Annotated in this window: 41 protein-coding genes and 2 tRNA genes (1 of these 43 only partly in view); 16 read left to right on the top strand and 27 right to left on the bottom strand. The window is 66.1% G+C overall.

What is annotated here, in order from left to right; genetic code table 11:
* Nucleotides 1–44: 44 nt before the first annotated feature.
* Nucleotides 45–121, bottom strand: a tRNA-Arg gene (locus tag DZC52_RS00775).
* A 241-nt stretch (nt 122–362) separates the two neighbouring features.
* Here DZC52_RS00775 and DZC52_RS00770 point away from each other — a divergent pair.
* The 6 genes from DZC52_RS00770 to DZC52_RS00745 all read left to right on the top strand — a co-directional run bounded on the left by DZC52_RS00770 (nt 363) and on the right by DZC52_RS00745 (nt 9,030).
* On the top strand, nt 363–2,504 hold the full coding sequence (locus tag DZC52_RS00770) for a cytochrome D1 domain-containing protein (RefSeq protein ID WP_281268732.1): 2,142 nt from the start codon (nt 363–365) through the stop codon (nt 2,502–2,504).
* Nucleotides 2,505–2,576: 72 nt separating this feature from the next.
* Complete coding sequence (locus DZC52_RS00765; protein ID WP_116649211.1) at nt 2,577–4,766, top strand: TonB-dependent receptor domain-containing protein; 2,190 nt, start codon at nt 2,577–2,579, stop codon at nt 4,764–4,766.
* A gap of 44 nt (nt 4,767–4,810) precedes the next feature.
* A complete protein-coding gene (locus DZC52_RS00760) occupies nt 4,811–6,223 on the top strand; it encodes a dihydrolipoyl dehydrogenase (RefSeq protein WP_116649210.1) in 1,413 nt (470 codons plus the stop codon).
* A 213-nt stretch (nt 6,224–6,436) separates the two neighbouring features.
* On the top strand, nt 6,437–7,579 hold the full coding sequence (locus DZC52_RS00755; RefSeq protein ID WP_116649209.1) for a multicopper oxidase domain-containing protein: 1,143 nt from the start codon (nt 6,437–6,439) through the stop codon (nt 7,577–7,579).
* Nucleotides 7,580–7,604: 25 nt separating this feature from the next.
* Nucleotides 7,605–8,369: a formylglycine-generating enzyme family protein gene (locus DZC52_RS00750; protein WP_181918695.1), complete on the top strand. Its 765-nt coding sequence runs from the start codon at nt 7,605–7,607 to the stop codon at nt 8,367–8,369.
* A 4-nt stretch (nt 8,370–8,373) separates the two neighbouring features.
* Nucleotides 8,374–9,030: an SCO family protein gene (locus DZC52_RS00745; RefSeq protein ID WP_220338232.1), complete on the top strand. Its 657-nt coding sequence runs from the start codon at nt 8,374–8,376 to the stop codon at nt 9,028–9,030.
* Between the two features lie 25 nt (nt 9,031–9,055).
* Here DZC52_RS00745 and DZC52_RS00740 read toward each other — a convergent pair whose 3' ends face one another.
* From DZC52_RS00740 to alaS, 5 genes are all read right to left on the bottom strand, one after another.
* Entirely contained in the window at nt 9,056–9,688 is a 633-nt protein-coding gene (locus tag DZC52_RS00740) for a bifunctional 4-hydroxy-2-oxoglutarate aldolase/2-dehydro-3-deoxy-phosphogluconate aldolase (protein ID WP_116649207.1), read from the bottom strand.
* A gap of 153 nt (nt 9,689–9,841) precedes the next feature.
* Entirely contained in the window at nt 9,842–10,948 is a 1,107-nt protein-coding gene (locus DZC52_RS00735; protein WP_116649206.1) for a DegT/DnrJ/EryC1/StrS family aminotransferase, read from the bottom strand.
* The gene (locus DZC52_RS00730) at nt 10,945–11,910 is read right to left on the bottom strand and encodes a Gfo/Idh/MocA family protein (RefSeq protein ID WP_116649205.1); all 966 of its coding nucleotides are present in this window, start codon (nt 11,908–11,910) and stop codon (nt 10,945–10,947) included. The genes DZC52_RS00735 and DZC52_RS00730 overlap by 4 nt, the downstream gene beginning before the upstream one ends.
* Before the next feature lie 105 nt (nt 11,911–12,015).
* Nucleotides 12,016–12,106: transfer RNA gene (locus tag DZC52_RS00725), tRNA-Ser, on the bottom strand.
* Between the two features lie 255 nt (nt 12,107–12,361).
* Nucleotides 12,362–14,974 (bottom strand): alanine--tRNA ligase, encoded by a 2,613-nt coding sequence (gene alaS, locus DZC52_RS00720; protein ID WP_116649204.1) that lies wholly within the window; start codon nt 14,972–14,974, stop codon nt 12,362–12,364.
* A gap of 297 nt (nt 14,975–15,271) precedes the next feature.
* Between alaS and DZC52_RS00715 the strand changes: the two genes are divergently transcribed.
* Complete coding sequence (locus tag DZC52_RS00715; protein WP_116649203.1) at nt 15,272–16,321, top strand: GGDEF domain-containing protein; 1,050 nt, start codon at nt 15,272–15,274, stop codon at nt 16,319–16,321.
* 6 nt (nt 16,322–16,327) lie between these two features.
* Complete coding sequence (locus DZC52_RS00710) at nt 16,328–17,377, top strand: GGDEF domain-containing protein (protein WP_116649202.1); 1,050 nt, start codon at nt 16,328–16,330, stop codon at nt 17,375–17,377.
* 17 nt (nt 17,378–17,394) lie between these two features.
* On the opposite strand, the gene DZC52_RS00705 is transcribed toward DZC52_RS00710, so the two are convergent.
* From DZC52_RS00705 to DZC52_RS00690, 4 genes are all read right to left on the bottom strand, one after another.
* Nucleotides 17,395–17,847: a regulatory protein RecX gene (locus DZC52_RS00705; RefSeq protein WP_116649201.1), complete on the bottom strand. Its 453-nt coding sequence runs from the start codon at nt 17,845–17,847 to the stop codon at nt 17,395–17,397.
* A 13-nt stretch (nt 17,848–17,860) separates the two neighbouring features.
* On the bottom strand, nt 17,861–18,907 hold the full coding sequence (recA, locus tag DZC52_RS00700) for a recombinase RecA (protein ID WP_116649200.1): 1,047 nt from the start codon (nt 18,905–18,907) through the stop codon (nt 17,861–17,863).
* A 225-nt stretch (nt 18,908–19,132) separates the two neighbouring features.
* Nucleotides 19,133–19,648, bottom strand: a complete 516-nt coding sequence (gene thpR, locus DZC52_RS00695) for an RNA 2',3'-cyclic phosphodiesterase (protein ID WP_116649199.1) — start codon at nt 19,646–19,648, stop codon at nt 19,133–19,135.
* A 56-nt stretch (nt 19,649–19,704) separates the two neighbouring features.
* Complete coding sequence (locus DZC52_RS00690; protein WP_116649198.1) at nt 19,705–20,202, bottom strand: CinA family protein; 498 nt, start codon at nt 20,200–20,202, stop codon at nt 19,705–19,707.
* A gap of 200 nt (nt 20,203–20,402) precedes the next feature.
* Here DZC52_RS00690 and mutS point away from each other — a divergent pair, with 200 nt between their 5' ends.
* Entirely contained in the window at nt 20,403–22,943 is a 2,541-nt protein-coding gene (mutS, locus tag DZC52_RS00685) for a DNA mismatch repair protein MutS (protein ID WP_245960728.1), read from the top strand.
* Nucleotides 22,944–22,953: 10 nt separating this feature from the next.
* Here the strand turns inward: mutS and DZC52_RS00680 are convergent, their stop codons facing one another.
* Nucleotides 22,954–23,754 carry an undecaprenyl-diphosphate phosphatase gene (locus DZC52_RS00680; protein ID WP_116649196.1) on the bottom strand — a complete coding sequence of 267 codons (801 nt, stop codon included), beginning with the start codon at nt 23,752–23,754 and terminating at the stop codon, nt 22,954–22,956.
* 34 nt (nt 23,755–23,788) lie between these two features.
* Nucleotides 23,789–25,585 (bottom strand): LTA synthase family protein, encoded by a 1,797-nt coding sequence (locus DZC52_RS00675; protein WP_147307564.1) that lies wholly within the window; start codon nt 25,583–25,585, stop codon nt 23,789–23,791.
* A gap of 101 nt (nt 25,586–25,686) precedes the next feature.
* On the opposite strand from DZC52_RS00675, the gene DZC52_RS00670 reads away from it, so the two are divergent.
* On the top strand, nt 25,687–26,412 hold the full coding sequence (locus DZC52_RS00670; protein WP_116649194.1) for a DUF1499 domain-containing protein: 726 nt from the start codon (nt 25,687–25,689) through the stop codon (nt 26,410–26,412).
* 10 nt (nt 26,413–26,422) lie between these two features.
* Here the strand turns inward: DZC52_RS00670 and queG are convergent, their stop codons facing one another.
* Nucleotides 26,423–27,505 carry a tRNA epoxyqueuosine(34) reductase QueG gene (queG, locus tag DZC52_RS00665; RefSeq protein ID WP_116649193.1) on the bottom strand — a complete coding sequence of 361 codons (1,083 nt, stop codon included), beginning with the start codon at nt 27,503–27,505 and terminating at the stop codon, nt 26,423–26,425.
* Between queG and DZC52_RS00660 the strand changes: the two genes are divergently transcribed.
* From DZC52_RS00660 to DZC52_RS00640, 5 genes are all read left to right on the top strand, one after another.
* Nucleotides 27,497–28,978 carry an NAD(P)H-hydrate dehydratase gene (locus DZC52_RS00660; protein ID WP_116649192.1) on the top strand — a complete coding sequence of 494 codons (1,482 nt, stop codon included), beginning with the start codon at nt 27,497–27,499 and terminating at the stop codon, nt 28,976–28,978. The two genes, queG and DZC52_RS00660, sit on opposite strands and share 9 nt — an antisense overlap.
* Nucleotides 28,975–29,424, top strand: coding sequence for a tRNA (adenosine(37)-N6)-threonylcarbamoyltransferase complex ATPase subunit type 1 TsaE (gene tsaE, locus DZC52_RS00655; protein WP_116649191.1), 450 nt, complete (start codon nt 28,975–28,977; stop codon nt 29,422–29,424). Before DZC52_RS00660 ends, tsaE begins: the two co-directional genes overlap by 4 nt.
* 87 nt (nt 29,425–29,511) lie before the next feature.
* Nucleotides 29,512–31,014: an aminotransferase class III-fold pyridoxal phosphate-dependent enzyme gene (locus tag DZC52_RS00650; RefSeq protein WP_116649190.1), complete on the top strand. Its 1,503-nt coding sequence runs from the start codon at nt 29,512–29,514 to the stop codon at nt 31,012–31,014.
* A 120-nt stretch (nt 31,015–31,134) separates the two neighbouring features.
* Nucleotides 31,135–32,199, top strand: coding sequence for a hypothetical protein (locus DZC52_RS00645; protein WP_116649189.1), 1,065 nt, complete (start codon nt 31,135–31,137; stop codon nt 32,197–32,199).
* Complete coding sequence (locus DZC52_RS00640) at nt 32,196–34,739, top strand: M14 family zinc carboxypeptidase (protein WP_116649188.1); 2,544 nt, start codon at nt 32,196–32,198, stop codon at nt 34,737–34,739. Before DZC52_RS00645 ends, DZC52_RS00640 begins: the two co-directional genes overlap by 4 nt.
* Before the next feature lie 7 nt (nt 34,740–34,746).
* Here DZC52_RS00640 and DZC52_RS15420 read toward each other — a convergent pair whose 3' ends face one another.
* The 11 genes from DZC52_RS15420 to gltX all read right to left on the bottom strand — a co-directional run bounded on the left by DZC52_RS15420 (nt 34,747) and on the right by gltX (nt 46,920).
* On the bottom strand, nt 34,747–34,917 hold the full coding sequence (locus DZC52_RS15420; protein WP_181918694.1) for a hypothetical protein: 171 nt from the start codon (nt 34,915–34,917) through the stop codon (nt 34,747–34,749).
* 81 nt (nt 34,918–34,998) lie between these two features.
* Nucleotides 34,999–35,727, bottom strand: a complete 729-nt coding sequence (phoU, locus tag DZC52_RS00635; RefSeq protein WP_116649187.1) for a phosphate signaling complex protein PhoU — start codon at nt 35,725–35,727, stop codon at nt 34,999–35,001.
* 30 nt (nt 35,728–35,757) lie between these two features.
* A complete protein-coding gene (pstB, locus tag DZC52_RS00630) occupies nt 35,758–36,597 on the bottom strand; it encodes a phosphate ABC transporter ATP-binding protein PstB (protein WP_116649186.1) in 840 nt (279 codons plus the stop codon).
* A 41-nt stretch (nt 36,598–36,638) separates the two neighbouring features.
* Nucleotides 36,639–38,306 (bottom strand): phosphate ABC transporter permease PstA, encoded by a 1,668-nt coding sequence (gene pstA / locus DZC52_RS00625; protein ID WP_116649185.1) that lies wholly within the window; start codon nt 38,304–38,306, stop codon nt 36,639–36,641.
* Between the two features lie 10 nt (nt 38,307–38,316).
* Complete coding sequence (locus DZC52_RS00620; RefSeq protein ID WP_245960727.1) at nt 38,317–40,557, bottom strand: ABC transporter permease subunit; 2,241 nt, start codon at nt 40,555–40,557, stop codon at nt 38,317–38,319.
* Between the two features lie 176 nt (nt 40,558–40,733).
* On the bottom strand, nt 40,734–41,708 hold the full coding sequence (locus DZC52_RS00615) for a PstS family phosphate ABC transporter substrate-binding protein (protein ID WP_116649184.1): 975 nt from the start codon (nt 41,706–41,708) through the stop codon (nt 40,734–40,736).
* A gap of 61 nt (nt 41,709–41,769) precedes the next feature.
* On the bottom strand, nt 41,770–43,086 hold the full coding sequence (phoR, locus tag DZC52_RS00610) for a phosphate regulon sensor histidine kinase PhoR (RefSeq protein WP_116649183.1): 1,317 nt from the start codon (nt 43,084–43,086) through the stop codon (nt 41,770–41,772).
* On the bottom strand, nt 43,086–43,784 hold the full coding sequence (phoB, locus tag DZC52_RS00605; protein ID WP_116649182.1) for a phosphate regulon transcriptional regulator PhoB: 699 nt from the start codon (nt 43,782–43,784) through the stop codon (nt 43,086–43,088). Before phoB ends, phoR begins: the two co-directional genes overlap by 1 nt.
* Nucleotides 43,785–43,908: 124 nt before the next feature.
* A complete protein-coding gene (locus DZC52_RS00600; protein ID WP_116649181.1) occupies nt 43,909–44,877 on the bottom strand; it encodes a helix-turn-helix transcriptional regulator in 969 nt (322 codons plus the stop codon).
* Nucleotides 44,874–45,320: a Fur family transcriptional regulator gene (locus DZC52_RS00595; RefSeq protein WP_116649180.1), complete on the bottom strand. Its 447-nt coding sequence runs from the start codon at nt 45,318–45,320 to the stop codon at nt 44,874–44,876. The genes DZC52_RS00600 and DZC52_RS00595 overlap by 4 nt, the downstream gene beginning before the upstream one ends.
* A gap of 169 nt (nt 45,321–45,489) precedes the next feature.
* A complete protein-coding gene (gene gltX, locus DZC52_RS00590; RefSeq protein WP_116649179.1) occupies nt 45,490–46,920 on the bottom strand; it encodes a glutamate--tRNA ligase in 1,431 nt (476 codons plus the stop codon).
* A 159-nt stretch (nt 46,921–47,079) separates the two neighbouring features.
* On the opposite strand from gltX, the gene mltF reads away from it, so the two are divergent.
* Nucleotides 47,080–48,579, top strand: a complete 1,500-nt coding sequence (gene mltF / locus DZC52_RS00585) for a membrane-bound lytic murein transglycosylase MltF (protein WP_116649178.1) — start codon at nt 47,080–47,082, stop codon at nt 48,577–48,579.
* Nucleotides 48,580–48,603: 24 nt separating this feature from the next.
* Here the strand turns inward: mltF and dnaQ are convergent, their stop codons facing one another.
* The 3 genes from dnaQ to DZC52_RS00570 all read right to left on the bottom strand — a co-directional run.
* Nucleotides 48,604–49,317, bottom strand: coding sequence for a DNA polymerase III subunit epsilon (gene dnaQ / locus DZC52_RS00580; protein WP_116649177.1), 714 nt, complete (start codon nt 49,315–49,317; stop codon nt 48,604–48,606).
* 264 nt (nt 49,318–49,581) lie between these two features.
* Nucleotides 49,582–50,019 carry a ribonuclease HI gene (gene rnhA, locus DZC52_RS00575; protein WP_116649176.1) on the bottom strand — a complete coding sequence of 146 codons (438 nt, stop codon included), beginning with the start codon at nt 50,017–50,019 and terminating at the stop codon, nt 49,582–49,584.
* Nucleotides 50,016–50,159: the end of a class I SAM-dependent methyltransferase gene (locus tag DZC52_RS00570; RefSeq protein WP_181918693.1), read on the bottom strand. Its footprint extends 456 nt past the window's final position; 144 of the gene's 600 nt are visible here — the last part of the coding sequence; its start codon lies off the right edge, out of view; its stop codon occupies nt 50,016–50,018. Before DZC52_RS00570 ends, rnhA begins: the two co-directional genes overlap by 4 nt.

Genomic DNA, 50,159 nt, shown 5'->3' with positions numbered 1-50,159 from the left:
CGGAAACGAAAAAGCCCCATCCGGGGATGGGGCCTCTTCGAATTTGGCGCGCCTGGAAGGATTCGAACCTCCGACCGCCTGGTTCGTAGCCAGGTACTCTATCCAGCTGAGCTACAGGCGCGTTGTGAAGCGGGGCATTATCGGGACCCGGGGTCGATCTGTCAAGCCTTGACCGGAAATCCACTCTCACCCGGCAATTGATTCACTATTGTGGCACGATTCAGGGTAGGGAGCTTGGTTTCAAAGGGTCGTTGGCACGACCCCCGACCGGCATATTTGATCTGGCTCAAAAGGTGCATATCAAAAGCATCTAAGATGAGCCCAGGCAAGTTGCCGACACACCCAACTGGAGGGCAGACACCATGAAAAGACCGCTGTACACCATTCACTGGCTCGGGGCGTTAGGTCTTTCCCTTGCCGTGACTACGGCATGCGGGGCCGAAACATCCTCGTCCCCGTCCGCGCAACAGGACGCCGAAGTCCATGCCGCCGAAGTAGCCAAGTCGGCAGCGGGCGACATGGCGGCCGGCGAGAAGGGCTACAAGACGCATTGCCAGGCCTGCCACCAGGCCGACGGCAGCGGGCTGCCCGGCGCCTTTCCCCCGCTGGCCGGCAACGACAACATCATGGGCAACGCAGAGTACGTGATCGAGAACGTACTGGCAGGCCGCCAGGGTGAACTGACCGTCAACGGGGTGACATACAACGGCGTCATGCCCGCAATGAGCTATCTCAGCGACCAGGACGTAGCCGATATCGTGACCTACGTCCTCAATTCCTGGGGCAATGACGGCGCCACGATCACGGCCGATCAGGTGGCCGCCCAGCGCGCGCAGCTTGGGCAGGAAGACCGCGCCGAGGGTCAACGCCATCCCGGCGCCACGGAAGGTGAAATGGCCTACCGCGGCTCGCCTTCACCCATCGAAGGCGGCAAGCAGGTGGTAACGCCCGGGGCGCCGGCCATGACCGAGGCCGAGTTCGAGCGCTCGCAACAAATCTATTTCGAACGCTGCGCCGGCTGCCACGGCGTGCTCCGGAAGGGTGCGACCGGCAAGCCTCTGACCACCGACATCACCCAGGAAAAGGGCACGGAATACCTCAAGGCCCTGATCAACTTCGGTTCCCCGGCGGGGATGCCCAACTGGGGCACCTCGGGCGAACTCACCGACGAAGAGATCGACATGCTGGCCCGCTTCCTCCAGCACGATCCGCCGCAGCCGCCGGAATGGGGCATGCCGGAAATGCAGGAAAGCTGGGTCGTCCACGTCGCACCCGAAGATCGCCCGGAGTCGCCGCAGCACGACTACAACGTCGACAACATGTTCGCCGTCACCCTGCGCGACGCCGGCGAAGTCGCCATTATCGACGGCGACAGCAAGGAGGTCATTTCCTACGTTCCGACCGGCTACGCCGTGCATATCTCGCGTGCTTCGAGTTCCGGACGCTACTTCGCCACCATCGGCCGCGACGCCAAGGTCGACCTCATCGACCTGTACATGAACCCGCCGCAGGTGGTCGCCGAAATCAAGATCGGCATGGAAGCCCGCTCCGTGGAGAACTCCCGCTACGAGGGCTACGAGGACGAAATCGCCATCGCCGGCGCCTACTGGCCGCCGCACTACGTGCTGATGGACGGCCAGACCCTGGAGCCCAGGAAAATCGTCTCCACCCGCGGCATGACCGTCGACACCCAGGAATACCATCCAGAGCCCCGCGTGGCCGCGATTGTCGGTTCCCACCAGCACCCTGAATTCATCATCAACGTCAAGGAAACCGGCCAGATCCTTCTGGTCAACTACGAGGACATCGACAACCTGCAGGTGACGACCATCGGCGCCGCGCCCTTCCTGCATGACGGCGGTTGGGACGCCAGCGGTCGCTACTTCATGACCGCCGCCAACGAGTCCGATCGCATCGCCGTGGTCGACGCCAAGGACCGAGAGCTCGAAGCCCTGGTGCCGGTCGAGCGCATCCCGCATCCGGGCCGCGGCGCCAACTTCGTCCACCCGGAATACGGTCCGGTCTGGGGCACGAGCGCGCTGGGCAATGCCAACATCACGCTCATCGGCACCGACCCGGACAACCATCCGGAGCACGCTTTCCAGGTCGTGGAAATCCTCGAAGGCCAGGGCGGCGGCTCGCTGTTCATCAAGACCCATCCCGAGTCGGACAACCTCTGGGTCGACACGCCGCTGCACCCCGAGGCCGAGAAGTCGCAGACCGTCGCCGTGTTCGACATCAACAACCTCGATGCCGGCTACGAGGTCCTGCCGATCGCCGAATGGGCCGACCTCGGTCCCGGACCCAAGCGCGTGGTGCAGCCCGAGTACAACATGGCCGGCGACGAGGTCTGGTTCTCGGTGTGGTCCGGCATGGAAGAAGAGTCCGCCATCGTGGTCGTCGACGACAAGACCCGCGAGCTCAAGCACGTCATCAAGGGCGAGCGGATCATCACGCCGACCGGCAAGTTCAACAACTACAACACTCGCAAGGACATCTACTAGGCAGTCCGTCCTTTCAAGTCGTTTCAGCGCGCCCCGGTCTTCCGGGGCGCTTTACCATCGAGTCGAGGAAAAATGCATCGAATCAACCTTATTCTGGCCGCCCTGCTCTTCGCGCCCGCCATTTGCGCGCAGGCCGAGCGCGAGACCGAAGGCGACCGCGACGAACAGGCGCGTGAACTCGATCCCATCACCGTCGTGGCGCACCGCCAGCCGCGGCAGCTTTCCGAGGTGGCCGGCACCGTCACCATCATCGGCAGCGAACGGCTCTCCCGCGACATGGTCTTCGACGCCGAAGACCTGGTCCGCTACGAGCCGGGCGTGACGATCGACGGCGGCGGCACCCGGTTCGGCTTCAACGGCTTCCGGATTCGCGGCGTCGGCGGCAACCGGACGGCCGTCCTGATCGACAACGTGCCGGTCTCCGACCAGTTCGATATCGGGAGCTTCGCCGACACCGGCCGGGGCCTGCTCGAGCTCGGTCTGGCACAACGCGTGGAGATCCTGCGCGGCCCGGCCTCCACCCTGTACGGCTCGAAAGCGCTCGGGGGCGTCGTGGCCGTCTCCACCATCGACGCCGACGACATCATCACCGACGGCCGCGGGGGCACGCGCATCTCGCTGAGCGGAGCGACCGACAGCGACCGGACCCGTGTCACCGCCGCCCGTGCGTTCCGGAGCGGAGATTTCGACTTCCTGCTCGCCGGCGCGGCGCGCCGGGGTTCGGAAACCGAAGTGGCCGATCGACCGGAAGACACGCCGATCGACCTGCTCGATCGCGAACACGCCGCGGTGCTGCTGCGCGGCGGCCTCGACACCAATGCCGGCCGGATCCGGCTCACCCTCGACGGCATGCGCGAAACCCGCGATGCCGACATTCGGGCGATGATCGGAAGCGGGCGCCTGGTCTTCACCGAAGCATTGCTCGGCGACGACCGGCGCCAGCAGTGGCGCATTCTGATCGACCAGGAGCTGGCGCCTTTCGGTCCGGTCGCCCGGGGGCACTGGCGCGCCTGGCACCAGCTGACCGACGTGCTCCAGGAAACCGACGACTTGCGTCCGAACGCAGGGCCGCCGGTGGGCGTTTTCCGCCGCTTCGAGTTCCGGCAGGAAACCACGGGTATCGGCGCCGACCTGGAATCCGAGACCGAATGGCTGGGTCGGGACCACCGCCTCGGCTACGGTTTCGAGCTCAGCCGCTCGGAGGTGGTCAACAAGCGCGACGGCCTCCAGACCAACCTCGATACCGGCGAGACGACGAAGACCATCATCGGCGAGACCTTCCCGCTCCGCGACTTCCCGCGCAGCCGCGTCGACGAGCTGGGCATCTACCTGCACGACGAGATCCGCCTGTGGCAGGGCGGGCCGACGCTCAGCCCCGGCATTCGCTACGAGTACTACGACCTTTCCCTGCTCGACGATCCCCTGTTCGATTCGTCGTTTCCGGAAGCGGAGACGACCGAACTGACGACCAGCAGCTGGCTGCCCAAGCTGGGCCTGGTCTGGCCGCTCGGCGACTCGATGGAGTTCTTCGCCCAGTATGCGCGCGGCCTGCGCGCCCCACCCTTCGAGGACGTCAATATCGGCCTGGAGTACCCGCAGTTCCGGGTGCGCGCGATCGCCAATCCCGACCTGGAACCCGAGAAGGGCCGGACATTCGAGGCCGGCTTTCGGTGGCGCGGCCGCGACACCCTCGCCGAGTTGGCCCTGTACCGCAACGACTACGAGAACTTCATCCAGACCCGCGCGCCGCTGGGCTTCGACCCGGCCAGCGGATTTCTCCTGTTCCAGTCGGTCAACCGCGACCGCGTGCGTATCGAGGGCGGCGAGCTGCGCCTGCGCCAGCGTCTCGGAGGCGGATTCAGCGCGGAACTCGCCGGCGAGTGGTCGCGCGGCGAGGACCGCACGACCGGTCGCAACCTGCCCGGCACCTCGCCACCCAGCCTGATTGCCGAGATCGCCTGGCAGTCGCCGGATGCAAGCATCGAGACCCGTCTGGTCACCACGGCGGCCCGCGGACAGCGAGAGCTGGTCGACGAAGAAGGCGAGCCGCTGTTCTCGGCGCCAGGCTACGCAACCGTCGACTGGCTCACGCGATGGTTTCCGAGACATGACCTGGAAGTCGGCCTGGGCCTGTTCAACCTGACCGACCGGCAATACTGGCGTACCGGCCGCGTGATCGGGCGCACCCCGGACGACCCCACCCTGCCCCTCCTGGCCGAGCCGGGTCGCTGGGCGATGCTGAGCCTGACCTGGCACCGCTGATCGCGTTAATCTGGAGAACCTGACTGGTTCTCCGGAGCGCGGACATGCCGCACCATCGCCTGATCATTCTCGGGGCCGGCACTGCCGGCCTCAGCGCCTGGAAACAGGCCTCTGCCGTCACCGACGATGTTCTGATGGTCGATCCCGGCCCGCTGGGGACGACCTGCGCACGCGTCGGCTGCATGCCTTCCAAGGCCCTGCTGCAAGTCGCGCGCGACGTCTCGGCGACCCGCACCCTGCACCAGGACGGCCTGCTCGGCGGCCCGCAACCCCGCCTCGACGGCGCGCGGGTCATGCAGCACGTACGTGAACTGCGCGACCGATTTGCTGCCGGCCCCGTCCGCGCCGTGGAGAAGATGGGCGATCGCTACGTGGAGGGGGCGGCCCGCTTCACCGCCCCGGACCGCATCGAGGTCGACGGCACCGGCTACACCGCCGATGGCTTCATCGTGGCGATCGGCACTCAACCGTTCGTGCCCGATGCCTGGCGGTCCCTGGGCCAGCGCCTCCTGACCAGTGACGACCTGTTCGAGATGAAGGACATTCCGGCTCGCGTGGCCGTGATCGGCGCCGGCGCCATCGGCTGCGAAATCGGCCAGGGCCTGGCCATGCTGGGCTCGAAAGTCCACCTCTTCGGTCGCGATCCGGGCCTGGCGGGCATTGCCGATTCCACCATCAACGACATCATGCGCGAGGCCCTCGGCCGGCAGCTCCACCTTCACGACGGCGAGGACGCGCACCCCGAACCGAGCGCCAACGGTGTGACCATCCGATTTGGCGCCGAGTCGTTCGAAGTCGATACGGTCATCGCCGCCGTCGGCCGACGCCCGTCCATCGAGGCACTCGGCCTGGAGACGCTCGACGTGCCGCTGTCCGATAGCGGGCTGCCCCGTATCGACGCCGAGACGCTGCGCGCCGGCGATGCACCGGTCTGGTTCGCCGGCGACATCAACGGCATCCGCCCGATCATGCACGAGGCGGCCGACGAGGGTCGGCTCGCAGCCTGGCAGGCCCTTCACCCGGACGCCGGGTGCATGGCCCGGCGCGTGCCGATGGGCATCGTTTTCACGGAGCCCCAGGTCGCCTGGGCGGGCGCGAGGCACGACGAGCTGCCGGCGGACGCCCTGACCGGCACCTGCGACTTCGGCCGCCAGGGCCGCGCCATCATCATGGGGCACTCCCATGGCCTGCTGAAAGTCCATGCCGACGCCTCGGGCCGACTCATCGGGGCCGAAATGGCCTGCGCAGGAGCCGAACACCTCGCGCATGAGCTCGCCTGGCTCATACAGCAGGACGTGCACGTCGTCGACGCCTTGCGACTGCCTTTCTACCACCCGGTACTCGAGGAAGGGCTGCGCACCGCATTGCACGGCATTCGCCGCCAGTTGCCGGGGCGCGATCGGCGGCCCGACCTGCCCCTGTGCGAGGACGGCGACGATGTCCTGCCCGGTGTCTGACCGCTCTGGTCCCGATCAACACACCAAAGCGCGGCGGGCGTAGGCTCCGCGTCGCTGTCCGCCGATCGCCTGGCGAAAGCGAAAAATCCTCCCCGATAACCAGCTCCTTTTGACCCTGGTCAAATCGCGGCCCGCCCTGGACCCTTAACATGCACCTGAAATGCATGTTAAGCGTTTCAACGACTGAAATTTCGCTCGTAAAGGAGCTGCAAAATGAATCTCTTCAAGTCCCCGACCATCGTCACCGCCGCCCTGGCCTTCGGCCTTGCCGCCGGCGGTCTGAACGCCGACGACCGTCTCGTCCACGACGGCGAGTTTATCGTCGACGGCAAGATCTTCGGCCTGCCCGAAGCACGCGTCTACACCGAGGATTACAGCGGCCCGCCCGTGGTCGGCGGCTACCTCACGGCCGTGCCCAACCTGGCCGAACTCGACTACGAAGGCAACCGGACGCACGAAGTGCGCATGGACGTCATCGCCCAGCAGATCGAGGTCGCGCCCGGCAAGTTCTACAACGCCTGGACCTTCGGCGGCAGCGTGCCCGGCCCCACCCTGCACGTGCGCGAAGGCGACCGCGTCGTCTTTACCATGAAGAACCGCTCCGACGAGCCGGTGGTCATCACCGAGCCGGTCGCCGGCGGCAGCCCGTTCTTCGCCCAGGTTCAGGCCAATCCGATCCAGAACAACCAGCCCGCCGTCAGCCCCATGCCGCACTCGATGGACTTCCATAGCGGCACCGTGGCGGCCAACGACAAGTGGCAGACGATTCCTCCGGGCGCCACCATCCAGTTCAACTGGGTGGCCAACTACCCGGGCGTCTACATGTACCACTGCGGCACGCCCAGCGTGCTGATGCACACCGCCCAGGGTCAGTACGGAGCCGTCGTGGTCTCGCCGAAGGAGGGCTTCCCGACCGAGGCCGATCGCGAGTACGTGCTGGTGCAGTCGGAGTTCTACCTCACCGAGGACGAATACAGCGGTGGCTACCGCTACGACCACGCGGCGGCCATGGCGCGCGACCCGAGCCAGGTCACCTTCAACGGCCACGTCAACGCCCTGCACGACGCGCCGCTGCGCGCCAATGCGGGTGAACGGGTTCGCCTCTACGTGCTGAACGCCGGCCCCAGCGGCACCTCGAGCTTCCACGTCATCGGCGCCATCTTCGATCGCGTCTGGTACGAGGGCAACGTCGAGAACGAATGGCGCGGCATGCAGACGGTCCTGCTCGGAGCCAGCAACGGCGCGGTCATGGACTTCATCGTGCCCGAACAGGGCAGCTACAAGATCGTCGATCACGAGTTCGCCGATGCCGAACGCGGCGCGGCCGGCACGCTGGTCGCCGGACCTCGCCAGTAAGCCCATACCGACCGGAGCCGCCGCCATGCGCACCCTGCTGATCATCCTGACGCTCGTCCTGCCGCCGGCAGTCGCGGCCGAAGACGCCGGCATCGTGCTCATCGGCGGCGGCGACTGGGAACTGCCCATCGTGCGGGAAGACACCGGTGCCCCCGGACGGGTCGAGGACTTTCTGCTCGACGTCCGGCAGGTCAGCAACGCCGACTTCCTCGATTTCGTTCGCGCCAAGCCCGAGTGGCGGCGCGATCGGGCCCCGGGCATCTTTCGCGATGCCCGCTACCTGTCGCACTGGCCGCAAGCCGACGCACTGGGAGTAGGCAACGCCGCACCGAACCGTCCCGTCACGCACGTGTCCTGGTACGCCGCCCGCGCCTACTGCCGGGAAATGGGCGGCCGGCTGCCGACGATGACCGAGTGGGAATACGCTTCCGAGAAACAGCGCGACACTCTGAGCGTCGCGCCCGAGGACTACGCCCACGAGCTGTTCAGCTGGTACGCCAATCCCGGTGCCGGCGCCTTGCGCCCGGTCGCCGAAGGGCCGGCGCCCGGCCTGGGCATCCACGACCTCCACGGGCTGGTGCTCGAGTGGGTGGAAGACTTCCAGCTCGTGCTCGGCCGCGGCGACGACATCGACCTGCTGACCGGGTCCTGCGGCGACACCGCGCGATTCCTGCCGGAATTCGACGAAGCCCACTACGCCACGTTCCTGCGCTTCCAGTCGCGCAGCAACTACCAGCCCGACACGACCACGAGCACGCTGGGTTTCCGGTGTGCCTATGACCCGGAGTAGGATCATGAAACTGTTCACGCTCACCGTGATGGCCGGCACGCTGCTGGCCGCCGTGACCCAGGCCGCAACCCCGAACTCGGGGCATGCCGGCCACGATGCACACGCCCACCACACGCCGATGCAGGCCGAAACCGTCGACCACGGCCACTCCCTCTTCCACCTGGGCGCCGACTGGCGGACCCAGGCCGGCGGACCCTTCCGGCTCGAAGAACTGGCCGGCCGGCCGACGATCATCACCATGATCTACGGCTCGTGCACGACCGCCTGCCCGGTACTGGTCAACGACGCGCGCCGGATCGACCGCGCCGTGCCCGAAGCGATCCGAGATGAGCTGCAGGTGGTGATCGTCAGCTTCGACCCGGCCCGCGACACACCGGAACGCCTGGCCGACTATGCCGCCGACTACGAGGTCGATCCGGAACGCTGGCAATTCCTGCACGGCGACCCGGCCGACATCCGCACGCTGGCGGCCATGCTGGGGGTTCGGTATCGGGACAACGGGGACGGAACCTTCGACCACAGCAACGTGGTCACCCTGCTGGATGCCCAGGGGCGCATCGTCGAACGCAACGAAGGACTGGCACGTCCGGTCGAGCCCATCGTCGAAGCGCTCGTCAAGCTTCGGGGCACCCGACAGGCGGCCGGCATGGCGGCCTGGTAGTCAGGCCGATCGAGCAAGTCGCCGCTCAGCGATCGAGCGCGGAAAGCAAACGGCCCGCGCGTTCCTCGATCGCAGCGAAATCACCCGCGGCGACGAGCTGCGGGTCGAACAGCGGCGCGACGAAACCGATGCCGTGCGCACCGGCAGCCAGCCAGTCGGCAGCGTTCTCCTCGGTGACGCCGTGCGTGGGCACGATATTGAGAAACGGCATCGGTCCCAGGCAGGCCTTGACGAAATCCGGACCGATCCCCGGCGCCGGGAACAGCTTCTGGAGCCCCGCGCCGGCACGGTGGGCGCGAAGCATTTCCGTGGGCGTATGCGTGCCGGGCATGGCGGCCACGCCGAGGCGTCCGGCAGCCTCGATCACCGCCTCGTCGGTCACCGGCGAGACCAGGAAGCGGGCCCCGGCTTCAACGGCCTTTTCGGCTTCCTCGACCGTCAGGACGGTACCGGCCCCGAAGAGCACATCGGGATAGCGTCGTGAAAAATCGGCGATCAGCTCGTAGACCCGGGGGACGGTCAGCGTGAACTCGCAGATCGTGAAGCCACCCCGGATCGCCGCTTCCATCGCCTTGAGCGCGGCATCGGCGTCGTCGGTGCGGAGAATGGCGGAGGCGCGGGTCTTGCCGAAGTGAGCGACGAAATCGTTGGGGGTCATGGCTTCGAGGTTTCAGGTTTCAGGTTTCGGGTTTCAGGTTTCAGGGAGCGGCTCGTCGCCCCGAACTTGATCCGGGGCCTTCCATGGCTTGGCGACTTCGGTTGGAAGGTCCCGGCTCTGGGGCCGGGATGACGCTTCGCGTCAGTGCGGGCATCAGAGTGCCGCCTTCAGGGTATCGGCGACGCGGTCGATCTGTTCCTCGGTCATTTCCGGGAAGATCGGCAGGGACAGGCAGCGTTCGGCTACGGACTCGCTGTGGGCCAGCGACCCGGCGCGGCTGTAGCCGGAGAAAGCCGGCTGTCGATGCAGCGGCGTCGGATAGTAGACGGCGCTGGCGATCGAGGCGTCCCGCAGGGCGGCCTGCATTGCATCGCGCCGACCATCCGGCACCAACATCGTGAACTGGTGGTAGACGTGCCGGCCGAGACCGTCTTCGAAGGGTATCTCGAGCGCCGTGTCCGACAGGCGCTCGCCGTAGCTCGCGGCCACGCGCCGCCGCTGGCGATTGAATTCGTCGATATGGCCCAGCTTGACGCGCAGGATGGCGGCCTGCAGTTCATCCAGGCGGCTGTTGTAGCCGACCACTTCGTGCAGGTAACCGTCCACGCGGCGACCGTGGTTGCGCAGCATCCGGATCTCGTCGGCCAGCTCGTCGTCGCTGGTCGTGATCAGGCCGCCGTCGCCGCAGGCGCCGAGGTTCTTGCTGGGGAAGAAGCTGAAGGCGCCGGCCAGGCCGATGCTACCCGTCTGCTGCCCGTCGTGGGTCGCCCCGAAACTCTGGGCACAGTCCTCGATCAACGTCAGATCGCGCTCGTCGGCGATCGCTGAAAGCGCGGCCATGTCGGCCGGTTGTCCGAACAGGTGGACCGGCAGGATCGCCCGGGTGCGCTCGGTCACCGCCGCGGCCACTCTCTCGGGATCGAGATTGAAGGTGCGCGGATCGATATCGACGAATACCGGCTCGGCGCCGCAGTAGCAGATCGCCTCGGCCGTGGCGATGAAGGTGAACGGCGAGGTAATCACCTCGTCGCCGGGCCCGATGCCGGCAGCGCGCAGCGCCAGGTGCAGTGCGTCGGTTCCGGAGGCGCAACTGACGGCATGGGCGACGCCCAGGAAATCGGCGAGCTCGGACTCCAGTGCCTGGACATTGGGGCCCAGGATGTAGCGAGTGCCCGCCATCACCTCGGCGATGGCGGCGTCGATTTCCGGCTTGAGACGCTCGTACTGAACGCCGAGGTCGACCATGGGAATCGGCTTCATGCCGAACGCACTTCACCGGTCGCGGGGCGCGAGTCCACCATGGCGGAAATATGCATCGCCGTCTCCAGGGCGCGCAGGCCGTCCTCGCCGGTAACGACCACGGGCGTGCCGTCGCGCACGGCCGAGACGAAGGATTCGATCTCGCGCCTGAGCGCGTCGTTTTCCTCGAAGGAGGATTCCTCGCGCAGGATTTCGGGCACGCCGGGAAACATCTCGCGCTCGCCGATGCGATGAACGGCCAGGCCGCAGTTCTGAAAATCGATCGAAATGTAGGCCTCGGGCTGGAAGATGCGCATGCGCCGCTCGGATTTCACGCTCACCCGGCTGGAAGTGACGTTGGCCACGCAGCCGTTCTCGAATTCCAGGCGGGCGTTGACGATGTCGAGTTCGTCGGAAAGCACCGAGGTGCCGTTGGCCGCCAGCGAGCGGACCGGACTCTTGACCATGCCCAGGATCAGGTCGATGTCGTGGATCATCAGGTCGAGCACGACGTTGACGTCCGTGCAGCGCGGCTTGAACGGCGCCACCCGGTGCGACTCGATGAACAGTGGGTTGAGCTTGAAGCCGCCGAGGTCGAGAAACGCGGCATTGAAACGCTCGAGGTGACCGATCTGGAAGACCACGCCGCGTTCCCGCGCCAGGCGCGTCAGCGCCCGGGCTTCCTCCAGCGTACTCGCGATGGGTTTTTCCAGCAGCACGTGCACGCCGGCGTCGAGAAAGTCGCGGGCGATGTCGTAGTGACGAACCGTGGGTACGGCGATGGAGACGGCATCGACTTCGCCGATGATGTCGCGATAGTCGGTCAGGGCGCGGCAGCCGCAGTCTTCGGCCGAGCGATGGGCTGCCTGCTCGTCGATGTCGACCACGGCGACCAGCTCGGCGGTGTCGATAGCGGCATATTTCTGGGCGTGAAAACGGCCCAGATAACCCACTCCGACGACGGCGCACTTGGTCAGTTGCATGATGATCGATCAGACATGTGATGCTCGCGACCCGAGCGGCCCGCCTCCCCTGTCTTCGGACCCTTCAAGCGCCATCCTGCGGGTGTGGAGCTCGACTGTAAAGAGTGGCGGAGAGGGAGGGATTCGAACCCTCGAACGGGGAAAACCCGTTACCGGTTTTCGAGACCGGCGCATTCAACCACTCTGCCACCTCTCCGGAAACCGCGCATTATACCGAAGGAGATGCCGTCTCGCATTGCGATTTTCGGGCATTTCCCAGCAACCAGCTTCTCTCGCAAAGGCGCTATGGCGCAAAGGACGCGATGGAAAAGCAGTGAACAGGACATCAAAACCCCGAGTTCACTCGCAACGTATACCCTGCGAGGTTCTCGATCGAATTCATTCATTATTCTTGTTTCTTTGCGAACTCTGCGCCTTTGCGCCATTGCGAGAACGCTCCAGCACAACGCCTTTACAAGCGCTCCCGCAGCCAGTCAGCCACCGAATCCAGGGCGCCCGGCAGCGCCGAGACGTCGCTCCCCCCGGCTTGTGCAAAGTCGGGCCGGCCGCCGCCCTTGCCGCCGACCTGGGAGGCGACATGGTTGACCAGCTCGCCGGCCTTGAGCTTGCCGGTGAGATCCTTGGTCACGCCCGCGACCAGGCGCACGCCGCCGCCCGCGGCCGTGCCGAGCACGATCACGCCCGAGCCGATCTTGTTCTTGAGCTGGTCGACGGTGTCGCGCAGGCTGTTCGGGTCGGCGCCCTCGAGATGGGCGGCGATGAGCTTGACGCCTTCGACATCGACCGCCTGCGAGGCCAGGTCGGAGCCCGCCGCCGAGGCCAGCTTGCCCTTGAGCCGCTCGAGTTCCTTCTCCAGTTCTCGCGAGCGCCCCAGGAGCTGGCCGATTCGGTCGGAGAGCTGCTCCGGGCTGGTCTTGAGCTGGCCCGAGGCCTCGCGCACCGAGTGATCGAGCTTCTGCAGCCAGTCGACGGCCACGCGCCCGGCCACCGCCTCGATGCGGCGCACGCCGGCGGAGATGCCGGTCTCGGAGACGATCTTGAACAGGCCGATGTCGCCCATCCGGTCGACGTGCGTGCCGCCGCACAGCTCCATGGAGAAGTCACCGAAGCGCAGCACGCGCACGTCGTCGCCGTACTTTTCGTCGAAGAAGGCCAGCGCGCCGGCCTCGATGGCCTCGTCGAAGGGCATTTCGCGTACCTCGGCTTCGACGTTGGCCTGGATCTGTTCGTTGACCAGGCGCTCGATTTCCGCCAGTTCCTCTTCGCTGACCGGAGCGTGGTGCGAGAAGTCGAAGCGCAGCCGATCCGGGGCAACCAGCGAACCCTTCTGCTGGACGTGCTCGCCGAGCACCGTCCGCAGGGCCGAGTGCAGCAGGTGGGTGGCCGAATGGTGGCGCACGATGTCGGCGCGGCGCCGCGAGTCGATCTGTCCCGACAGGCGGTCGCCGATCTTGAGCGAGCCGTCGGCCAGCCGGCCGACATGACCGTGGAAGGCCCCGGCGAACTTGCGCGTGTCGGTGACTTCGAAGCGCCCGCCCTGGCCCTCGAGCCGGCCCGTGTCGCCCACCTGCCCGCCCGATTCGGCGTAGAAGGGCGTGCGGTCGAGCACGAGCACGGCCTCGTCGCCGGCAGACAGAGAATCGACCGGCTTGCCCTCGACCAGGATGGCCAGCACTTCGGCGTCATCCACGGCGTGCTGCTCGTAGCCGAGAAAGCGCGTCGCCGGCAATTCGGCGATCAGCTCGGCCGGCATGCCGTCGGCGCCGGTAAACTTGCCGGCCGCCCGCGCGCGCTCGCGCTGCTGGTTCATGGCGTGCTCGAAGCCTTCCTCGTCGACCGTCAGCTCGCGCTCGCGGGCGATGTCACGCGTAAGATCAACCGGAAAGCCGTAGGTGTCGTAGAGCTTGAAAGCCACGCCGCCGGGAATCTCCCGGCCATCGAGATCGGCGATGACACCCTCGAGCAGCGTCATGCCCTGATCCAGGGTTTCGCCGAATCGCTTTTCCTCGCGTTCGAGCACATCGGTGACGAAATCCTGCTTGTGGACCAGCTCCGGATAGGCATCGCCCATGACTTCGGCCAGCGGGGCGACCATGCGGCTGAAGAACAGGCCCTCGCAGCCGAGCTTGTAGCCGTGGCGGATGGCGCGGCGGATGATGCGGCGCAGGACGTAGCCCCGGCCCTCGTTGGACGGCAGCACGCCGTCGACGATCAGGAAGGCGCAGGCGCGGATGTGGTCGGCGATCACCTTGAGGGAAGCCGAATCACGATCCTGCGCCGCGGTCAGTTTCGCGGCCGCGTCGATCAGATGCCGGAACAGGTCGATGTCGTAGTTCGAATGCACGCCCTGGAGAATCGCCGCCAGGCGCTCGAGGCCCATGCCGGTATCCACCGAGGGGGCCGGCAGCGGGCTGAGCGTGCCGTCGGAGGCGCGGTCGTACTGCATGAAGACCAGGTTCCAGACCTCGATATAGCGATCGCCGTCCTCCTCGGGCGTGCCGGGCGGTCCACCCGGCACTTCCGGGCCGTGGTCGTAGAAGATTTCCGTACAGGGGCCGCAGGGTCCCGTGTCGCCCATCGCCCAGAAGTTGTCGGCCGCGCCGATGCGCGAGAAACGCTCCGGGTCGACGCCGATCTCCTGCAACCAGATGTCGGCGGCCTCGTCGTCTTCCTCGAAGACCGTCACCCAGAGCTTCTCGGGCGGAAAACCGCACACCTTCGTCAGGAACTCCCAGGCGTACTGGATCGCCTCGCGCTTGAAGTAGTCTCCGAAACTGAAGTTGCCCAGCATCTCGAAGAAGGTGTGGTGGCGAGCCGTGTAGCCGACGTTCTCCAGGTCGTTGTGCTTGCCGCCGGCGCGCACGCAGCGCTGCGACGACGTCGCGCGGGTGTACGAGCGCTTCTCGGAGCCCAGGAAGACGTCCTTGAACTGGACCATCCCGGCGTTGGTGAACAGCAGCGTCGGGTCGTTGGCGGGCACGAGCGGGCTCGACGGCACGATGCGATGCTCGCGCTCGGCGAAGAAATCGAGGAAGGCCTTTCGGATATCGGCGGTGGTTTTCATCGGGTCTCGAGAATCGGCGAATCTGGTCGAAGACATATAGTTTAAGGGCTCCCGCCGCAAGGGCGGGGCCCGGTTGCGTCATCGCGAAGAATCGGCGGGAATTTCCGTTTCACGGCAAGGCTTGTCCCTCGCGATTGCCGTGGCAACGGACGGCTCGGCGCCCGCAATCATCTTCCACGCATCGGAACGCCACCCAAGACGTGCACCCACTCACGCTTGCCGGGGATTGGCCCGAATCTTGCTTGTAAACCATTGAAATCACGAGCCGTGCGAAGTCGCCGTCCAAGGGAGCCCATCATGCTGAACCAGAGCGCACTGCCGTCTCCGCCCGACCGGGTCCCCGGCGGCAAGCGACCGGCCGTGTCGCTGTGCGGCGATCTGGCACGGCGTATGCGGCAGGACCTGCGGCTGGCGATCGTGACGCTCTACACGCTGTGCGTGATGGCGACGGTCACGCCCTTTGCCGCCTACCGCATTATCGAGGGACAGTTTCTGGTCGGCATGTCCGACCTGACCATCGTCGCCGTGTTCACCGGCCTCGCCGCGCTGGCCTGGAACCCGGGCTGGACACGTCTGGCCGCCAACATCACTTCCGGCGCGGCGGCAGCGGCAGTCATCGCGGTCGTGCTCGGGCTGGGACTGAGCCCGCTCTGGATGTTCAGCACGCTGGTCGGCAATTTCCTGATGGCCGATCGCCGCGTCGCGCTACTGGTCAACGGCGCCATGATCGGGGCCGTCGCGCTGCACCCGGCGTCCTCCTCGACGCCGACCGATCACGCCACGCTGATCGCCGTGGCGATCATGACCAGCCTGTTCAGCCTGATCTTCGCGGCGCGCGTCGACAGCCAACGACAGCGGCTTTCCCTCCTGGCCGAACGCGACGGGCTGACCGGGGCGTTCAATCGGCGATCGCTCGACCGGGACCTGCCCGCATTCGTCGAAGCCTCCAAGCGCTCGAAGGAACCCTGCTGCCTCGCCATCCTGGATCTGGACGACTTCAAGCGCCTAAATGACGAGGCGGGCCACGACGCTGGAGACCGGGTCCTTGTCCGGCTAGCCGGGGTCGTGACTTCGGCAACGCGCGAGCAAGACCGCTTCTATCGCTACGGCGGCGAGGAGTTCGTCCTCTTGCTGCCCAGGACCTCGCTTGAAGGCGCCCGGCACGCGCTGACGAAGCTGCGCAGCGCTTTCGCGCAGGACCGTCCCGCCGAAGAGCCCGCGGTCACGTTCTCCGCCGGGCTGTCCGAGCACGCCGCCGGGGAGTCACCGGAAGACTGGCTCATCCGTGCCGATCGCGCGCTCTTTCGGGCAAAGCGCAGCGGCAAGGACCGCGTCGAAACGGAGTAGCGAGGCATGACCACACCCAACAGACCGCCGACGAAGCTCGCATCCGCGAATCACGCCCGCCCCCCGCGATCGGCAGCCCCGCGCAGCGTGGCCGAACGCATGAAGAGCGATCTCCGCCTTGCCGTGGTCACGCTCTACGCGTTCAGCTCCCTGTGCATCATCGGCGCTTTCGGGCTCTATCGCTTCTCGATCGGCGACTGGCTGATCGGTCTGGCGGATATCGTGATCGTTACGGTGTTCTGCTCGATCGCCCTGCTGGCCTGGAATCCCCGCTGGACGAGACGGGCGGCCAACCTGTTCGCGATCGCTGCAACCACGGCCGGCCTGACCAACGTCGTGGCGCTGGACACCAGCGTGATGTGGATCTTCGGGCTGCTGGTCGGCAACTTCCTCATGGCCGACAAGCGGGTCGCCGTGACTGCCAGCGCCGTCGTGATCGCCTGCGTGGCACTGGATGCCGGCAACTTCGCCGGCCCGACCGACCAACTCACGTTCATCGCCGTCGCCACCATGGTCAGCCTGTTCAGCCTGATTTTTTCGGCCCGGGTAGACAGTCAGCACGGCGAACTCACCCACATGGCGGCCCACGACGCCCTGACGGGCGCGCTCAACAGGCGATCGCTCGACCGCGATCTTGCGGCTCTCGCCGCGGCCAACCGGCCCGCTCTCCAGCGCCACGTACTCGTGATACTGGACGTGGACGATTTCAAGTCACTCAACGACAGCCATGGGCACGAAGCCGGCGACAGGATTCTGTCCGAACTGGCCGAGCTCGTCGAATCCCGAAGCAGAATGGACGACCGCTTCTATCGCTACGGCGGCGAAGAATTCGTGCTGCTGCTCCCGAACACCGGGCTGGAGCAGGCTCGCGGCCTTGTGGAAAGGCTGCGCGGCGTACTGGCCGGCAAGCTCGCCGGCCCGGACGGGCCGGTCACGGTTTCGATGGGGCTGGCCGAACTGCTCTGGCGCGAATCGGCCGAAAGCTGGCTGCGGCGCGCGGACTGCGCCCTGCTCGAAGCCAAGCGCGCGGGCAAGGATCGCTGCAAAGTCGCCTGAGCGCCCGACGGGCAAGTTCAGTCGAACAGTTCCCGAATATGTTCGTGGGCAAAGCCCCGCCGCGCCAGCGCCTGCTGGCGGCGCGACTTTTCCTTCAGGTCGGCGGGAGGCTCGGGGCCGTATCGCTTCTCGTACCAGTCGGCGGCAATCGCGAACCAGTCCGGCGATTCGGTTTCCAGGGCCCGCGTGATTTCGGCGCGGTCGAGACCGCGCTCGGACAACTCGGCCCGGATGCGCATCGGCCCGTAGGCCCGGGCCACGCGCTGACGCACGAAACTCTCGGCAAAGCGGGCCTCGGACTGGAGGTTCTCGTCGGCCAGCTCGTCGATAACGACCTCGACGTCGCAGTCAGCCCAACCACGCTGCTTCAGCTTTCGAGACAACTCCAGCCGGGAATGCTCGCGCCGCGCCAGCAGGCGCAGCGCGGCTTCGCGTATTTCGGCCGGATTGGCGTCATCCGTTTCGGTCAAGCCGACACCCCGATCAGCCCGCCTTGGATTCGGCTTCTTCCTGGGTGGCCTGCGTGGCCGCGTCCATCGACTTGGGCAGGAGCTTTTCGCGGAGTTGGCGTTCGATGTCGGCGGCCATGTCCGGGTTGTCCTTGAGGAACTGGCGTACGTTGTCCTTGCCCTGACCGATCCGGTCGTCGCCGTAGCTGTACCAGGCGCCGGACTTCTTGACCAGGCCGTGCTCGACGCCGAGCTCGATCAACTCGCCCTCGCGCGAAATGCCCTCGCCGTAGAGGATCTCGAAAACCGCCTGCCTGAACGGAGGCGCCATCTTGTTCTTGACCACCTTCACGCGCGTCTCGTTGCCGACCGCTTCGTCGCCGCGCTTGATCGCGCCGATTCGGCGAATGTCCAGGCGCACGGACGAGTAGAACTTCAGCGCGTTGCCGCCGGTGGTGGTTTCGGGGCTGCCGAACATCACGCCGATCTTCATGCGGATCTGGTTGATGAAGATCACCAGGCAGTTGGTGCGCTTGATGTTGGCGGTGAGCTTGCGCAGGGCCTGGCTCATCAGCCGCGCCTGCAGGCCGACGTGGGAGTCGCCCATCTCGCCCTCGATCTCGGCCTTGGGCGTGAGCGCTGCGACCGAGTCGACCACCACGATGTCCACCGCGCCGGAGCGCACCAGCATGTCGGCGATTTCGAGTGCCTGCTCGCCGGTGTCGGGCTGCGAAACCAGCAGGTCGTCGACGTTCACGCCGAGCTTTTCGGCGTAGCTGGGGTCGAGCGCGTGCTCGGCGTCGACGAAGGCCGCCGTGCCGCCGGCCTTCTGGGCCTCGGCGACGGCGTGCAGGGTCAGCGTGGTCTTGCCCGACGATTCCGGGCCGTAGATTTCGCATACGCGACCGCGCGGCAGACCGCCCACGCCCAGTGCGACGTCGAGGGCCAGCGAACCGGTCGAGACCACCGGCACGTCCTTGCGCCCGGCGTCGTCGCCCATGCGCATGATGGCGCCCTTTCCGTACTGTTTCTCGATCTGGCCCAATGCCGCGGCCAGTGCTCTTTTGCGATTGTCGTCCACGATTAAAGTCCTCTTGCTCGATTCGTTCGGTTGCTGCCGCGATCTGCCCGGATTATCTCACAGGGCAGTCGTGATCCAAGTCGTATTCCGCCGATCACCGGCCTTTCCTACAGGCACTCGCGATCATGTCTTACGCGCAGTATAGGCAGGCCGTTCTCAAATCCCGAGAACGCCCGGAGAAACCTTACCGGTCCCCGGCAAATCATCGGGTTGGGGTACCGCCACTCAAGCTTTCAGCGCCCACCGCCGCAACACGCGGTAGGGTGAACCGGGAATCGACTCGACCAGCACGAAATCCCCGATCGGCCAGATCAGGGGCTCGGGGACCGGCATCCGCGGCCGCCGCAATACCTGGCGGAACAGGGTCACATGCGGCCGGAACGGGCGCTCGTCGAGGCGAACCCCAAGGCCGACCATCCGCCGCCACAGCACGCCCTGCAGCTCGCCCAACGCCTCGGGCGCGTCACCACCCAGCCACGCCACCCGGGCGCGCGGAAACCAGCCGAAGCGATCCAGTTCCAGCGTACAGGCGCCCTGCTCGATCTTCCCGGCGACCTCTTCGAATGCCGCCAGGCGCTCCCCCGGCTGGTCGCCAAGAAAGACCAGCGTCAGGTGCAGATTGTGATCGGGCACCCGCCTGCGACTGACTCGTCCCAGCGCTTCACGGCGCTCGATGATGTCCCGCCGCACCCGGTCGTCGGGCCATAGAGCGAAGAACAGGCGTCGGGTTGCTTCCGGCATTCGGGCGGTTTCAGGTTTCAGGGTTCCGGAGTTCGGGGGCGTTTGCGCGGGTGGCGTCACTTGGCCAGGCGCTCGAGCAGGCCCTGCAGGGCCATGGCGGCGCTGGCGCGGCGGATTTCGTCGCGGTTGCCGACCAGGCGGTGTCTTTCGGTTTCGACCACGTCGTCGGGCAGCGCCCAGCCGAAACAGACCGTGCCCACGGGCTTTTCCGGGGTGCCGCCGTCGGGGCCGGCGATGCCCGTCACCGACAAGGCGACGTCGGCCCGGCTGTTGGCGACCGCACCGTGCGCCATCGCCGCGGCCACCTCCTCACTGACGGCGCCGAAGCGGTGGAGGTCGCCTGGCTTGACGGAAAGCAGGTCGGCCTTGGACTCGTTGGAATAGGTCACCAGGCCGCGCTCGAACCACTCCGAGCTGCCGGGCAGGTCGGTGCAGACCTTCGCGATCCAGCCGCCGGTGCAGGACTCGGCCGTGACCAGCCTGCGCCCGAGCCTCTTCAACTCGGCCGCCAGGGCGGTGACCAGCATCGAGAGCGCTTCATCGTCGTTTCGCATTGCCATGGCTCCTATAATGCCTTGAATGAAGGTTTCCAGGTTTCAGGGTTCAGGTTTCAGGGCGGGCTTCGGCCGGGTTTTCCTGAACCCTGAACCCTGAACCCTGAACCCTGAAACCTAGTCTCTGCCGTCGACCAAAGCCAAAGGCCCAAGCCGATACCACCGCAATGTCAGACGCCCCACCCCAGCACACACCTCTCATGCAGCAGTATCTCCGGATCAAGGCCGATTATCCGGACATCCTGCTGTTTTTCCGCATGGGCGACTTCTACGAGTTGTTCTATGACGACGCGAAGCGTGCAGCCGGTCTGCTCGACATTACCCTGACCCACCGCGGCAAGTCGGCCGGCGAGCCCATTCCAATGGCCGGCGTGCCCTACCACAGCGTCGACGGCTATCTCGCCCGGCTGCTCAAGAAGGGCGAGTCCGTGGCGATCTGCGAGCAGATCGGCGACCCGGATACCGCCAAGGGACCGGTCGAGCGCAAGGTGGTGAGAATCGTCACCCCGGGCACGGTCACCGAGGAATCCCTGCTCGAGGAGCGCACCGAACGCCTGCTGGCGGCCATCCTTCCGGGCAAACAGGGCTTCGGCCTGGCCTGGCTGGACCTGGCCGGCGGACGGCTGCGCTGCTGCCCCCTGGGCTCGGCGGCGGAACTGACCGCCGAGCTCGAGCGCCTGCGGCCGGCCGAGATCCTGCTGCCCGAGAACGCCGGACTGCCCTTCAATCGCGAAGGCGCGGCGGTGCGCGAGCATCCGCCCTGGGCCTTCGACGCCGAATCGGCCGAACGCGAGCTGTGCCGCCAGTTCCGCGTCCAGGACCTGTCGGGCTTCGGAATCGAGGGCCGCGGGCCCGAAGTCGGCGCCGCCGGCGCACTGCTCGGCTATGCGCGCGACATGCTCTCGGGCGAACTGCCGCACCTGGCCGGCATGCGCGCCGTACGCCCGGCAGAACACCTGGTGCTCGACGCCGCCACGCGCCGCCATCTGGAAATCGACGTCCACCCCGACGGTCGCAGCGAGCACACCCTGGTCGGGCTGATGGACACGGCCGCAACCCCCATGGGCAGCCGCAAGCTCAAGCGCTGGCTCACCCATCCGCTGCGCGACCGCACCGCCCTGGGCGCACGCCACCAGGCGGTGTCGGCGCTGATGGAGACGCACGTCCACCCCGACCTAGCGGAGCGGCTTTCCGGCCTGGGCGACATCGAGCGCGTACTGACCCGGATCGCGCTCAAGACCGCCCGCCCGCGCGATCTCGCCACGCTCAGGGAGGGGCTGGGACGGCTGCCGCAACTTGCCGAAGGCCTGGAGCGGGTGTCCGTGCCGCTCCTCGACGAACTGCGGGACGACCTCGCCCCCTGCCCCGACCTGTCGAAGTTGCTCGAGTCGGCGGTCGTCGAGCAACCGCCCATGGTCGTGCGCGACGGCGGCGTGATCGCGGAGGGCTACGATGCCGAACTCGACGAGTTGCGCGGCTTGAGCCAGAACGCCGGCGACTTTCTCGTACGCTACGAAGAGCAGGAACGCGAACGCACGGGAGTCCAGACGCTCAAGGTCGGCTTCAACCGGGTGCACGGTTACTACATCGAGATCGGCAAGACGCACGCCGACAAGGTGCCCACCGAATACAGCCGTCGCCAGACGCTCAAGAACGCCGAGCGCTACATCACCGAGGAACTCAAGGCCTTCGAGGACAAGGTGCTGTCGGCGCGCGAACGCGCCCTGGCAAGGGAGAAGGCGCTCTACGAAGCGCTGGTCGATCGCCTCGGTGGCGAGCACGGCCGCCTGGCGGTCATCGCTGCCGGCCTGGCCACGCTCGACGTCCTGGTGACCTTCGCCGAACGGGCCGAGACCCTTCGCCTCAATGTACCCGAGCTCGACGAGCAGCCCGGGGTCGACATCGTCGAAGGCCGCCATCCGGTCGTCGAGCGCGTCCAGGACGAAGCGTTCGTTCCCAACGACTGCCGGCTCGACCCGGACCGGCGCATGCTGGTCATCACCGGCCCCAACATGGGCGGCAAGTCCACCTACATGCGGCAGGCCGCGCTGATCACCATCCTGGCCCACGCCGGGGCCTTCGTGCCCGCGAAGTCCGCCCGGATCGGCCCGATCGACCGCATCTTCTCGCGCATCGGCGCAGGCGACGACCTGACCCGCGGGCGCTCGACCTTCATGGTCGAAATGGTCGAGACCGCGAATATCCTGCACAACGCCACCGAGCATTCCCTGGTCCTGATGGACGAGATCGGGCGCGGCACCTCGACCTTCGACGGCCTGGCCCTGGCCTGGGCGGTGGCCACCGAACTGGCCCTGAACCTGCGCGCCATGACCCTTTTCGCCACCCACTACTTCGAACTCACCCGCCTGGCCGAAGACCACGAAGGCATCGCCAACGTGCATCTCGACGCGCGCGAACACGGCGACGAGATCGTCTTCCTGCATTCGGTGCGCGAGGGCCCGGCCAGCCAGAGCTACGGCATCCAGGTCGCGCGCCTGGCCGGCGTCCCCAAGCCGGTCATCGCCCAGGCGCGCAAGCACCTCGATCGCCTGGAGAACGAGGCCGCCGGCGCCAGCAGCCCGCAGCTGGGCCTGTTCGGACAGGCGTCCACCCGAGGCGCCGGGTCTGAGGATTCTCCGGTCGATCCGGTACACGACATGCTCGAAGATATCGACCCGGACGATCTCAGCCCGCGGGAAGCGCTGGACTGGCTCTACAGGCTCAAGAAGGTCGACGGCTGAAGGGCAGGAGTCACCACCACAGATAGGCCAGTAACAGGCCGCCCAGCACGATCCGGTAGATCACGAAGGGTTGCATGCCGATGCGCTTGATGAACGCCAGGAAGAAGTGGATGCAGGCGTACGTGCTCAGGGCCGACGCCGCGAAACCGAGCAGCAGCAATCCCCAGGGGGTGGTCAGTTCGGTCGAGGACAGGTCGCGAAGCCCGAGCACGGCCGCGCCGGTAATGACCGGAATCGACAACAGGAAGGAAAAGCGCGAAGCCGCCTCCCGCGTCAGCCCCATGAACAGCGCGGCGGTGATGGTGATGCCCGAGCGCGACGTTCCGGGAATCAAAGCCAGCACCTGCGCGAATCCGATCACGAGCACGCCCCGTAGCCCCAGCTGGTGCTCGTCGCGGTCGCGCCTTCCCCGCCAATCGGCCCAGCCCAGCAACAGGCCGAAGACGACCAGGGACGTGGCCATGACCCAGACCGCGCGCAGCTGCTCCTCGGCCACGTCCTTGAGCAGAAAACCGAAAACGACCGCCGGCAGCGTGCCGATGATGATCCACCATGCCAGGCGCGAATCGGCGTCCGGCTGCCCCCCCACAAGCGAACCGAACCAGGAACGCGCCATGGCGAGCAATTCCCGCCTGAAGTAGGCGACCACGGCGACCAGGGAGCCCGCGTGCAGGATGATGTCGAAATCCAGCCCCTGGTAGACCCCGCCGGTCACCCAGGAATAGAGCACCAGATGCGCCTGGCTGGAAACGGGGAGGAATTCCGTCAAGCCCTGGATGAGGGCGATCAGCAGTGTCTGCAGCCAGTCCACGTTCTCTCCTTGATGCCTTACCCGCCCCGGCCCTTCATCGATCGCCGCCGGCTGCTTCGTAGCGCCGGGCTCGCTCGGATCCGCGGATGCGCTCGAGGGCGATCGCCGTCAATACCTGTTCCCGGCGCCGGGGCGAAAGCCCCGAGACGTCCGTAAAGCGTGTATCGTCGCCGTCGAGCAGGACGCGACCGTTGCCGTCGCCGCAGAAGACATCCACGATACCGCGTTGCGAGCCGCGCAGGTGAAACGCGCAGCTGCCCTCGGCTTCATCGGTTCGGAACGGGCTGGCCTGAGTGGCGTCGGTGCAGACTTCCCCGGACACTCGCTGGCGCATGCCCGCGACCAGGTCGCCCAGGCCGTGCACCCGATCGACCACCGGCGCCCCCTGCCACTGTTTGTCGACCATGAACATCGGGATCCGCGAGGCCGCCCCGCGCCCGAAGCGTTCCTGCTCCTCGGCGCTGATCGGCGTCATGCTGCGGTGGTCGCTGACCACGAGCAGCACCCCGGAGTCGAAGAATCCGCGCTCCTCGAGCCGGTCGTGGAACCACGCGGCCCAGCGATCCGCGTAGCGGAAACTGCCCTCGATGTCGTACGCGCCGGTCTCGGGGTTGATGTAGGGCTGGTGCGTACTGACCGTCTCGAGCACCAGCAGGTAGGGCGAATCCGCCTGGTCGCCCGTCCACTGCAGGGCGCGCCGATAGAGCGCCTCGTCGGCAGCGGCATGGAACGCCACCCGCTCCCAGTCCTCGTAGAACGGATGCTGGTTGCCCTCCACGTAGTCGAAACCCAGGTCCCTCAGCCACTCGCCCTTTCGCAGGAACGACAGGGGACCGGTGGTCAGGAAAGCGGTGCGGAAACCGGCGCTACCGAGGACCTCGGCCATGCCGCCGTCGATGCCCCAGGCGTGCCCGAATTCGGCCGCTTCGAACAGGTGCTCGAACGGTGCCCACAGCCGGACACCGCCGAGAATGTTGACCAGCCCCTCGTTGGTGCTGAATCCGCCGGCGTGCAGGTTGGTGTAGCGCACGTTTTCCATTGCCAGCGCGTCGAGTTCGGGCGTCCAGTCGAGGTGACCGCCGAAGGCCGGGCTCTGGTAGCTCGACCAGGATTCCAGGATCAGGACGATGACGTTTCGACGATCGACCGGCGAACTTTCGCAGCTGCGCGGCAGTATTGCGTCCTGCTTGTTCCGTATCGCCTCGATCCGCTCCGGGCTGTAGCGGACCGACTCGGTGGTGGCCGAGTTGGCCTGCAGGAAGTTCCGGTAGATCCAGCTGTTGACGAAATCCGGGGCCGGGCCGAAAGCCGCCACACCGGTGGAAACCAGCCCGACCAGGACCAGGCTCGCCATCATTACTGGCGAAGCCGACCTGGGGAGCACGGCCGGGAGCGACACCAGGCCCACGAGAAGAACGATCAGCAACACCGCCGGCACCACGCCGCCGGCCCAGGCCGCGAACTGCTCGACCACCAGGCCGATGCTGAGCCCGTAGACGGCGATATCGGCCAGGAAGAGCCGGATGCCGAAGGCATGCAGCAGGTAGACGTCGATGACGTAGCCGATCAGCAACACCGACAGGACCAGGCCGCCCAGCCAGCGCAACAGGCGCCAGGGCGAAACGATGACCATCGCCAGGAGGACGCAGGCAATGGCCAGCACCCACAGGTCCTGGACGATCGAAGGCAGGAAGAAACACCCCTCGCAGGCCACGACGGCCCCGTAGTGATCCTCGACCACTCGGGCGCGCAGCACGAACAGGGCCAGGATGGCGGCAATCGCCACCCAGGGCCAGGTCACCGCCACCAGTTGGGATTTCGCGCGGGGCACGGGATCGTTCGATTGACACGATGTGGAAAGAAGGACCGGTATGATACCTTTCAACGGCTTCGACGGGATCTGCCCAATCGGGGCGCTCGGGGAGGAAGGACATGAAAGCACTGCGCATCGTCATATTGACCGTGGCCCTGGCTGCAGCCCTGATGCTGCTCTTCGCCGGGCCGGGCACCCGCCTGGAACTTTGGGATTTCCGTTTCGGCTTCACCCTCATGCGCTGGGCGCTCTACGGCGGCCTGGCGGCGGCCGGGCTCGGCGTTCTCCTGCTTCTGCTGCCCGCGGCACGGCGCGGCGGCGCGCCCATCCTGCTGGCGGCCATTGTGGTGGGCGCCGCCACAGCGGCCGTGCCCTGGATGTTCGTCCAGAAGGCACGCTCGGTACCGCCGATCCACGACATCACCACCGACACGGTCGATCCGCCGGAATTCGTTGCCATTGCGCCTTTGCGCTCGGACGCTCCCAACCCGGTTGCCTATCCGGGCGCCGAGACGGCCGAGCAGCAGCGCGAAGCCTATCCGCACATCCAGACCCTGCGGGTCGACGCCTGGCCGGCCATCGCCTTCGAGCACGCCCTGGAGACGGCTCGAACCAAGGGCTGGGAAATCGTCGAGGCCGACGAGTCACAGGGCCGCATCGAGGCGACGGCCACGACGTTCTGGTTCGGTTTCAAGGACGACGTCGTCATCCGCATCCGCGGCGACAACGGCGGCAGCGCCGTGGATGTCCGCTCCAAGTCGCGCGTGGGCCGGAGCGATGTCGGCGCCAACGCCGCGCGTATCGAGGCCTACCTCGAAGACCTCCAGGCCCGGCTGCAGTCCTGATCGCGAAGCGTCAGTCGGCGTCGTGGCGGGCAAGCGCCCACTCGACGTGTTCGCGCACGAGTCCGGAAGGATGTTTCCGGCGCGCCCGAAGCGCCCCCACCACGCGTTCTGATGTCGTTGCATTGCCGAGCGCCACAGCCAGGTTTCTGAGCCAGCGCTCGTAGCCGGTGCGGCGGATCGGGTTGCCCTCGGTGCGCTCGAGGAAGGTCGTTTCGTCCCAGCCGAACAGCTCGACCAGGTCGCCGGCGTCGAGATCCTTGCGCGGCGCGAAGTCCGCCTCGCCGGTATGCTGCGCATACCGGTTCCACGGGCAGACCATCTGGCAGTCGTCGCAACCGAACACGCGGTTGCCCATCAGGGGCCGGAGTTCGACGGGAATCGATCCTTTCAACTCGATCGTCAGATAGGAGATGCAGCGCCGGGCGTCGAGCTGGAACGGCTCGGTGATGGCCTGCGTCGGGCACACGTCGATGCAGCGCCGGCAGCTGCCGCAATGCTGGCTCACAGGCCGGTCGGGCGGCAGCTCCAGGTCGGTGTAGATTTCGCCGAGAAAGAACCACGAACCGGCATGGCGATTGAGCAGGACGGTGTGCTTGCCGATCCAGCCCAGGCCAGCCTTTTCGGCCAGCGGTTTCTCGAGGACCGGCGCCGAGTCGGTGAACACGCGGTGCCCGAACGGGCCGATCTCGCGCTCGATGCGATCGGCGAGTTTCTTGAGGCGCTTGCGGATCAGCTTGTGGTAGTCGCGCCCAAGGGCGTATCGCGAAACCACGGCACGATCGGGCTGCTCGAGCAGTTCCTCGACCGGCCGCGCGGATTCCGGCAAGTAGTCCATCCGCGCAACGATCACCGAACGCGTGTCGGGGTGCAGCAGGGCCGGACGAGACCGCTTGCGCCCGTGAGCCGCCATCCAGTCCATCTCGCCCTGCCGCCCTTCGGCCAGCCACTCGTCGAGACGCGCTTCATAGCCCGACAGATCGGTGTCGGCGACACCGACTTCGGCGAATCCCAGTTCACGGCCCCACTGACGGATCTTTTCGACCAGTTCGCCGGTGTCGGGCTCGTCTTGCCTATAATCGCGGCCATGACTCATGCGCGCCATTATCCCATCGTGCCGCTGTATCGTGCCGAGTCCGTGCGCGAACTCGACCGTCGGGCCATCGAGGTTCACGGCATCGACGGCTACGACCTGATGCGCCGGGCCGGCCGGCGGGCCTTCGAGATCCTGCGCGGGCGCTGGCCCGAGGCGCGGGCGGTCACCATCTGCTGCGGCGGCGGCAACAACGGCGGCGACGGCTACGTCGTGGCGCGCCTGGCCAAGGAGGCCGGCCTGTCGGTCCAGCTGATCGCGATGAAAGCGCCCGATGAACTCGCCAGCACGGCCGCGCAGGCGGCCCGGGACTGGCTCGCCCTCGGCGGGACCGTGGAGAATCCGGACGAGCGACTGCGCGGCGACGTGATCGTCGACGCCCTGCTGGGCACCGGGCTCGATCGGCCGGTGCGCGACGACTACGCCCGCCTGATCGACCACATCAACGATGAAAGACGGCCCGTCCTGGCCGTGGACGTGCCCTCCGGCCTGAACGCCGACACCGGCATGCCGCAGGGGCGTTGCGTTCGCGCCGAGGCCACCGTCACCTTCATCGGCCGCAAGCGCGGCCTGCACACCGGCCAGGCCGGCCGCTGGTGTGGCGCCGTGCTTTTCGATTCGCTCGAAACACCCCCCGCGATCCACGAAGGCATGGCGGCCGACGCGATGCTGCTCGACGCGTCGCAGTTGTCCGGCTGGCTGCCGCCCCGACCTGCCGACACGCATAAGGGCGACCTGGGTCGACTGCTGGTCGTCGGCGGCAATCACGGCATGGCCGGCGCGCCGGTCCTGGCCGGCCGGGCCGCGCTGCGTACCGGCAGCGGACTGGTGACACTCGCCACCCGGGCGCAGAACGCCCTGCTCGCCCCCTCGATCCAGCCCGAACTGATGAGCCACGGCGTCGAAACGCTCGAGGCGTTCGAGCCGCTCGTCGAACGCGCCGACATCCTGGCGCTGGGCCCGGGGCTGGGGCAGGACGACTGGGCACGCGCACTGTTCAAGCGCGCCGTCGAGAGCGAACACCCGATCGTGGTCGACGCCGACGGGCTCAATCTCCTGGCCGGCGAACCGACCCGGCGCGGCAACTGGATCCTCACGCCCCACCCCGGCGAAGCGGCCCGGCTGCTCGATACCGGCGTGGCCGAGGTGCAGGCCGACCGTTTCGCGGCCGTCTCGGCCCTGGCCGAGCGCTTCGAGGCAGTCGTCGTCCTCAAGGGGCACGGCAGCCTGGTGGCCGGACCGGGCTCGGGCGTGGCCGTCTGCCCCCACGGCAACCCCGCCATGGCGTCCGCCGGCATGGGAGACGCCCTGACCGGCATCGTCGCCTCGCTGATGGGACAGGGTCTCGGCCCCTTCGACGCCGCCTGCGCCGGTGTGCTGGTCCACGCCCTGGCGGGCGACCGCGCAGCCCGGGAACGTCGCCAGGTGCTGGCCGGCGACCTGATCGAAGCGCTCGCGCGGGTGTTGCCGACATGAATCAGTCTAGGACCTTCGAGCCCGCCGACGAAAGCGGCACCATGGCCCTGGGGGCCGAACTGGCCGAACTGTTCGCCGGGGGCGGCATCGTCTACCTGTCCGGCGACCTGGGTGCCGGCAAGACAACGCTCGTTCGCGGCCTGCTGCGTGCGCTGGGTTTCTCCGGACGGGTGAAGAGCCCCAGCTACGGCCTGATCGAGAGCTACACGATCGACGGGCGCGACATCCATCACCTCGATCTCTACCGCCTGGGACACGGCGAGGAAATCGCCTACCTGGGCCTGGAAGACCTGCTGAGCCAGGACAGCCTGCTGCTGGTGGAGTGGCCCGAACGCGGCGAAGGCTGGCTGCCGGCTCCGGACTGGCGCGTACGCATCGACGACCGTGCCGGCGGCGGACGCAGCATTACCGTGCAGCAGACGAAGGAATCGACGCAAAGCGCGTGAAAACCGGCCACAGGGGCTTTTCCGGCGCGGCCTTGGTACAATAGGCGGTTTTCACCCGCTGCGAGACCATCCCACAAGGAGACGCGCGTGAGTATCATCAACAAACTCGACACCCTGCGCAAACTCGGCGGCAAGCCGCTGACCACCGGCCTGGCCGACGACGTCATCGAAGGCTTCGCAAAGAACGACCCGAGGCTCGGACAGGCGGTCGACGATGCGCTGGGCGTCCTCGAGTGCTGGCGCGAGGCCTACCCCGACCTGATCGGCATCGACGAGCTCGACCAGAAGGAAGCCCTGCAGTCGGGCTACGTCAACTTCTACCCGGACGATTGCGTCAATCCCTACGTGGCGCTCGCCGCCCGCGGCCCCTGGATCATCACGACCAAGGGTGCGGTCCTGCACGACTCGGGCGGCTACGGCATGCTCGGCCTGGGCCACGCGCCCGAGGCGGTGCTTACCGCGATGAACCAGCCGCACGTCATGGCCAACATCATGACGCCGAGCTTCTCACACCAGCGTTTCTACGATGCGCTGACGGCGGAAATCGGCAATCGCCGCGAAAACGGCTGCCCGTTCCACCGTTTCCTGTGCATGAATTCCGGCTCCGAGGCCGTAACGGTCGCCGGCCGCATTTCCGACATCAACGCCAAGCGGATGACCGATCCGGGCGGGCCCAAGGCCGGATACAAGCTCCACCGGCTTTCGCTCTCCGGCAGCTTCCACGGCCGCACCGACCGGCCGGCGCGCTTCTCCGACTCCACCCGCAAGACCTACTCGCAGCACCTCGCCTCCTACCGTGACGAGGACACGCTGATCACCGTCGAACCCAACAACGTCGAGCACCTGCAGCAGGTCTTCGACTGGGCCGAGAAGAACAAGGTCTTCATCGAGGCCATGTTCATGGAACCGGTCATGGGCGAAGGCAACCCCGGCATGTCGATCACGCCCGAGTTCTACGCCGAGGCCCGCCGCCTCACCGCAGAGCACGGCACCCTGCTGTTGATGGACTCGATCCAGGCCGGCCTGCGCACCCAGGGCGTGCTGTCGGTGGTCGACTATCCCGGCTTCGAGGGCCTGGAAGCCCCGGACCTGGAAACCTATTCCAAGGCGCTCAACGCCGGCCAGTACCCGCTCTCGGTCCTGGCCATGAACGACAAGGCCGCCGGCCTGTACCGCAAGGGCGTCTACGGCAACACGATGACCGCCAACCCGCGCGCGCTCGATGTCGGCACGGCGGTGCTGCGCCAGGTCACGCCCGAACTGCGCGACAACATCGTCGAGCGCGGCCGGGAATTCCTGGAAAAGTTCGGCAAGCTGGCCGAGGAACTCGACGGGCGCATCACGCGCGTCCAGGGCACCGGCCTGCTGTTTTCCGTCGAACTCGACAGCAACGTCTACAAGGCCTACGGCGAGGGCTCGACCGAGGAATACCTGCGCATGCACGGCATCAACGTGATCCACGGCGGCGCCAACTCCCTGCGCTACACCCCGCCGTTCGGCATCACCTCGGACGAAGTCGACCTGATCGTCGAAGCGACCCGCGACGCGCTGCTCAACGGCCCGCTGCGCAAGTCCGAAGAAGCGGCCTGACAAGAGCCGGGTGCGGCGGCCGAGAGGCGCCGCGCCCGACCAGGCCCCCGGCATCTCATCCTGGCGCGCGGCACCGCCGCGCTGCTATATTCGTCGACAGTCCCGCCCCAGGATGCGTCGATGCGGACCGTTTTCTTCCGGCTGGCTCTGGCCAGCTGCCTCCTGACTGCCCTGCCGGTCGTCATTTCGGCGGCTGCGGCCGCCGAGCCAACCCGCGTCCCGCCAGAGGCCCGCTGGACGGCCATAAGCAGCGAAGTCGAGGCCCGCATCGAGTCCCTGCTGGAAACCAGTCTTTCGGACGCCGGCAAGGTCTCATCCAGGATCGATGAACTCCGCGTCGACCCCGGACTTTCGCCGGCCGAGCGTGACGCCGTTCTGTACGGCTACCTGCAGCGGCTGCGGCGCTTGCCCCCCGGCACCCTTCCCTCATTCATCCTGGATCGCCTTTCGGCGATGCCGCCGCTGGCCGTGACCGGGCATGAAGAAGGCCCGCACCACCCGGTGCCGCTTTTCAACGTCGCGGCGGCCGCCCGCGGCCTGGCCAACGAATGGGACTGGCGCGAGGGATTCGAGCAAGTTACGAGATCTGCCGACACCGCGGCGCTGGCTGGCGCACTCGCCACGGCCCCTGCCGACGGCGCGAGGTACCGCGGCATGGTTGCGGCCCTGGAGCAGCTCCCCCGCTACCGGCTCGATGAGCTGGCGCTACAGTGCGCATCCACACCGATCGGCTGTGGACCGGGCCGTGTCGAAATCGAGTTGGCTCGGGGCAACGTGGGCTGGCTCGAGACGTGGATTGCCTCGGCACAGGCGCCCGAGCTGGCTGCGCAGCTGCCCGGACTTCGCCGGCAGCTGGCGCGCGAGGCTGCCGACGCCTTGATGCTCGTCGCGATGCAGCATCCGGACAAGAGCATCGCGGCCCTGGCGATGAGCGACCTGACCGATCACCTGCCCAAGTCTCCGCAGATCCGCCGCGAATGGGGTGCCCACTTGGTCGGACTGCTCGACGACCCGGCCCTGGGAGGTGCAGCGGCACTGCAGCTCGCCCGCATGGACAACGAAGACTGGCTGCAGGCCGCCGCTTCCCGTCCGCTGGGCGAAACCGGTCGCCGGCGCCTGGAACTGCTCGCAGAGTTGGAATCGGCCCTCGAGTCGGGCCGACCCGATCCTGAGGATGCACCATGATCAGCGCTAGGTCTGTCCTCGCGATCACGCTCCTGGCGGCCGCTCCCAACCTGCCCGCCCAATCGATCGTCGACTGGACCGAAGGGCCGGGTCGCCTGGGCCTGGGCTATCCCGTGCCGATCCCCGTCGATACACCCCTTCCCTTCGACGGCTTTCGCAGTCATGCCGGACTGCACGCGCGGCATCAGGACCTGGCCGCCATGCACGATTTCGTCTCGTCGACGATCGTCGGGCACACCCGCAAGGGCCGTGATATCTGGGCCTATCGGATCGGCCGCGGTGGCGACAGCACATTCGAGGGGCTGCCGCGCGGTGCCCTGCAGTTCACCGGGGGCATTCACGCCCGCGAGTGGCAGTCACCGGAAGTGGTGACCGGCCTGATGGAACTGCTGGCCGAAGAGAGCGGCGACCGGCACTGGATCGACTTCGTCCTCGACCAGACCAGCATCGTGCTCATCCCCGTGCTCAACGTCGACGGCTTTCTTCAGACCCAGCGCTATCCGAGCAGCAACTGGCTGGACGTCGACAACCGCTATCCCGACACCTCGCCCAGGGACGGCCGCATGCGGCGCAAGAACCTTCGGGGGGCCGACCAAGACCTGACGACGAGCACGGGACGCCTTGCCGGCGTCGACCTCAACCGCAACAACGAGCCCGCCTGGCCCGGACCGCCCCAGACCGGAACCGCCGTTGATCTGACCTACCGCGGCCCGGCCCCGGCCTCCGAACCGGAAACGCAGGCCCTGATCAGCGCGGCCGAGCTGGCGCCGGGGGAGCAATTGCGCTTCTACGCCGACATGCACTCCTTCAGCAAGGTCTTCTTCAGCGTCCTGACCGACAACCAGCGGCGCAACGGAATCCAGCGGCGCGTTCTCGAGTTGGCAGCCGATCACCACGCTGCCCTGCCGGGGCGCAAACGCTACATCGACGACCCGTCCCACATCGATTTCGGTATCGGTACCACTTCGGAGTATTTTGCGAGCGAATTCCATGTTCCCTCCCTCACCTGGGAGATCGAGCCCGGCCAGGCCACGGGCGCCGAGTACGGCGGCTTCGGCAACAATGGTCACGACGGTTTCATCCTGCCCGAGAGCGAAATCCGTCGGGTCCGCGAAAACCTGGCGGAAACGATGACCGCAATCGCCTATCACATGGCCGGCCCACCCCATGTCGTTCGCGCGGAACTGTTCGATGAGTCCGGCCGGTTCACGCTCTGGACCGCCCGGTGGATGCCGGCCGAAGAAGGTCGCAGGCAGGCGGTCACGCGCAGCGTTCGGCCCCTGTCGGCAGGCGAGGCCTATCGACTGCGGGTGACATTCAACAAGCCAATGCGCTGGCGAGAAGACGGCGATGTGGTGCCGTTTCCCGGACGCGCCGCTTCCTCGCTGGACATCGAGGCCGGGCTCGCGCTCGGAAATGAGACGCTGTCTGTTGTCGCCGGCGAGGCCGAGTGGCACCGGCAACCCTCGACCTGGCAAGGTCGCCGTCCCCGCTACCGCGACGATACGGTGACGATTCCGATTCGACTCGAAGACAACCAGAACAACATCGCCCTCCTCGAGGGATCCCGAAGCCGCAGCGTCACCCTTGTGCTCGCAGCCGAGGACATGACCGGGCACAGCCTCGACGCCGACCCGGCAACGCCAGCCGGATTCCGCTGGGGCGCCTGGCGGGACTACGACGGTGAACTGGGCCCCGACCTGGGCGGTCGCGACCGAACCCTGGCCCTGGCGGCCACGACCCGACAAGCCGATCCCGTCATCCCGGTGAGCGCAGGCCATTCCGCCATGTGGTTCAACCCCGACCGGAGCGGTGAAGGCTGGGTACTCGAAGTGCTTCCCGAAAACCGGGCTGTGGCCTACTGGTTCACCTTCGACGACGAGGGCCGTCCGAGATGGCTGGTCGGCAACGGCCGCATTGAAGGCAATCGCGTCGAGTTTCCCGAGCTGATAGCGGCCAGCGGCGCACGGTTCGGACCGGATTTCGATCCGGAGGATGTCGAGACCGCCACCGTCGGCTCCGCCCGCATGGTATTCGACGGCTGCACCGGTGGCTGGTACGAATACGAGGCCTACGGCTTCCATCGCACGATCGATTTCCAGGCACTGACATCGACCTGGAACGCGCCCTGCGGCCCGAACGTCGGATTCCCCGACATCGAGCGGGCCGGCGAGAGCGGCTCCTGGTACGACCCGGCGCAAGCCGGCCAGGGACTGACGGTGCAGTGGATCTCACCGGAACAAATGATGCTCGTCTGGTTTACCTTCGATGCGGAGGGACGGCCTTACTGGATCATCGGCCTGAGCCGGGCGGGCAGCACCGATCCCGTCGTCTTCCCCGAACTGCGCGCCGTTCGCGGGCCGGTATTCGGAGACGATTACGATCCCGGCGCCCTCGAACAGACTCTCTGGGGCCGGGCCGAACTGTCCCTGGACTGCGCCCAGGGGCAGTTCGAGTACGAGACCGACATCGAAGGATTCGTTGGCGGCGTCCTGCCGCTGGAGCGCCTGACTCGCTTGGCCGGGCTGGAATGCCCGTAGAAACGGGCTAGCCGAGCAGGCCGGTCAGGATCATCATTCCGGCCGCCAGGGCGACGGTCAGGCTGGCCAGGGCCAGCAACTCGCCGGCCACGGCGCCCAGTTGCCGGGCATGCTGGCGGAACGACTCGCGACGATGCGCGCGTGGACGGGCCTGGCGTATTACGATTGCGACTTGCATGGCTGAACTCCATCTCATGAACGTGAGAGCAGTTCAGCACGGGCCCTTCTCAGAACCTGAGAAAGGCCCGGGGGCAGGAACTCAATCGGAATCGTCGTCCTCGGCGAGTTCGCGCTCCATCTCGGCCAGGGACGCGTGCCTCAGGTCCTTGCCCTCGACCAGGTAGACGATGTATTCGCCGATGTTCTTGGCATGGTCGCCGATGCGCTCGATGGATCGGGCCACCCAGATGGCATCCAGGATGCGGCGCGTGCTGCGCGGCTCCTCGACCAGGTAGGTGTGGTACTGGCGCAGGGCCGCCTCATAGTCGGCGTCGACGTTCTTGTCCTCGCGAACGAGATCCACGGCCACTTCGGGCGCGAGCCGCACGAAACCGTCGAGCGCATCGTGGAGCATGCCGCGCACCGTGGTGCCCATGATCTCAAGCTCACGGTAATTGTTGCGCGGGCGATCTGCTTCGGCCAGCGAGATGGCCATCCGTGCGATCTTCTCGGCCTCGTCGCCGATGCGCTCTAGGTCGTTGATCGTCTTGAGCATGGCGACGACCAGGCGCAGGTCGCTGGCCGTCGGCTGGCGGCGCGCAAGGATGAAGATGCAGCGCTCGTCGATGGCCTTTTCCATGTCGTTGACGCGATCGTCGGCCTCGACGACCTTCTGCGCCAGTTCCGTGTCGCCTTCGACAACGGCACGGGTCGCATCGCTGATCATTTCCTCGGCGAGCCCGCCCATGGTCATGACCTGCTGACGCAGTGACTCCAGCTCTTCGTTGAACTGGCGGGAAATGTGCTTGTCGAGATGCAGCTTGTCCATGATCTGATTCCTCCGGGGATCGCGGCGGGCTTAGCCGTAGCGCCCCGTGATGTAGTCTTCGGTGGCACGCCGCCGCGGATTGGTGAACAGGCGCGACGTGTCGTCGAACTCCACCATCTCGCCCATGTACATGTAGGCCGTGAAATCCGACACGCGTGCGGCCTGCTGCATGTTGTGGGTCACGATGACAATGGTATACCGATCCTTGAGTTCGATGATCAGTTCCTCGACCTTGGCCGTGGAAATGGGATCGAGTGCCGAGCAGGGCTCGTCGAGCAGGATGACTTCCGGCTCGATGGCGATCGCGCGGGCGATCACCAGACGCTGTTGCTGACCGCCGGAGAGCCCGAAGGCGTTGTCATCGAGCCGGTCCTTGACCTCGTCCCACAGAGCCGCCGAGCGCAGTGCATTCTCTACCACTTCGGCGAGCTTGCGGCGATCGTTCACACCCTGCAGGCGCAGGCCGTAGGCCACGTTCTCGAAGATCGACTTGGGAAACGGATTGGGCTTCTGGAACACCATGCCCACGCGCCGACGGTGCTCGGCCACGTCGACATCGCGGTGATGAATATCCTGTCCGTCGATCAGGATCTCGCCCTCGATGCGGCAGATGTCGATCAGGTCGTTCATGCGGTTGAAGCAGCGCAGCAAGGTCGACTTGCCGCAGCCGCTGGGGCCGATGAAGGCGGTGACGCGATTGCGCGGAATGCGCAGGTTCACGTTCTTCAGTGCCTGGTCTTCGCCGTAGTAGAGGTTGAGGCCCCGCGTTTCAATGCAGATGTCTTCGCGCTCGATATTGAGCGCCTCGCGGTCCTGGCTCACGGACACGCCGGTCGGAACCTGCACGGACTGTTCTCGATTCTCTTCCATCATTCTCTTCGCGCTCTTTGCGTCTTTGCGGTTAGCTTGCTTCAATCACTTTCGGACCGGTACTTTTCCCGCAGGCGGTTGCGGATCGCGATCGCCGTCAGGTTCAGGATCAGGATCAGGGCCACCAGGGTCAAGGCGGTCGCGTAGACGAGCGGCCGCGCAGCTTCAACGTTGGGGCTCTGGAAGCCGACGTCGTAGATGTGGAAACCCAGGTGCATGATCTTGCGCTCCAGATGCACATAGGGGAATTCGCCGTCGACCGGCAGGCTGGGGGCCAGCTTGACCACGCCCACGAGCATCAGGGGCGCAACCTCCCCGGCCGCACGCGCCACGGCCAGGATCAGGCCGGTCATCATGGCCGGCGCCGACAAGGGCACGACCACCTTCCAGAGCGTCTCCCACTTGGTGGCACCGAGTGCCAGCGAACCCTCGCGCACCGAACGCGGAATCCGGGCCAGGCCTTCTTCGGTCGACACGATCACCACCGGCAGCGTCAGGAGCGCCAGGGTCAGCGAGGCCCAGAACAGGCCGGGCGTTCCGAAGGTGGGCGCCGGAAGTCGTTCCGGGAAGAACATCTCGTCGATACTGCCGCCGAGCAGGTAGACGAAGAACCCGAGCCCGAACACGCCGAACACGATCGAAGGCACACCGGCCAGGTTGTAGACCGACACGCGAATCATGCGAAGGATCGGGCCCTGCCGCGCGTACTCACGCAGGTAGATCGCGGCCAGCACGCCGAAGGGCGTGACCAGCACCGACATGATCAGCACCATGACGACGGTCCCGAAAATCGCCGGGAAGATACCGCCTTCGGTGTTGGCTTCGCGCGGATAGCCCGTCAGGAAATCGGCGATGCGATGCCAGTAGAAACCCAGCTTGCCTGCCAGGCCGAGCGCATTGTTCTTCGACGCCATGACGATCTGGTCGAGATTGATCGCCACCTCCCGCCCGTTGGCGGTCCGGGCGTAGAGAACGTCACGCTCGGCTCTCGCCTGCAGGTCATTGCGCTGGGCCCGAAGGTCCTCGTACTCCGTCTCGAGCGCGGCACGGCGGGCCGCCAGGTCGGCCATGACCGCCTCCCGTTCGGCCCCGGTCACGCCGTAGTGCTCAAGGCCGCGCTCTTCGAGACGAATCTCCTCGAGCTGGTTGTTGATGCGCCCGATCTCCTGGCGCTCGATCCGATCGATCTGTTCGTGCAGTTCGTTGGCTCGGGCGATTCGCGCCTGCAATTCGCTCCAGAGCCCTTCTCCGCCGGCTACCGTCTCGCCATCTTCTTCGATGCGCAGCGGGTAGCCGTAGAAATTGCCCCACTCACGGCGCTCGATCATCATCGCGTCTTCGGGATAGCGCCACTCGCCCAGCGCCGCTTCGAGGTGCCAGACGAAATCGCGCCCGGTCAGGTCGCGATTGCCCACCTTGAAGAGATGGCGCGTGATGACCTGGGCGTCCTCGTCGATGAACTCCCCGGCCTCGCGAACGCGATCTGCCGGCAGGGTCTCGCTGTCGACCGTTTCACCGAGAATCACGGACTGGCTTCCGTCGACCGCCGTCACCGTGGTCTCCACCAGCGGCGCCGGCCAGAAATGACTGAACCCTCGAACGGCGATCAGTAACAGCAGGCCCACCACCATGATGACCGAGATGCTCAGCGCACCGCCGATCATCCAGATCCATGGATCACCGGACTTGAACCATTCCCTGAACTTCATATCCGCGACCTCAAAGATTGCTGTACCGCGCACGCAGTCGCTGGCGCACGATCTCGGCGATTGTGTTGACGATGAAGGTCATTGCAAAAAGCACGAGACCGGCCATGAACAGAATGCGGAAGTGGGTCGAGTTGACCGCGGTTTCGGGGAGTTCGACCGCGATATTGGCCGACAGCGTGCGCATGCCTTCGAAGATATTGAAATTGACGACCGGGCTGTTGCCCGTGGCCATCAGGACGATCATGGTCTCGCCCACCGCCCGGCCGAACCCGATCATGACCGCCGAGAAGATGCCCGGGCTGGCCGTCAGCAGAATGACGCGCGTGACCGTCTGCCAGGGCGTGGCACCCAGCGCCAGCGAGCCCTGGGTGAGGTGCTTGGGCACGGTGAAAACGGCGTCCTCCGCGATCGAAAAGATCGTCGGAATCACGGCGAAGCCCATGGCGATGCCGACCACCAGTGCGTTGCGCTGATCGTAGGTGATACCCATGTCGGTAAACCACTGCCGCATGGATCCGTCGAAGAACCAGATTTCGATGATCGGGGACAGCTCGACAAGACCCCAGACCAGCAGGCAGATGATCGGCATCAGGATCACCGCCTCCCAACCGCCCGGAATCCGGTTCCGCACGCTTCTGGGCAGCTGGGCCCAGGCCCAGGCGAACAGGAGGAAGGCCAGGGGCAGCCCGACCAGCACCGTGAACACGACCGGGATGTGATTCTCGAGGAACGGGGCCAGCCACAGCCCGGCCAGGAAGCCGAGAATCACGGTCGGCAGGGCCTCCATGACCTCGATGGTGGGCTTGACCATGCCGCGCAGCTTCGGCGACATGAAATACGCGGTGTAGACGGCACCGGCGATCGCCAGGGGCATGGCGAACAACATGGCAAAGAAGGCTGCCTTGAGCGTGCCGACGGTCAGGGGCACCATCGAATACTTGGGCTCGAAGCTGTCGGAGCCCGACGACGCCTGCCAGACGTACTCCGGATCGGAGCGCCCTTCATACCAGACCTTGCCCCAGAGTGCTTTCAGGGAAGCCTCCGGATGCTCGTTCCAGAGATCGAGCTCGGTCAATTGGCCGGCGTCGTCCTCGAAAATGATGCGATTGTTGACCGGCGAAACCCCGACGTGGACGAGTGGACGATCCGATACCTTCTTCAGCAGCAGGGTTCGCGCCGAGGTCCCGTAGTGCACGCCCAGATGGCCGCTGTCGTCGACGACCACGAATCCCTTGCGGGCATACTCGGCCTGGATATCGGTAATCGCTCCCGGATGCTGTTCGAAATCGCGCGCCCGGGCCAGGAAGAAGATGTTGTCCCCGGCGTCCTCGGTCTCGTCTCGAACGAGAAACCACTGGGACAGCTGACCCGTCGATGTGCCGGCAACGATGGAAAACGTGCCGTTGAGGTACTGGAGGGCAGTGATCGACTCATCGCCGTCGGCCACTCGTCGGCGATCGCGGACCACGGCCTGGCCCGGCTTGGCGATGTCCCAGTAGACAAGGTGCCCATCCGTGTCCGCCCCGATCAGGTTCCACAGATTGGCGCTCAGTTGCAGGTGCGTGACCGGCTCCGGTGCGTCGGGCAGCTCGTAAGCCTGTCGGCGCACCTCGCGTTCGCCGGTCAGAGAACCGGTGCTCACACGGAAGCGCACGAACATCATCCGGCCGTCGGCGGTCCGGGCGGCCACGCCGATGTCATCGCGCGAATGCTGCACGGCAATGGTATCGAGCGCTGCGCCGTTGTCGTCCACGAGCACGGGGTCGGCACCGACGGGAAACTCGGGCGCCGGGACCACCCGGCGCACGCCGGCCTCTGGAAACTGCAGTTCAAATCCGTGCCGGACGATGATGGCCGTGCCGTCGCTCAACCCGAATGTCACCAGGCGGGCCCGCGGCTCCCCATTGCCGACGCTGGTCACCTCGATGCCTTCGGGCACGGCCAGGTCGACCCGGCGAATGACTTCTCCGTCGCCAAGGTGGAAGTAGACCAGCTCGCCGTCGCGGCTGTAGCGCATGCCGATCTCGCCATAACGCTCGAGCGCCAGATAAGCCGGCTCGGCGCTTCGCGATCCCTCCGCCACGTAACTGGCTTGGGTATCCACGGACGCACCTTTGAGCAAGGGGAAGACTTCACTGAACAGGTAGACAAAAATCAGCGCCAGGGCGACGACCACGCCGCCGCCACCCGCTCGCACCATCCAGCGCGCCGCGCCGTCTGCGAGGTATCTGCGACGTCGGCGTCGCGCCATCGCATCGGCACTCGGCAGGAAGCTTGTCCGCTCGCCGGCTGTATTGGCGTTGCTGTTCATCACGAAACCCTTTTCAATGGTTCGGCTGTTTCGGGGCATTCATGCCGGTGTGGCGCCGAATCAAATGGCCCCGGCGGAAACCGGGGCCGATGGCTCTGCATGCAGCCCGGCTGGAATTACTCGATGCCCAGCTGCGCACGAATTCGCGCCGCGGCCGACTCCGGCAACGGAATGTAGCCGTCGCGCAGGACGACTTCCTGACCCTGGCGTGAAAGCACCAGACGGAAGAACTCGCGCTCGAGCGGCGGCAGTTCGCGATTGGGCTGCTTGTTGACGTAGACCAGCAGCAGGCGGGAAAGCGGATAGCGGCCGTTGGCACCGTTTTCCGCCGTGGGCCCGAAGCACTGGTCGCCGCCGACTTCGGTCAGCTCGATCGCCTTAACGCCCGAGGTGTTGTAGCCGATGCCCGAGTAACCGATGCCGTTGAGCGACTCGGTCACGCCCTGTACGACGGAGGCCGAGCCCGGCTGCTCGTTGATCGAGGGCTTGAAGTCGCCGCCGCACAGGGCGTTGTCCTTGAAGAAGCCGTAGGTGCCGGACACGGCGTTTCGGCTGTAGAGCGTGAAGTCGCGGTTGGCCCAGTCGCCTTCGAGACCCAGCTGGCCCCAGCGCGTGACATCGTCGGGCGCGCCGCAGCGTCGGCCCACGGAAAACACCGCGTCGACCTGCTCCATCTTCATGCACTCGATGGGATTGTCCTTGTTGACGTAGACCGCCAGCACGTCGATCGCGGTGCCGACCTGGGTCGGCGGATAGCCGTGCTTTTCCTCGAAGGCCTGGATTTCGGACGAGCGCATCGGGCGGCTCATCGGGCCGAAGTTGGCCGTGCCTTCCGTCAGGGCCGGCGGCGCGGTCGAGGAGCCGGCGCCCTGGATCTGGATATTGACGTTGGGATAGTAATCCTGGAACTCCTCGGCCCACAGCGTCATCAGGTTGTTGAGCGTGTCCGAACCGATGGACGACAGGTTGCCCGAAATGCCGGAAACCGGCTCGTAGTCGGGCAAGGCCGGATCGACTTCGGCCTGGGAAAATGCCTGCCCGCTGGCCAGGACGGCGGCAAGGGCGGAATACTTGAACAGGTGCTTGATCATCGCGATCGGACTCCTTGGGAAATCTGCTTGCGCATTCTATGACTGAAAAATGACAGTTCGATTACACGGCACTGCTGCGGCGCTGGCGTGTCGCGCAGGCCCGCTCGGAAGGGAACACGCAGCGGAATATGCTGCCCACGCCCGGCTCGGACTCGACGTCCAGCTCCGCCCCGTGGCGCTTGAGGACGTGCTTGACGATCGCCAGCCCGAGTCCCGTGCCGCCCTGGGCACGGCTGTGCGAGCTGTCGACCCGGTAGAAACGCTGGGTGATGAACGGCAGGTGCCGGCGATCGATGCCCACGCCCCGGTCCTGAACCTCGAAAACGAGGCCGCCGTCGTCCGCCTCGTGCCAGCGCACCGACACCGGGCGCTCTGCCTCGCTGTAACGAAAAGCGTTGATGACCAGGTTCGACAGGGCGCTGTAGAGCTCGTTTTCCACGCCGTGCAGACAGCGCTCGGTTTCGATATCGATATCGAGCGGGTGCGCCTCGGCATCGGCGAGCACGGCATCGCGACCCAGGCGGCGGATGAGTGCGGGCATGTCGACCGGGCTGTCCATCGGCGCGTCGCTCTCCTCGGTTTCGAGACGCGACAGCTCGAGTAAATCGTTGACCAGGTTGTTCATCCGCTGGCACTGCGCACGCATCTGCCTTACCGGCGCGCGCCAGGCCGGGTCGAGATCCCGATCCTCGACCATCGAGTCCAGATAACCGCCGAGGACAGTCAGCGGCGAGCGCAATTCGTGAGACGCGTTTGCGACGAAATCCCGCCGCATGGCCTGGAGTCGATGCAGGCGGGTCACGTCGCGAATGAGCATGAGATACTGCTCGTCTCCGTACGGCACGATACGGAGCATGAGCCGCCGAGTCGGATCGACCGGCGAAGGAATTTCGAGTGAGCGTTCGAAGTCCCCGACCTCGATGAAGGCCACCAGGCGCGGGCTGCGGATCAGATTGGAAACCGGTTGACCGAAATCACTCCGGCTGGTCAACCCCGCAAGCGTGCAGGCTGCCTGGTTGTACCAGAGGATCCGGAACTCCCGATCCAGCACCAGCGTGCCGTCGGGCATGGCCGCCGTCGCCTCCCGGAATTCGCGAATCACGGCCGCCAGGCGCCGCTTGCTCAGGTGGTGACGGCGCCGCAATCGATAGTAGTCGTCGAACAACTGGCCCCAAACACCCCAGGAAGAGGGCGGATTGCGTCGCCGACTGCGAAGCCAGCTATCGAGCCGGTAGAGCTGGTGGCACCAACGGCCGAACAGGATCGCCAGGGCGAGCAGCAGAAACCAGGGGAGATATCCAAAAAAGAGGGCCAGCACGAGAGCTCCGGCCAGCAGGGCGGCCAGGAAAAGAAGCTCGCTGACCCACGCGCGAGGCATCAGGCTGCTTGCACCGCCGAAAATCGGTAGCCCGCGCCGCGGACGGTCTGGATGTAGCTGTCGAAGCCCAGCGGCGCCAGCGCCTTCCTCAGACGCAGCACGTGAACATCGACGGTGCGCTCCTCGATGTAGACCCCGCCGCCCCAGACGTAATCGAGCAACTGCGTGCGCGAGTAGACGCGATCCTGGTGGGTCATGAAAAAGCGCAGCATGCGGAACTCCGTCGGTCCGAGATCGATCGGCTTGCCGTTGCCCGTGACTCTGTGGCTCGCCGTGTTGAGCACCAGGCCGTCGACCTCGATCTCCTCGTCAGCACCCCCCGGCGCGGTGCGCCGCAGCAATGCGTTGATTCTCGCGATCAACTCGCGGGCCCCGAAGGGCTTGGTGACGTAATCGTCCGCCCCGCTGTCGAGCCCGCGCACCTTGTCGTCTTCCATGGTACGGGCGGTCAGCATGATGATTGGCAAGTCGCGCGTCATTTCATCACGGCGCAAGCTGCGCGCCAGCTCGACGCCGCTCGTGTCGGGCAGCATCCAGTCGAGCAAGAGCAAATCGGGCAGGTCGTCGGCGATGCGCACGCGGGCGGTCTGGCAATCTCCCGCCTCGATCACGCGAAACCCCGAGCGCTCCAGATTGAAGACGATCATGTCGCGAATCGCCTCGTCATCTTCCACTACCAGGATGGTCTGGGTATTCATGGCAAGCCTTGCAGTCAACCTGGCATCATTGCAGCAGCGTCATGTGACAGCCCCATGACATGACCGTGACAGGCTCTCTACAGTTGCCTTTGTACTCCGATCGGGGTCGGTTTTCCAGCGATTCCTAGCGATAGTGTCCCAGCGCTGCCTCGAGCTGGCTCGAAACAGCCTGGCGCAGGAAATCGGGCGCAAGGACCTCGATATCCCTGCCGTAACGCAAGATTTCCATGACCAGTTCGCGGCTGCGGCCGAACGGCACGGAAAGTTCGAAGCGGCCGTCCGGCCGCCATTGCGTCCGCTGCTCGGGATGCCAGACCTCGTCGGCGGCCCACCGCGCGGCCTCCGGGCTGAATCGGAGCAAGGCCTCGTGTTCCGCCGGCCCCGAGAAGATGCCGAATGCCTGGTCGAAGTGCAGCGCGATGTCCTCCTCCGGGAGTTCGAGACTCTCCTCCTCCAGGCGCCGGATCTCGCGGATTCGTTCCAGGGCGAAACTGCGCAGGCCCTCCGAGCGGTGGCACCAGGCATCCAGGTACCAGCGGTCGCGATAGCTGGTCAGGCGCTGAGGCGACACTTCCCGTTCGCTGACATCGTCGCGCCGGCGACCGTGATAGGTGATGACCAGGCGTTCGCGCCGGAACAGGGCCTGCATCACGTCCTCGAACAGTTCGGCCGGTACCGGCCGTCCGGCGTCGTGCCGGATATTGATGCGCCCGGGCTGGGTCGAAAAGTCCAGTCCCTGGGCATCGAGCAGCTGGTTGATGCGCTGCTGGACGCCCTCGAGTTCATCCTCGAGCAATCCGGGCTGGACGTTGCCCAGGACGTGGCGGGCAGTCAGCAGGGCCTGGAGCTCGTCGGGACTGATCCACAGGCCGGGCAGCTCGAAACTGCCGGCCAGGCTGCGGTCGTAGTAGAAGCCGCGACCGTCCGGATCCTGTTCGAGGGGCGCGCCGAGGTGGTCGCGCAACTCGTTGATCAAACGGTAGAGCGTCGCCTGGGAGCAGCCGAGTTCGTCCATCAGGTCCTGTCGCGCGATCGGCGTACGCCGCTGGCGCAGGATATCGTGCAAGTGGTAGAGACGTTCCCGACGACTCAAGAGCGCCGGGCCTCGTAACAGGCGCTGCAGAGGCCGTAGATTTCGAGCACCTGTCGGTCGGGATGGAAACCTTCATGCTCTGCCGCCTCGCTGAGATTGCGGGTGAGACCGGGCTCGTGAATCTCGATCACCGCCTGGCACTCGTCGCAAATCAGGAACTGGCCCTGGTGGGATTCGGCCGGGTGGAAACAGCTGACGAAGGCGTTGAGCGACTCGAGCCGATGGATGAAGTGATTTTCCAGCAGGAACTCCAGCGCCCGGTAGACCGTGGGCGGCGCCGCGTTGGGCTGCTCGGCCTTGAGCTGGTCGAGCAGGTCGTAGGCCTTGACCGGGCCATCGGCCGACAAAACCAGTTCGAGGACCCGCCTGCGCGTCGGCGTCAACCGCAGCCCACGCTGCCGACAGCGCTGCTCGACCTCACGAATGACCTGGCTGGAGTCCATGGCCAGATTCTATCAGGGGGTGGGTTTGAAAATCTTTAAAACGCAAAGACGCGAAGACGCAAAGAACCCAGAAGAGAAACGATCGAAAGCATCGACCAGTCTTTTTTAATTCTTTGCGTCTTTGCGTCTTTGCGTTTGAAAGGTTTTCAAGAACCGATGCCCGCCAACATCAGTCCTGGGCAGCGGCACGGTCGGCGATGTGGGCCAGGGCGCGGTCGATGCGGGCCAGGGTGCGCTCACGGCCCATCAGCCACAGGGTCTTGTCGATCGCGGGGGATTCGCCGTGGCCCATCAGCGCCACCCTCAGCGGCATGCCGATCTTGCCGAATCCGATCTCCAGTTCGTCCACCGTAGCCTGGACGGCCGCCTGCAGATCGTCCACGCGCCAGTGAGCCAACCCGGCCAGCCGGTTGCGCAGGTTCTCGAGGGGCTCTCCGGCCACCGGCCGCAGGTGCTTCTTCGCGGCTGTGTGTTCGTACTCGGAGAAATCTTCGTAGAACGGTCGGCTGCGCTCGACGAGCTCAACCAGGGTCTCGACCCGTTCGGCCTGCACGGCAACCAGGTCGGCCAGCGACGGACCGTTCTCGGTATGCAGGCCGGCGTGCTGGAAATGCCAGACCAGCTCGGAGTGGACCTCGTCGTGGTTGCCCTCGCGCAGGTAGTGCTGGTTGAGCCAGTTGAGCTTGGCCGTATCGAAGCGCGAGGCCTTGTGGTTGACGTCGGCGATGTCGAACAGCTCGATGAGCTCCTCGCGCGAAAAGATCTCCTGATCGCCGTGGGACCAGCCCAGGCGGGCCAGGTAGTTGATCATGGCGTCGGGCAGGTAGCCCTGCTCGCGGTAGCTCATCACGCTGACGGCGCCGTGGCGCTTGGAAAGGCGCGCACCGTCGTCGCCGAGAATCATCGGCACGTGCCCGAACTCCGGCGGTTCCACGTCGAGCGCCCGGTAGATATTGATCTGCCGCGGCGTGTTGTTGATGTGGTCGTCGCCGCGGATGACCAGGTTGATGTTCATGTCGAGGTCGTCGATGACCACGGCGAAGTTGTAGGTGGGCGAGCCGTCGGCACGCATGATCACCAGGTCGTCGAGCTCGGCGTTGGACACTTCGATGCGTCCGCGGACCCGATCGTCGAAGGCCACCGAACCCTCGAGCGGATTGCGGAAGCGAATCACCGGCTCGACGCCCTCGGGCGCTTGCTCGAGGTTGCGGCAGTGCCCGTCGTAGCGGGGCTTTTCGCCGGCGTCCATGGCCTGCTCGCGCAGCTTCTCGAGGCGCTCCTTCGAGCAATAGCAGCGGTAGGCCTGCCCGTTGTCCAGCAGCCGGTCGACCACTTCGCGGTAGCGATCCATGCGCTCGCTCTGGTAGAACGGCCCCTCGTCGGCATCCAGGCCCAGCCAGGCCATCCCGTCGAGAATGGCCTGGACCGATTCGGCCGTGGATCGCTGACGGTCGGTATCTTCGATGCGCAGGACGAACTGCCCGCCGGTGGCACGTGCCGCCAGCCAGCAAAACAGCGCGGTGCGCGCACCGCCGATGTGCAGGAAACCGGTGGGCGAAGGGGCGAATCGGGTCCGAATCGGTCGGGTGTCGCGGGCCATGGACGGAACGCTCGAAGGGAGAAAAGCCGGCTATTCTAGCAGAGGAGAACGGCTTAAGCTCGGGCGCCAAATCCGCTATAAAGGGCATCGTGATCCACCTCGCGGCGACCGCATGATCTTCCTTCGCCATCCACTTCACGCCCGCGCAGCAACGGCCGCATGAACGGCCGGGCGGCGCATGAGGATCCGGGCACGCCGGGCTGGCAGCGCAGCCTGCTCGAGCGGCTCCGGACGCTGGGTCAGTTGCTGCTGATCGCGCTGGCCATTGTCGTCGCGACGACCTCGGGCGACAGCGGCCTGAGCCATGTCGAACGGATCGAGGCCCGCGGCAGCCTGGTCATGCTGACGGTCAACGGCGCTTCGACCTACTACCTCGGCGCCGAAGGCGAAACCGGTTTCGAATACGAACTGGCGCTGGCCTTCGCCCGCTATCTCGGCGTGCCGCTCCAGGTGGTCACCGTGCCCAGTGTGGGCGACCTGGTACCGGCCCTCCTGGACGGCCGCGGCGACTTCGTGGCCGCCAACCTGACCCGCACCGCTTATCGTCAGTCGCAGCTGCGCTTCGGGCCGGCCTACGAGGAAGTCGTGCCCACCGTCGTGTATCGGCGCGGTTCGCCGCGTCCGCGCTCGGTCGAGGAACTCGCCGACGGCCGCCTGGCAGTCATGGAGGGCACCGTCTACCTGCCCCTCCTCGCCCGGCATGACGTGGCCGTCGAACCCGAGATCCGCCGCCACGCAAGCATCGAGGACCTTTTCGAGGCGATCAGCAACGAGGAAGTCGATTACACGATCATCGACTCCAATATCCTCGAGCTCAACCGCCGCTTCTTTCCGGCCATCCGGCCGGCCTTCGAGCTGGGCGAACCCCAGCCGCTGGCCTGGGCGACGGAACGATCAGACGATGATTCCCTGGTCCAGGTCATGCGCGAGTTCTTCCTGGTGGCCGAGGCCGACGCGGTGCTGGCCGACTTGCGCGAGCGCCACTACGGTCATATCGAGAACTACGAGCCCGTCGGCACGTTCACCTTCATGCGCCAGATCCGCGAGCGCCTGCCCGAGTTGCGCCCCTTGTTCGAGGAGGCGGCCCGGGCGCACGACCTGGACTGGCGGCTGCTCGCGGCCGTGGGTTACCAGGAGTCGCACTGGGATCCGTCGGCGGTCTCGAGGACCGGTGTGCGCGGCATCATGATGCTGACCCGCCGCACCGCCCGCCAGCTCGGCATCGACAATCGCGTCGATCCCGAACAGAGCATCATGGGCGGGGCGCGCTACCTGCGTTCGATGATCGACCGCGTTCCGGACCGCATCGAGCACCCCGACCGCCTCTGGCTGGCCATGGCCGCCTACAACATCGGCTACGGCCATCTCGAGGATGCCCGCGTGCTGACCGAAATCCGCGGCGGCGATCCCGACCGCTGGGTCGACGTGCGCGAGTCCCTGCCGCTGCTCACCCAGGAGCGCTGGTACAGCCAGACGCGCTACGGCTATGCGCGCGGCTACGAGCCCGTGCAGTACGTCGAGAACATACGGACCTTCTTCGAAATCCTGCTGTGGATGGAAGGACGCGACCACCCGCTGCTGGTCGACGTGGACTCGCCCGAAGCGACGCCCGCCGGTGAAGACGAAGAAACCGCGACAAGCGGCTCGGACGCGCAGTAAAAGCCTCGGTCCGCCGAAAAGCAGTCAGTCCTCGGCCAAGGACTCCTGCCAGAGACAATGACCGGCGCTCTCGCGAATCGCTTCCAGGCGGTCCCGGTGCGCGGCAAGCTCGGTCTCGTCGGCCCGGCGCACGACCAGCTTCGATACGTCCACGTCGACCACCGCTTCGCTGCCGGCATCCGAACCGTCCCGGTCGCCGGACAGATCCAGTGCCAGGTCGACCTGGCCGCCGGTCATCGCCAGGTAGACCTCGGCCAGCAATTCGGCATCGAGCAGGGCGCCGTGCAGCTCGCGACCGGAGTTGTCCACCTCGTAGCGCTTGCACAGCGCGTCCAGGCTCACGCGCTGGCCCGGATGCAGCTCGCGTGCGAGCATCAGGGTGTCGAGAATCGTCGCGTGCTCGCCCACCCGGGTGGGCTCGTCCAGGCGCGCCAGCTCGGCGTCGAGGAAGCCGACGTCGAAAGCCGCGTTGTGGATGACCAGCTCGGCGTCGCGGATGAACTCGATGAAGTCCCCGGCCAGGTCGGCGAAACGCGGCTTGTCGGCGAGGAAATCGTTGGTGATTCCGTGGACGGCCATGGCCCCATCTTCCACGTCCCGCTCCGGATTGATGTAGACGTGGAAACTGCGCCCGGTCTGGCGCCGCTCGATCATCTCCAGGCAGCCGATCTCGATGATGCGATGCCCTTCCTGCGGCTCGAGGCCCGTGGTTTCGGTGTCGAGAACGATCTGTCTCATCGCTTGGTCCTTAAAAGTCAAAACCTTTTTGTCCACAGATGAACACAGATAAACACAGATAAAGACAAAGAAATGAAGTAAAAAGTGAAAAGTGAAGAGCGAAGAGTCAGGAGTCAGATGTTTTCGAATAGCACTTTACTGTCGTCGCTTTGACCGACCTGGATCAGCCCCAATCGCTCAAGGCGACTGTGTCATTTCATAAAGATTACTTGATTTCATCTGTGTTTATCTGTGTTCATCTGTGGACAAATCTGTTTTTGATTTTCATGATTGTTCGCGAGCCGCCGTACTCGCCAGCTCGTCGGCGCGTTCGTTTTCCGGGTGGCCGCTGTGGCCCTTGACCCAGTCCCATTGCACCTCATGCCGTTCGCGCGCCTGGTCCAGGCGCTGCCAGAGTTCGGCGTTCTTGACGGGCTTCTTCGCCGCCGTGCGCCAGCCGTTCTTCTTCCAGTTGGTCATCCACTCGGTGATGCCCTTGCGCACGTACTGGGAATCGGTGGTCAGCACGACGGTGCAGGGCCGCTTGAGCGACTCCAGGCCCTGGATGGCCGCCATCAGCTCCATGCGGTTGTTGGTGGTCTCGGCCTCGCCGCCGGACAGCTCCCGTTCGTGACCGTTCCAGCGCAGCAGCGCGCCCCAGCCGCCGGGCCCGGGATTGCCCAGGCAGGCGCCGTCAGTCCAGATGTGCACCGGCTCACTCATGCGGCGCGACACTGGCTGGGCACGGCCGATCCGCCGACCAGGCGCGGCTGGCGAAATCGCAGCGGCTCGACGCGCGCCGGCTGCGCCGGCTTGCGCGCCACGAGGACAAGGACCGGCACCAGGCCCGGCACCAGGCCTCG

It is taken from the genome of Wenzhouxiangella sediminis (genome assembly GCF_003410055.1).
Classification (GTDB): Bacteria; Pseudomonadota; Gammaproteobacteria; order Xanthomonadales; family Wenzhouxiangellaceae; genus Wenzhouxiangella; species Wenzhouxiangella sediminis.
The sequence above is the reverse complement of the archived record's forward strand: the minus strand, read 5'-3'. Positions and strand labels throughout refer to the sequence as shown.

What these genes read in the sequence shown, in the direction of transcription:
- DZC52_RS00765 (WP_116649211.1), top strand. Translation starts at nt 2,577, where the DNA reads ATGCATCGAATCAACCTTATTCTGGCCGCCCTGCTCTTCGCGCCCGCC.
- DZC52_RS00620 (WP_245960727.1), bottom strand. Translation starts at nt 40,557, where the DNA reads ATGGCGCGACGCCGACGTCGCAGATACCTCGCAGACGGCGCGGCGCGC.
- phoR (WP_116649183.1), bottom strand. Translation starts at nt 43,086, where the DNA reads ATGCCTCGCGCGTGGGTCAGCGAGCTTCTTTTCCTGGCCGCCCTGCTG.
- thpR (WP_116649199.1), bottom strand. Translation starts at nt 19,648, where the DNA reads ATGCCGGAAGCAACCCGACGCCTGTTCTTCGCTCTATGGCCCGACGAC.
- mltF (WP_116649178.1), top strand. Translation starts at nt 47,080, where the DNA reads ATGAACGGCCGGGCGGCGCATGAGGATCCGGGCACGCCGGGCTGGCAG.
- DZC52_RS00690 (WP_116649198.1), bottom strand. Translation starts at nt 20,202, where the DNA reads ATGCGAAACGACGATGAAGCGCTCTCGATGCTGGTCACCGCCCTGGCG.
- rnhA (WP_116649176.1), bottom strand. Translation starts at nt 50,019, where the DNA reads ATGAGTGAGCCGGTGCACATCTGGACTGACGGCGCCTGCCTGGGCAAT.
- DZC52_RS00645 (WP_116649189.1), top strand. Translation starts at nt 31,135, where the DNA reads ATGCGGACCGTTTTCTTCCGGCTGGCTCTGGCCAGCTGCCTCCTGACT.
- DZC52_RS00615 (WP_116649184.1), bottom strand. Translation starts at nt 41,708, where the DNA reads ATGATCAAGCACCTGTTCAAGTATTCCGCCCTTGCCGCCGTCCTGGCC.
- DZC52_RS00595 (WP_116649180.1), bottom strand. Translation starts at nt 45,320, where the DNA reads ATGGACTCCAGCCAGGTCATTCGTGAGGTCGAGCAGCGCTGTCGGCAG.
- pstA (WP_116649185.1), bottom strand. Translation starts at nt 38,306, where the DNA reads ATGAAGTTCAGGGAATGGTTCAAGTCCGGTGATCCATGGATCTGGATG.
- alaS (WP_116649204.1), bottom strand. Translation starts at nt 14,974, where the DNA reads ATGAAAACCACCGCCGATATCCGAAAGGCCTTCCTCGATTTCTTCGCC.
- phoB (WP_116649182.1), bottom strand. Translation starts at nt 43,784, where the DNA reads ATGAATACCCAGACCATCCTGGTAGTGGAAGATGACGAGGCGATTCGC.
- queG (WP_116649193.1), bottom strand. Translation starts at nt 27,505, where the DNA reads ATGAGTCATGGCCGCGATTATAGGCAAGACGAGCCCGACACCGGCGAA.
- DZC52_RS00760 (WP_116649210.1), top strand. Translation starts at nt 4,811, where the DNA reads ATGCCGCACCATCGCCTGATCATTCTCGGGGCCGGCACTGCCGGCCTC.
- DZC52_RS00730 (WP_116649205.1), bottom strand. Translation starts at nt 11,910, where the DNA reads ATGCAACTGACCAAGTGCGCCGTCGTCGGAGTGGGTTATCTGGGCCGT.
- DZC52_RS00740 (WP_116649207.1), bottom strand. Translation starts at nt 9,688, where the DNA reads ATGACCCCCAACGATTTCGTCGCTCACTTCGGCAAGACCCGCGCCTCC.
- DZC52_RS00745 (WP_220338232.1), top strand. Translation starts at nt 8,374, where the DNA reads ATGAAACTGTTCACGCTCACCGTGATGGCCGGCACGCTGCTGGCCGCC.
- gltX (WP_116649179.1), bottom strand. Translation starts at nt 46,920, where the DNA reads ATGGCCCGCGACACCCGACCGATTCGGACCCGATTCGCCCCTTCGCCC.
- DZC52_RS00710 (WP_116649202.1), top strand. Translation starts at nt 16,328, where the DNA reads ATGACCACACCCAACAGACCGCCGACGAAGCTCGCATCCGCGAATCAC.
- DZC52_RS00750 (WP_181918695.1), top strand. Translation starts at nt 7,605, where the DNA reads ATGCGCACCCTGCTGATCATCCTGACGCTCGTCCTGCCGCCGGCAGTC.
- phoU (WP_116649187.1), bottom strand. Translation starts at nt 35,727, where the DNA reads ATGGACAAGCTGCATCTCGACAAGCACATTTCCCGCCAGTTCAACGAA.
- DZC52_RS00660 (WP_116649192.1), top strand. Translation starts at nt 27,497, where the DNA reads ATGACTCATGCGCGCCATTATCCCATCGTGCCGCTGTATCGTGCCGAG.
- pstB (WP_116649186.1), bottom strand. Translation starts at nt 36,597, where the DNA reads ATGGAAGAGAATCGAGAACAGTCCGTGCAGGTTCCGACCGGCGTGTCC.
- tsaE (WP_116649191.1), top strand. Translation starts at nt 28,975, where the DNA reads ATGAATCAGTCTAGGACCTTCGAGCCCGCCGACGAAAGCGGCACCATG.
- DZC52_RS00755 (WP_116649209.1), top strand. Translation starts at nt 6,437, where the DNA reads ATGAATCTCTTCAAGTCCCCGACCATCGTCACCGCCGCCCTGGCCTTC.
- DZC52_RS15420 (WP_181918694.1), bottom strand. Translation starts at nt 34,917, where the DNA reads ATGCAAGTCGCAATCGTAATACGCCAGGCCCGTCCACGCGCGCATCGT.
- dnaQ (WP_116649177.1), bottom strand. Translation starts at nt 49,317, where the DNA reads ATGAGACAGATCGTTCTCGACACCGAAACCACGGGCCTCGAGCCGCAG.
- DZC52_RS00715 (WP_116649203.1), top strand. Translation starts at nt 15,272, where the DNA reads ATGCTGAACCAGAGCGCACTGCCGTCTCCGCCCGACCGGGTCCCCGGC.
- DZC52_RS00640 (WP_116649188.1), top strand. Translation starts at nt 32,196, where the DNA reads ATGATCAGCGCTAGGTCTGTCCTCGCGATCACGCTCCTGGCGGCCGCT.
- DZC52_RS00770 (WP_281268732.1), top strand. Translation starts at nt 363, where the DNA reads ATGAAAAGACCGCTGTACACCATTCACTGGCTCGGGGCGTTAGGTCTT.
- DZC52_RS00670 (WP_116649194.1), top strand. Translation starts at nt 25,687, where the DNA reads ATGAAAGCACTGCGCATCGTCATATTGACCGTGGCCCTGGCTGCAGCC.
- mutS (WP_245960728.1), top strand. Translation starts at nt 20,403, where the DNA reads ATGCAGCAGTATCTCCGGATCAAGGCCGATTATCCGGACATCCTGCTG.
- DZC52_RS00735 (WP_116649206.1), bottom strand. Translation starts at nt 10,948, where the DNA reads ATGAAGCCGATTCCCATGGTCGACCTCGGCGTTCAGTACGAGCGTCTC.